Genomic DNA, 43,511 nt, shown 5'->3' with positions numbered 1-43,511 from the left:
TCGATCCGCAGCATCTGGTCTTCATCGACGAGACCTGGATCAAGACCAACATGGCTCCGCTGCGCGGTTGGGGGCCGAAGGGCGAGCGGCTGCGCGGCTTGGCCCCGCACGGCCACTGGCGCACGCTGACCTTCCTCGGCGCGCTGCGCTGCGATAGGCTCGCGGCACCTTGCGTCTTCGACGGGCCAATCAACGGCCAATGCTTCCGCGCCTATGTCGAGCAGCAGCTCATCACCGTGCTGAAACCCGGCGACATCGTCGTCATGGATAATCTGGGAAGTCATAAGTCGGCGGCGATCAGGCAGATGATCAAGGCTGCCGGCGCCAGGCTTTGGTACCTGCCACCCTACTCCCCCGACCTCAACCCGATCGAGCAGGCCTTCGCCAAGATCAAGCATTGGATGCGACAAGCTCAGAAGCGTACCGTCGAGGACGCTTGGCGCCACATCGGCCACCTCGTTGCGACGATCGAACCCGGCGAATGCAAAAACTACTTCGCAAACGCCGGATACGCTTCCGTCAAAACGTGAAAGACTCTAGCCCCACTCAAATGCCAACTTTGCCGGCCTTGCCGCCGCTTTTCACGCGCGGGCAGGCGAGGAGATGCCGGTCGACGAGGTCAATCCCAATGGACTGTGCCGGCCTCGCTCGGCTACTGGCGTGAGGCATCCTTGACGACACCGCCCTGGACCGACAACGTCGAGATGTTGGCAATGAAGCCGGTCGCGACCTCGCGCTTCCGCCTGAACGCGTGGCCGATCCGTTCACCCAATTGGCGCTTCATCCTGGGCCGCGGCTGAGGCCTGTGGGGTGCGGCTACCCCGCGTGGATGGGATCATCAATCAACTTTCTCTCATTTATGAAAGGAAACTTCCCCGCTTACGATAGAAGCCATCAGTTTCATATATTTTCCGGCAGATGAATGTCGAACGGCAGAAATGTCTGTCCTGGTGTTTCAGCAGTGCCGGTCTCGATAGCCCGCGTCATCAGCGTTATCAGCTCCTGGGAAAGCCGGCGCATTGGCGTGGCGACCGCCATCGTGATGATGTTATCAGCGAGTGCCGCCCGAGATTCCGGCGTGATTTCATTCACGATCGCGACGAGATCGCGACTTTTACCCTCTTCCCGGACCGCGGAGATGGCGCCCTCCATGCCGCCCCCGGCGACATAGAAGCCGACGAGCTCGGGTTCCCGCTGCATGAGATCAAGCGTTGCCTCGTAGGTGACCTGCCGTTTCTCCAGGTTCACAAGCGGATCGAGCACCTCGAACGTCGGCGCGTTCTCACGGCAATAGGAGCGAAAGCCGACGTCACGGAGCTCGTGCCCCTGGAAACGATGGCTACCGACAAACACCGCCACCTTGCCGGGCCGTTTTGCGACCTTGGACACCATCCAAGCGGCCGTGCGCCCCACCTTGCGGTTGTTGAGGCCGATATAGCCCTGTCGCACGCCGGCGGCGAAGTCGGAAAGCAGCGAGAAAACCGGAATGCCTTTGGCCTTGAGGTCCTCAACCGCTGCTGTAATTTTTGGGTGGTCCGGTGCCACCATCGCGATCGCATGGCAGCGTGCGCCCAAATCCTTGAGCGGTGCGATTAGGTCGCTCGGCATATGTGACGGGGCGAATTGGATGAGCGGAATGCCGTGGAAGGACTGGGCCAAATTGACCGACGCTTCGACCTCGCGCGCAAAGTCTTGGTAGAAATGCTGGGCCGGTTTTCTCAAGATGAAGCCCAGACGGTAGCACGGTAGGTCTCGCCGCAAGCGCTGCTTGATGAGCCCGGCAGCATGATAGCCGATCGCGTGGGCGGCGTCGTGGACCCGCCGCGCGGTCTCCTCGCGCACCGGATGGCGGGCGTTCAGAACCCGATCGACCGTTGCTACGCTGACTCGGGATTCGCGGGCGAGATCGGCAATTGTGGGGCGCTTGGTCATGGGTCCTATTCTGATTGGTTTTTGACGCAGGCTGGCTCTCTGTCACCTAGCGCGATTCGACAATGGTTTCGGCTGGGCAAAGTGAAGACGCCCGCATACTGAATGATCGACAGCGTATTGGACTACTCCAGACGTAGACCGGCCGGGTATAACGGAAGGTTCATTCGCTTAGGGCGGCGATGATTTGCACTCACACATTTAGCGCTTCTGATACATGGTCCGTGAGGCGCCGTTTAGAGCCTGCGAGTCGATCGTTCAGGTCATGTGACCAGCTTGGCGAAGCCGGTCGCGGTGCGTCGACCTTACTCGGCGGAGGATAGCCGGTTTGATGCCTCGGCAAGCTGATGACCGCAGAAGGCGGCTTTCATCTGCGCTTGGTCCAATTCTCCTTCCCAGCGGGCGACGACGAGGGATGCCACTGCGTTACCAACGCAATTAGTCAACGCCCGGCATTCGGACATGAAGCGGTCGATGCCGAGTATCAGTGCCATCCCAGCAACGGGAACACTCGGAACTACGGCGAGCGTAGCAGCCAGGGTGATGAAGCCCGCACCTGTCACACCTGCAGCGCCCTTGGAGGAAAGCATCGCAACGAGCAGCAGCAGCACCTGATCGCCGATTGACAGGTCCGTGTTCGTCGCCTGCGCGATGAAGAGGGCCGCCAGGGTCATGTAGATATTCGTGCCGTCCAGATTGAACGAATATCCGGCCGGGATGACGAGACCCACAACCGAACGCCTGGCGCCCGCCTTCTCCATCTTCTGCATGAGCGAGGGGAGCGCGGCCTCCGAGGAGGACGTTGCGAGCACAAGCAGCAGCTCTTCCTTGATGTAGCGAATGAGAGAAAAGATCGAAAAGCCGTTGTAGCGGCAGACCGCGCCGAGAACCCCGAACACGAAGAGGAAGGCGGTGAAATAAAACGTCGCGACCAGCATCGCGAGGTTGACGACCGAACCGATGCCATATCTACCGATGGTGAACGCCATTGCGCCGAAAGCGCCGATCGGCGCGGCTTTCATCAGAATGCCAACGAGCTTGAAGACAGGCGCGATGAGCGCCTGAAGGAAGCAAACGACAGGCTTGCCCGTCTCTCCGGCCATCGCGAGCGCCATGCCGAACAGAACCGAGAAGAACAGCACCTGCAGGATGTCGCCTTCCGCGAAGGCACCGACAATCGTTGGCGGGATGATGTTCATCAGGAAGCCGGTGACCGACTGCTCGTGGGCCTTTGCGGCATAGGTATTCACGGCCTGGCCATCGAGCGAGGCCGGATCGATGTTGAGGCCGGCGCCAGGCTGGACGACATTGGCGACGATGAGGCCGACGATCAGCGCCAGCGTCGAGAAAGTGAGGAAATAGACCATTGCCTTGCCAGCGACCCGGCCGACCTTGTGAAGATCGTTCATGCCGGCAATGCCGGTCGCAATTGTCAGGAAGATGACAGGCGCGATGATCATCTTGACCAGCTTGATGAAGGCATCACCCAGCGGCTTCAGGCTCTCGCCGGTCCCCGGATAGAAATAGCCAATTGCGACGCCGAGGGCGATGGCGGCAAGCACCTGCGCGTAAAGCTTGGCATAGAAGGGTTTGCGGGGCGCGGGAGTCGCGCCGCGGACTTGTGCAGCTGACACTGTTTCTCTCTCCCTGACCGGATCGAGGTGGCGTGACTTCTCCCGGGCTTCTCCCTATCGCGGCGCTCCGGTCGAACGCTGCACCAACGCCGCCGCAATACCCATGCCAAATGGATCCGCATGACCTGAACTGACGTTGGGCTCGCCAATGATGGGATGAATGCGGTGGCACAAGACGGGAATGACAAGGCCGCCGTCCAGCACGCGCTTGATGTTCTCCGGCAGATTGCCGGTCGATCTCTCTGGCTTGCGGTTTTGCTGCACATCGTGGCGGGCTCCTCGGTTTGCCGACTTTGGGAAGGGCCGCATCGCTGGCACCAGGGCGCAGAATTGCCGTGTTCTTTGCCGCGCTCCCGCTGCAGCGACAGCTTGAAAGCGACGTCGAGACGTAGGGATTGACGCCGCTCGTGCTGACCGCGACGATGCGGTTCAGAAGTTCCGAGCACCGCCGAGAAAGCCGCGCTCGACCGCCACCTTCGCGCCTTCACACGCGACGCCGCCGCCTTATCTGCGTCATCAATATCGAGGAAATGGCGGTTGCCGCGACCGACCAGTGTCGTCGGCAGTGATTATCGCTCCCGCCCCTGGTTCGCAGGCGCTGGTGACTGGCACGGCCCGGCAACTCGGCGCGGTCAGCCGCTCGGGCACCGCATCGCCGGCGCCGTATTTCTGTCGTTCAACATCGCCGACAAAAATTAGAACTGATGAATTCTATCATAGGCCGCGAGGTTTTCTTTCACGAATGAAAGAAAGCTCGATTGACTATCCCGCCTCGCTCCAGTCTTTTGAAAATCAACGTGTGGTTGCCCCCGTGCAAGCCGAGAACGTGGCCAAGCTTCGTGGAGGGAGAGCCAAGCGATGCGTCAGGGGTCGACCCGCTTTGCACTCGACCACACGGCGGTGGCACGAGTTCACGTCAGAGCATTTTCGCGCTTGCCCGCGACGTCGCGGGCGCACATGCCGCCGGCATGCATTTCATGACGCGAGATCGAGGATCATATGCACCACAACATTCCCAAATCAGAACAAAATGCCAGCGAGTGCCGCATTTCGCTTCCGGATGCGAAAAGGGCTTACCCAAAGTCCGAGATGAACACCGCGGTCCCTTTTGTGCCATCGCATGAGCACGCGCTTACCGGCATCTTCGAAATATCGAAAGTACTCACCGACCCCGCCCGGCTCGAAGTCACGTTGGCCAAGGTCGTCGATCTCCTGCCCTCGTTTGTGCAGATGCGGCACGGCATCATCGCTCTCTTCGACGCTGAGGGCGTACTGGACATCACCGTAGTCACCGGCTGCGACGAGAACAGCGATGAGCGCTCCCGGATGCGCCTGCCGCGCAAGGCAATCGATCTGATTGTGACGACGGACACGCCGCTCGTCGCCGAGAACATAGCGGTGCATTCGGCCTTCACTGCCGCTGACGTAGAGGTGCTTGGGGCCTCCGACACCGTGTCCTTCATCGGCGTTCCCATTCGTATTGATGGGAACGCCGTAGGCACGCTGACTATCGACCGCGCCTTGGACAGCAGGTCAACGTATGGGCTCGATTATGATGTCCGGCTGCTCACCATGATAGCCAACATGGTGGGACAGACAGTCAAGTTGCACCGCTTCTCCGCGGGCGACCGCGAACGACCGACGGAGGTGGAAGATCGGCTGCAAACGCAATTCTCTGATGTCAAGCACCCTGCACCGCAGCGCAAGAAGGTTCACGTCAAGGGCATGATTGGCGATAGTCCGGCGCTAAGCGCGCTGCTCGAGAAGATCGCAGTGGTAGCTAAGGCAAAGACCACGGTTCTGTTGCGAGGCGAATCCGGTACCGGGAAGGAGCTGGTCGCCAAGGCAATTCACGAGTTGTCGCCGCGCGCCAAGCGGCCCTTCATCAAACTCAATTGTGCAGCGCTGCCAGAGACAGTCCTGGAATCCGAATTGTTCGGTCACGAGAAGGGTGCCTTCACAAGCGCGTTCAATTCCCGCAAGGGCCGCTTTGAGCTCGCCGACAAGGGGACGTTGTTTCTGGATGAGATCGGCGAGATCTCGGCCTCGTTCCAGGCAAAGCTACTGCGCGTGCTGCAGGAGCAGGAGTTTGAGCGCGTCGGCAGCAACCAGACCATCAAGGTCGACGTTCGCGTGATTGCCGCCACGAACAGGAACCTTGAAGAGGCGGTTGCAAGGAATGAGTTCCGCGCCGACCTATATTATCGCATCAACGTGGTTCCCTTGCTGGTGCCGGCGTTACGCCAAAGGCGCAGCGATATTCCGCTCCTCGCAGCTGAGTTTCTCAAGAATTTCAACGATGAGAACGGCCGTACGCTGACCTTCGATCCGCGTGCGATTGAAGTACTGATGAAATGTGAATTTCCCGGCAACATTCGCGAGCTTGAAAATTGCGTGCACCGGACAGCGATCCTGGCGGAGGGACTATCAATCGGGAGAAACGACTTTGCGTGCTCCCACGACCAGTGCTTTGCCGAGGCGCTGCGGAAGAGCAGATCGGGCAAGGCCGCGCTGCAACCAGCGCCAATCCTGCCAGAGGCAGTGAATCCGGCCACGCCTCCGGATGCGGCCGCTCGTTCGGCCGCCACCACAGTCCCGCCTGCCGGAGCAACCCACTCATTGGGCGCGAGGACCACCGACGCCGAGCGCGTCATTGCTGCCATGGAAAGATGTGGCTGGGTGCAGGCAAAGGCGGCGCGCCTGCTTGGACTGACCCCGCGCCAGATTGGCTACGTGCTGAGGAAATACGGCATCGAGGTCAAGCGTCTGTGAAAGCATGACTCAGGCGGATTAGCTGAGACCGCTTAGCGGCTTGGCCCGCGCAGGGATGCAGATCCGCGTCCGCGTCAAGTCGATCCGACCGAGGACAGCCTGGCCGAATTCCCGTGGCAGCTGGCGTTGCGACCATCTTGTGAAAGGCGACGCTGCCATCGTCAATCCGTCCGCCATGTTGCTCTCGTTGCGAGCTCATACGGATGAACCTGTGCGACTGAAACGGAGATAAAATATGTCCGATGCAAAACTGCAAGCTGTGCTTTCGTCACTTCCGCAAGGGACGCGACAGTTAGATGCTCTGCCGTCCAACGGACCAGCGCCGGACAGAAGTTTTGTCAAGCTGAATACGAATGAGAACCCGTTTCCGTTGCCGCCAATCATAATGCAAAGTGCAGTGGCGGCCCTCAATCGCCAGTATCTGTATCCGGACGACGATAACATCAGCTTGAGGGAAGCAGCGTCCAATACCTATGGCGTATCCACGGATCAGGTCATCGCAGGCAACGGGTCGTCTGAACTGCTCGGACTCATCTACAGAGCTTTCCTCGCCCCTGGCGACAAGGTGGCGATGATATCGCCAGGGTTTTCGTTCAACCGCAAACTTGCCATGTTGCATGGTGCTGAGTTTCTCGAGATCGGATGTCAAACTCATTCGCTGCCAATGGAGCAATTGCTTTCCGGTCCGGCAAAAGACGCCAAGTTCATTCTGGTGGCCAATCCAAACAATCCGACCGGAACATTCCTCTCGATAAGCAATATCGAACGCCTCGTGTCACAATCGGATCGCCTGGTCGTCCTTGATGAGGCCTACGTCGACTTTGCACCCGATCACGGGCTGCGCCTCATCAACCGTTATTCGAACCTTCTGATCTTGAGAACATTTTCGAAGAGCTATGCCGCCGCCGGCATTCGCGTCGGTTTCGGTTTCGGTCACCCTGAGATTATTGGCAGGCTGCGCAACATCCAGAACGTCTTCAACATGAACGTGATCGGGCATGCGGTTGGTATCAGCGTGCTTGCGCATCGCGGCGCCTACGCAGAGAACCACAAGCACATCAGACATGAACGACAGCGAGTGACAGCCGCACTGTCGCAACTTGGATTTTCCGTAACGCCCTCCCACGCAAATTTCTTGCTAGCCCGTGTGCCAGCGGGACAGGACGGCTCATGGTGGCAAGCAGCCTTGGAAAGGCAAAAGATACTCGTTGCCTACTTTCCGGACAATGGTTTGGAACATTGCATCCGCGTCAGCATCGGCACAAAAGAGCAATTGGATGCATTTCTTGCTGCCGCTCGCGATATAGTTGGAAGCTTAAACATACCAAGCACCACGGGCAGGGGAGCGTCAGGCTCTGCTCGTTCGGTACGCTGACGCTAATCCGATATCACACATTGCTATCTTTAGACTTGCTTGGTCACCCAAGCACGACAACATTTTTCTTTAAAATCGGGGACAATATCGAGTGACAAACGTCTTTCCTTCAAACCTAGCCTTCGGCATCTTCGATCATCTGGACGAGGACGGCCTCGATATCGCCCGGCAGTACGAAGATCGCCTGATATTAGCAGAGGCGTGCGATCAGCTAGGGTTCTATGCCTATCATCTCGCAGAGCACCACTGTACCCCCCATGGGAGAGGTCCATCGCCGAATCTGTTCTTATCGAGCGTCGCCCAGCGCACCCGGCGCCTGCGTCTCGGACCCTTGGTGATGCTGCTTGCGCTTTATCATCCGCTGCGTGCGTTCGAAGAGATCTGTATGCTGGACCAGTTGAGCGGTGGCAGGCTCGAACTGGGCATAGGGCGCGGTGCTCTCCCGATCGAATTGGGTTACTTCGGGATTGGTGCGGACGCGGTGCCGGGCCGCTATGCGGAAGCCAGCGAAATTCTTGTTGAAATACTTGTTAATGCCATGAAGGTTGGCACGCTGTGCTATCAAGGCCGCCATTTTGAGCTCAATGACGTTCCTTTGACGCTAAGACCTCATCAGCGTCCACATCCGCCGACATGGGTCGCCGCCAATCGACCCGAGTCCGCAGCCTGGGCCGCTGCGAATGGAGCAAATATCGCGTGTGTAGGACCTTCCTCTTCTGTTCGCAAAACTACTGATGCGTTCCGCGCCTATCAAGAGGACAAGGCTGGCGCGGGCGATCAAGCGCCATTTATTGGATTGCTCCGCATGGTCGTGGTTGGGCGTTGTGACACACATGCCTATTCGCTCGCGGCACCTGCTTACGAACGATGGCTCAAGAGCTTCCAATTCCTTTACGACCTTAATGCCATCCCGACTCCACCAAACCTGCCGCTGACCTTCGATGAGGCAGTAGAGCGTGAATTGTGCGTGGTAGGATCAGCAGAATCTGTGCGAAAAGCTCTGTTAGATCAGTTGGAAGAGGCAGGTGCCAACTACCTGCTTTGTCAACTGGCATTTGGAAATCTGCCGCTAGATGCTTCCCTGTACACCGCGACGACCATTCAATCCGAAATCATGGCTCGACTTGGCTGACCGTGGAATTGGCGGTCTGATCCGAAGGTAAATCGTTGTAACAGCGCTCCCTCACATTGCTCGAGCGTGCACGTGGTGGGGATTGGGAAATCGTGAGGGAGGCCAAACTGGCGACGAGCCGGCGGCACAGATTACCAGGTTTGTGCGTTGGCCGGCATCTGGGCACGGTGTGAGACTGCACGATCCTAAGGAGCTGATGGCCGAGCGCGCCACGGTGCCGGCACGCGTCTGCTCGTCGCGCTCGCGCTAGTCATTGCCCATAGCCGGCCGCAGAGGTTCTTCTCGACCGGGGCGGCGCCGGTGGCGGCTCCCGCATCCAGCTTCATCAGCGGCTCGGCGGTAGCAAAGCCGTCACTCGCTACGGCGCTGTGAGGGCGCGCTCGCGAGCGGCTTTGCTACGCCGAGCGACACCACCTGGAGCGAGTTCGCCCGATGTCGCGGCGTGCACCGCGGCCGGATAACGACGCTGGAGGAAATCGTTCGCAGCCGGTCTTCACGATCCGCGCGAGTGCTTTGCATGAATGCTGCCTGCTTCCTCGTCTGCGGCGGCCCGAGTGTCCGCCGGCACGCCCGAGTCAATGCCAGTACCACAAGGCCGGCAAGACGTCAGGTCTGGGAGCCAGCTTGTACGGTCGTATCGTATTCGGGAATGTCGTCGAAGGAGGCGTAGTTGAGATTGTAGAGTTTGGAATAGAGGCCCCCCGTGGCTATTAGCTGATCGTGGTTGCCAGCCGCAATAACTTGGCCATTCTGAAGCACGATGATGCGGTCGGCACCCCGGATCGTGGCAAGACGGTGGGCGATCACGAGGCCAGTACGGCCTTCAAGCAGCTTTATCAGAGCCTTCTGAATCTGCATTTCCGTGTAGCTGTCGATGTTGGCGGTAGCTTCGTCGAGCACGAGGATCTTGGCGTCGGCGACGAGGGCGCGGGCGAAACTGATAAGCTGGCGCTGGCCGAGAGATAAGTTGTCGCCGCGTTCGCCAAGTTGGGTCTCATACCCATCGGCGAGGCTCATGATGAAGTCGTGGGCGCCGACCGCCTTGGCCGCCTCGATCACCTTGTCTCGCGTGGCCTCTGTCTTGTGGTATCGAATGTTCTCGAAGACCGTCCCGGTGAACAGGAATGGCTCCTGCAGCACCATGGCGACCTGGCGGCCGAGCGATTCCTGGGTGAGATCGCGCACATCATATCCGCCGACCAGCACTTGGCCCTGCTGAACATCATAGAAGCGGTGGACCAGGGCCATCGCACTCGATTTGCCAGAACCGCTCGGCCCGACCAGTGCGACCGTCTCGCCGGGATTGACCCGGAAGGAAACATTTTTCAGCACCGAACGGTTCGGATTATAGCCGAAGGTGACGTCCCTGAACTCGACCGAGCCGTCCATTTCGGGCGAAAGCACCTCGGCATTGGGTTTGTCCTGAACATCGATCTTGACGTCGAGCACATCGGCCAGGCGCTTGCCTGAGGCCATGGCGCGCTGCATGACCGAATATTGCAGGGTGAGTGAGCGGATCGGGTCAAAGAAGCGCTGGATGTAAAATAGGTAGGCAACCAATACGCCCACATCTATGCGGCCATTCAGGACCATCGAGCCGCCGACCACAATAACGGCGGCCATGGCGAGGCCGGTGAGGCCATCGACGATAGGCACCATGACCAGTGCATATTTGGCAGCGATCAGGTGGGTCCTGAGGTTGGCATGGGCCTTGTCGTCAAAAAGGATGAAATTCACCTGCTGGCGGTCCATGGACTGGACGGTGCGCACGCCGTGAATGGCTTCGGCCTGCGCGCCGTTGACGACGGAATTAGTCTCGTGTGCAGCCATGAAGGCGGCGCGGGCACGCGGCAGCCAGACAATGCGGACGATCACCAGGACCGGCAGAACCGAGAGCGTCAGGAGGCCGAGGCGGAAGTCGAGCCACAGCATTAGGAAAACGATGCCGAAGAGAAGCGCAACATCGCCTATGGAATATACCGAGGTTTCGAGGAATTCCTGTATGGAGTTGACGTCGCCTTGCAGGCGCGACATGAGGCGTCCGACCTCGGTCTTGTCCATGAAGGAGAGCGAGACCTTCTGCAAATGGCCAAACATGGCGCGGCGGATGTCGAACAGGACAGTTTCGGCCACTTTCCCAACCACGGTTTCCTGCATGTAGCCGGCAGCGAAATTGACCAAAATCGCCAAAACGAACGCGCCGACGGCCGCAAGCTGGGCTGAGCGATCGTTCCTTGCCGGGTTCATGCCCTGGTCGATCGCGTAGCTGATGATCAACGGGATGAGAAGCTGCGTCCCGGTGAAGATCAGCATTGCTGCAATCGTGATGACTACCCTGGCCCGATAGGGACGGACGAAGGCCCAGATGCGCCGGAGGATGCTCTTGTCGAAAGCCCGGCCGAACATCTCCTCCTCGATGCGGTGCGAGCCGACAACCGCGCGCGGAGGGCGTCTGCCGTCGTCACGGTCGGCTTCGAGTTCGCCGGCGCGGCCCTGGGCCATCAGCGGGCGTCCCCATACTGGGTCATAATGTCATCACCCGGGCGCGTCTGGAGATCGTAAAGGGCCCTGTAGCGTCCCCGCTTCGCCAAAAGCTCTTGATGCGTGCCGCGTTCTACGATTTCGCCGTTATCGACAAAAAGGATCTGATCGGCATGCATAAGCGCACTCAGCCGGTGCGCGATGATGATCGTCACCCGATCCTTGGCGAAGCGCCGCATCGCCGCGCGGATGCGCTGCTCGGTGCCGGCATCGGTCGCGGCCGTTGAGTCGTCGAAAACGACGACGGAGGGGCGCAGCATCATGGTGCGAGCAATCGTGAGACGCTGGCGCTGGCCGCCAGAGAGAGAGACGCCGCGTTCGCCCACGACCGTCTCGTAGCCTGCTGGGAGCCCGAGGATGTAGTTGTGGAGCTGGGCGAATTCGCCAGCGCGTTCTATTCGCTGTCTCTTCGCCCAGGGATCGCCATAAGCGATGTTGTTCTCGATCGTGGTGGTGAATAGGAATGCATCCTGCTGTACGACGGCGACCGCCTTGCGAAGCGTCGCGAGGGTGACATTACGTATGTCCTGGCCGTCCAGCGTGATGGCGCCACCGGTCACGTCGTAAAAGCGGGGGACCAGATGAGCCATCGTCGATTTGCCCGAACCCGGCGGACCGACGATCGCGATCGTCTCGCCTCTACGGGCCTCAAAGCTGAGGTTCTTCAAAATGGCGCGGTTTTCGGCGCTGGGGTACGCAAATGAGACATTGTGGAAGCGCAGAGTGCCGTCGCTTATCTCGAGCGGTCTGGCCTCGAGAGCATCCCTGATTGTGATCTCCTGGTCGAGGAGACCGAAAAGCCGCGAACCGCAGCTAGAAGCGCGGGCAAAGGCATTGACCATGAGGCCGATCTGGCGGACTGGCATTTGCAGGATTGTCATGAAGGTCAGGAAGGTCGCCACCGTTCCGACGCTGATCTCGCCAGCGACGAGCCTGCTGCCACCGATCCAGAGCACCAATCCCATTGCGAAAAAGAAGGACAAGGTCATCGCCGACGTGCTGGGCACGTAGATGTCAACTCGGTCGTGGGCGAGGTCGAGCGCGTTCTTGGAAGCGCCGTCGAACTTCAGCATCTCATAGGCTTGAGACGCAAAAGCGCGGACCACGCGGATGCCTGCGAGATTTTCCTCCATCACGCGGCTTAGTACCGAAAGCCGCTCATGCAGGTCGAGCCAGGTGGCGCGCAGCCTAAGCTGTGTGGCCGATGAGCGCCAGGCGACAAAAGGCACGAAGCTCAGCGCGACCAGGCCGAGCATGGGATCGGTCGAGATCATCATGTAGGCGCCGATCCCGATCAGCATGGTGAGCAGGAGCACGCGAACGAGCGCGGTGGAAAAATACATCCGCACGCCTTGGAGATCGAGCATTCCGATGGTGATCAGATCGCCTGAATGGACCCGGTCGTGAAAGGAAAAGCTGAGACGCTGGATCTTGTCGTAGTAGGCGAGCCGCAGTTCGTACGCGACATGATGCCCGACGGCTTCGGCAAAATAGTTCTGCGCCATCGTGAAAAGGCCGCGTAGCGCGCTGACGGCGAGCAGCAGGAGAGCCGGGGTCCAGAGCGCTTGTCCTGCCGCGGTCCCCGCGACACCGCCCCCAATGGCTGTCTGGGTCTGGTCGACAGCCCGGCCGAGAAGCTGGGGAATGAGCAACTGGAGGATTGCCGCCATGATCGTCGAGCCCATAGCGAAGGCGACCTGCCAGGGATGCCGCAAATTCATACGGGTGATGCGCAACAGCGTACTCAAATCCCGGCCCCAGCGCGCCGCTTCCACATGGGTCAACGAATTCAGAGCGTTCGTTGCGCTGCCGATAGCATCACTGCTCACGGGTGTATTCCCGACTGCATTTTGCGCCTTCGAGGCAAGCCGAAGGACCAATCATCAAAGGGGCCCGCCATTGTTAATCCTGTCCACCACCTGCAGCAGTGCCCGTTCCTATAAGCCGAGCCGCGGTTTCACTTACTGGCATGTCGATCACCGTGATTCCGCTTGCCGCAAGGAAACGCGCTTCGTTTCTGGTCAGCGTTTCCGCGTCCATTACCGCGCAATGTGGACCTCGGGAGCGCTTCATGATCTGCCTGGCGTAGGTGCGCAGCATCTGACCGTTGAAGCGGCAGCCAACGAAGAAAAATCCACGGGTGATGCGCCGTTCCTTCACCACGTCTGGGATCGGTGTCTGGATATCGATTTCGGTCAGGACTTCGACATAGTCGGAATCTGCGACGAGAAAGTTTTGCGCCGGCCTAATACTCCCGTGAGGTGTATAGAGAACCGTCTTTGCCCCCGATCGGGGGTCGAGTTCCCTCCCGGACAGATCGTAGGTTTTCGTCCAAATGTCCCGGATTTCGTTCGCCCGCGTGACGCCTTGTATCTCGACGACGTCCGTTCGGCCGGTCTCTACGAGAGCCGTGCGCATCGCGCTGTCGTACCAGCTGTCGACGATGAGGGAGAGCGGCAGCCTTGCGAGCCAGGCGTGGAGGACGGTCGGCGCCACCGGTGCTGCGAATATGTCGGTCATCCAAGCTTGAAGCGTCCGGCGATGCCGGCGCTGTTCGATGAACTGCGCAACCGACCACATATTGGTGCGGATCTTGGAAGGGGCTGGCGCCCGCGCATTGAGTGCCGCGGCAACGACCTCCGGCGTATGCGGCACAGGCGGTTCCGCACAGTTGAACCCAAGAAGACCCGGACCGAGATAGGGGATCACCTCATCGGCGGCGAGCGCTTGCTTCGCCAGGTCAAGCAGCTTTTCGGCAAAACTGTCCCGCACGATGACGAGGTGGCCCGATGTCGGGATCGTGTTCATGCTCGTTTCCTCGCGACGCCCCTTATCAATGGGCAGCATCAGTCATCTTCGGAAATCTTCCTTGCCTCGACGGTGATCGGCAGACGCGTATCCCGCGGAAGATCGGGTAGGAGGAGCCGCCACCCGTTCCTGAGCGTCACAGTCCCGCCCCACAACTCTTCCTTCTCAAGCTTGATGATCGGCTCTTCGAGGTCCTTCTTGGGGACGTACGCCGATAAGCCAGCATCGGTCCTGCGGATCATGACTTTCATCTGGCCGTCCCTTCATTGGTATTGCTTTCAGCACTGCCGGGATCCTCGGCTTTGTCGAGGCTCATCAGTTCACGCGCTCGCATGCCGACGACCGTGCCACGGTCGATCCATTCGACCGCATAGATGAAGAACTGCTGGAGAAAGGTGCCAATGTCGCGCACATATCCCTCGTCGCCCTTCCGCACGAGATTTTCGCCGATCTCCCTGCCAGGATAGGTACCGTCATTCTTTATGTGCCGAATGGCACGAACCCGCTCTCCCGGCATGAATCGTGGAGGCCTGCGGATTTCGACCTCCTCTTCGCGTCCGAGCCACATGTCGGTTCCCTGGTTTCTCTTGAAGCTGCAGGTTGGGAACAACGCGCTCCAGGCGTGCTTTGGAGGCAGCCCCGACCATCTCGGCATCCCAATTGTCGGTCACGCAGGAACGCAGGTCTTCGGCACCGGACATACCGAGGCACATTGCTGCGTATCGAAGGCTCCCTCGCATTCGGTGCACTTTTGCGTGTCGACCACATAGCTCTCGCCTTTGAACTTGATCGCGCCGGAGGGACATTCGAATTCGCAGGCGCCGCATTGGGTGCATTGGGATGCGATGATCTTGAAAGCCATTTTAACTCCTGGTCCGAATGGATGAGACAGCTCAGGCCGTCGCCGCGAGTGCGGGGGTCCTAGACGCGGCGGCGTAAATCGCGCTGATTGCGGTCTCGATATAGTCATGGGCATATGCGTCGGTGGCTTGGATTCCAGCGTCGGCGAGCTGATCCTGCGGGCAGTTTCCGATCTTTGCGCACAGCACGATATCTATGCCTTCAAGCGCTGCGATGACGCCATCGAGAGCGGCTTCTCCGCCCCAGCCGCCGAGGCAATACTGTTCCACCTTGCGATGCCCGACAAAGCTGATCCCCCTCGACGAGGCTTGATAAACCTGGAATTCCTTCGCGTGGCCGAAATGTTCATTGACGCGGCCGCCGCCCTTAGTCGCCACCGCGAAGAGAAGGGGCTTGCCGGGGCCCGCTGCCTTAACCATTCCGATCGCTTGGCTCCTGGCCGTCACGTGATCACGGCGCTCCTGCACGACCAACTCCCGATAGGCCTTGCGCTTGCTGGCATCGTAGGTGACCGCGCCGGGAATCCGGTCGGCCGTGAATTCCTGGCCACGATCCTCGCCAAGCAGGCCGACGGCATCTGCCCGGCACTGCCGGCAGTGGCGCATCAACTGGGCGCCGCCTTCGAGACGATCCTGAAGAGCCTTCATCTCCATTGCGTTTGGGCCGCGCTGCCCGCTCAGTCCGTAGTGCGTGCCGTGCGCCGGGTCCGAAATCAGCGGCATGACGTTGTGCAGGAACGCGCCTCGCTCCTTGACCCATCTATTCACCTCAATCAGATGCTCATCATTCACGCCGGGGATCATCACCGAATTGATTTTGGTGAGGATGCCGCGCGCACTCAGCATCTCCAGGCCCAACATCTGCCGCTCGTGCAGGATCCGGGCGGCTTCGATGCCGACGTAGCGGCGATGGTCGTAAAAGATCCAAGGATAGATCTTTGCACCGACCTCAGGGTCGACCATGTTGATGGTGATCGTCACGTGATCGACATTCATGTCGGCAAGCTCATCGACATGGTCCGGCAGCGCGAGCCCATTCGTGGAGATGCAAGACTTGATGTCTGGGATTTCCCTGGCGACTCGTTCGAACGTTGCCTTCGTCTTCTTCCAGTCGTAACAGGCATCGCCCGGTCCGGCGATGCCGAGCACGGAAAGCTGCGGCACCTCGTTGGCGACCGCAATCACCCTGCGTAGCGCCTGGTCGGGCGTCAGCTTTTCGGAGACCACCCCAGGCCGGCTTTCGTTGGCGCAGTCATATTTGCGATTGCAGTAGTTGCACTGGATATTGCAGCCGGGCGCGACCGCGACGTGTATGCGCGCGAAATAGTGGTGCGCCTCTTCTGAAAAGCAGGGGTGATCCTTGATCTTCTCCCAGATAGCCGGATCCGTGTCGTTCGGCTTTGTCGACGAGCCGCAGGACGAAGACGCGCAGCCACCAGCTTTCACGGTGGCAAGCAACTGGTCACCTAATGTCGTGCTGAGGCTCTCAACCGAAATTGCCGGTGCGGACATCGAACGGCTCCGTTGCTGGGAATGTCGCAGTTCAAATCGCAAGAGCTATGCCAGCTCAAAGAGCGGTTTTGGTTCACGAATTGGCTTTTCGTGTCGGATTCCGTCGGCTTGCCCCGGACACTTTTGTCGGGCTACCGACAGTGGACAAACAAATAGGGTCGCGAGGCTACCAGCCTTTGGGCGCGCAGAGTGTGAGGGAGACTACTCCGGGCTTACGTTTCACCAGCGGATGCCTAGAATTTCTTCACCTCGATACCATGCCGGCGCAGGGCGTAGCCGACTTGCCGCGGCGTGAGGCCGAGGATACGAGCCGCCCTGGCCTGAACCCAACCGGCCTTGTCCATCGCGTCGATCAGCCGGTCGCGTTCCGTCAGACGCGGGGGACAAGCGGGATCGTTCGGATCGCCGGCCGTAAGGGGAGATACCTTGCCCGCCGAGGCACCGATGCGACTGGCCGGCAGCTGCAATCCGACCGGCACTGCGTTGACCCGTGCGAGATCGTCGATGGCATTGCCGCCATTCGAGCGGTCGACTCCCTTCCAGAGGAGCCAGGAAAGGCACTGGCTCTTCTTACAGGCGAAATCGGATGGAGTGATCGTCCTTGAACGCGCAAGTGTGGCCGTCCTTTGGACGCAGTTCTCCAGTTCGCGGACGTTACCAGGGAAGTAGCATTGCGAGATCAGGTCAAGCGCCGACGGCGCGAAGGCGAGTGCGCGATCGTTCTCCTTGTTGAATCGGTCGAGGAAGGCGTTCGCAAGGCGTGGAATATCGCCGGGTCGCTCTCTGAGCGGAGGCAGGATGATTGGCACCACATTGATGCGGTAATAAAGGTCGGCCCGGAACTCCCCTTTTATGACGGCCGTCTCGAGGTCCTTGTTGGTGGCGCATATGAGGCGGACGTCGACCTGTAGCGTTTTGGTGCCGCCGACTCGCTCCAACTCGCCTTCCTGCAAGACACGCAACAGCTTGGCTTGAAAGGCCGGCGAAATCTCGCCGATTTCATCAAGTAGCAGCGTTCCCTCATTTGCCAATTCAAAACGACCGGCGCGCTGGGAGATAGCACCCGTGAAAGCGCCCTTTTCATGCCCAAACAGTTCTGACTCCAGAACGCTTTCAGACAGTGCGGCGCAGTTCAATTTGACGAAAGACTTCTTTCTCCGACGTGAGAGCTTATGGATGGCCTGCGCAAAGAATTCCTTGCCGGTGCCGCTTTCACCCCGCAGAAGCACGGTGGAATTAGTCCCTGCTACGACCGAGACGGTTTCGAGCACCTGCTTGAGTGCGGGGCTTTCCCCGACGATCCCGTCGATTTTGACGTCCGCCTGCCGGGCAGGGTGGCAGATCCTCCCCTCGTTGGGCGATTTCTCCGGTCTCCATTGCTCATGGACAGACCCCTGACGATCTGTACTCAGGATACGATGGAGACGGATGGTCCGGCCGACAAGGTTGGCGACCATCGTCAGGAAGTATGTGTCCTCGTCATTGCGAAAGTCGGTGGCGCCGTCTCCGGCCCGGTCGATCGACAATGTCCCAAGTATCTTATGATCAGCCTTTAGCGGGATACCGATAAAGGCAATTGGGATGGTGCCGCTGCCCGAAGACGTTTGAAGGTTAGCCTGAAATAGTTGGGACTTGCGGACGTCCGGTATGAAGAGCGGCGTCCCCGTAGCGACGATTTGATCTGTTACGGCCTGTGGTGTGACGCGGCGAGTGCCTGATTGAGGTGCGTGGGTATTGCCGGCAGTTGCTGCAATTTCCGGCTCTCCTTCAGCGTCCAGGACGACGATTGCTCCCTGACGCATCTGCAGAAACGAAGGGAGGATGTTCACGACATTGGCGAGCGTAATCTCCAGCTCGCTGGGGGCGGTCAGCACCTTCGATATCTCGTAGAGTCCCCTGAGCGCGATATCTGCTTGGGGCATGCTTTTGATGGGCGGTTCAGGGCGGGTATCCCGAGGTCCTACCTCGTCGACCCGATCTTGCGGTACGTGAGCCATGGAAACACCTCAGGGGTTGTCGTCCAGAGTGCTCCTCCTTTTGAATCTGAATTCTGAAAGCACAGTATTCACGAGCCTCTCTTGTTGCGAGGCGATTCCAGCAAAGATAGGCTTGGCGTTGGTCGCGACCTCAGGTCTACCAAGATTGACCCTGTTGATACGGTGCGTGCCTCGGTCATCCGAATTTGAAGAGGACTCCGAAGCCGCCGCGTGGATAGTTCCACTCGATCTCGCCATTGGTCTCGCACAAAATCCGGCAGGTACCGCACTCCATGCAGCCGTCGGCGGTGATCTCCACTTGACCTTTGTCGTTCAACTCATAGCATTTCGCCGGGCAGACGTGGGTCAGCGCGAGCAAGTTCGCGCTTGGCGCCTCGTGCGGTAGCACTTTGATATGCGGACGGCCGGAATCCACCAAGTAGCGGTTCTGGTAAAGCTTGTCCTCGACACGTGACTTCGTCACTGCGATCGTCATTTCGTCTCCCCTCAGCGCCACGCCAATGCAAGGCGGACCGCGTCGCTGACCAGCCCCCAGCGCGAGCGCGCCTTGATGAAGGCCGCCGTCGTAGCCTTTTCCTTCTCGATCTTCGGCGTCCCGTCGACACGCATGAAGTTCTGCGCGGCTTGCGACATCAACCGCGGATAGGTCGTGAAATAATTGCAGGAATTGGTGTGGAGCAAGGCCGGCATGTCTTTGTATTTCCTTAGGTCCTTGACCACGAAGGACTTGTCCAGCATGGCTTTGTAAAGGGCGAGATTCCGTTTGGTCATAGGACCGTTGCGGCTCTTGACCTCGATGATTGCCTCAGCCGCGATGCGGCCGGAGGTCATGGCGAGGTTCGAACCCTCGCGGTGAATGGCGTTGTTCAGTTGCGCGGCATCGCCGACCACGACCCAACCGTCGCCAAAGAGCTGCGGAATAGCCTTGTAGCCGCCTTCGGGAATGAGATGCGCGGAATATTCTTTCACTTCCGAGCCGGCGATCAGCGGCCGGATCGAAGGATGGCTTTTTAAGGCGTCGAGGAGGACGTAAGGGCTCTCGGCCATCGCGGCGAAATCGGAGACGAGGCAGCCAATGCCCAGTGAGATCGACTCCTTGTTGGTGTAGAGGAAGCCGAGCCCGGCCATGCTGCGGGAGGTCGTGCCCACCGCCTCGATCACGCAGCCTTCATCGCCTTTGAGGCCGAACCGCTGCTCAATGACCTCTTCGGGCAGGAAATGCATTTCCTTGACGGCGAGCGCCACGGTTTGCGGCTTCGGCATCTCGCGCAGGCCGGCCCGCGTGCCAAGGAGTCCGCAGACACCTTCTGCGAGGACGACCACGTCCGCGTAAATGGCTCCGCCGGCCCGGTCTGTGCGGACGCCGATCACCCTGTCCTTGGCGTCACGGATGAGTTCCGTCACGGTCGTCTCGCACAGAACCGTCGCGCCGGCCTCGCGCACCTTACGCGAAAACCATTTGTCGAACTGGGCACGAATGATCGTGTAGCGGTTGGGCTTCGCTTCATTGAAGTCGTCCGACCGATAGTGAATCCCGGTATGGGATGTGTCGTCCATCACCCAAAGCCGCTGTTCAACCAAATGCCGCTCGAGAGGCGCATCGTCCCGGAAATCCGGGATGATCTTCTCCAGCATGTTCGCGTACATGATGGCACCCTGGACATTCTTGGACCCCGGATATTCACCCCGCTCCAACTGCAGCACCTTCAGGCCGTGGCTGGCCATGGTGTAAGCAGCTGCGTTTCCGGACATGCCGGCCCCAATAACAATGGCGTCGAATTGTTCCTCAATCATGTCCATCCTTAGCTCGCAAGCTTATCGCGACTGTGGGGCGACAGCCGCCGGGTGAAGGCTTCCGTCAGTGCGGGCAGGAAGCGGATCGCGTCGGTGACGATCCCGAGGTGAGCGAAATCGAAAATCGGCGCGTTCGGGTCGGTGTTGATGGCCACGATGAGATCCGCCCCCTCCACGCCAACCCGATGCTGGACGGCGCCGGAAATCCCGGCCGCTATGTAAAGCTTCGGCCGGATGGTCTTGCCAGTTTGGCCGATCTGCCGATCAGCTGGCATCCAGCTCTTCTGGACCAACGGGCGCGAACAGCCGTGCTCGGCGCCGATTGCTCGCGCGAGATTCTTCACAAGCTGCAGGTTCTCCGCCGCGCCTAGACCGAGGCCTCCCGCAACCACGACGTCGGCATAGGCAAGATTTGCCTTTGCCGACTGACTATCCGGCAGGAAGCCGAGGACTTTGGTAACGATCTCGTCCTCGGCTACCGAGAGCTTGTGCCGGATGACACGCCCGACCGGTTTATCCGCCCGCTGCGGCATGGGCATGACCCTCGGTCGCACTGTCGCCATCTGGGGGCGGAAATTGAGCGTATAGATCGTGCACAACAAGGAACCGCCGAAAGTCGGACGGGTGGCGGCGAGCGAACCGTCGGTATCCACATCGAGTTCGGTGCAGTCGGCCGTGAGCCCTGTCTGCAAGGTCGTCGCCACGGAGCCGGCAAGATCCCTGCCGAGTGTGGTGGCACCGAGAAGAAGGATCTCGGGTTTGTGGGTATCGACCAGATCCGTCATCGCCTTGGTGAATGGTTCGTTCCGATAGTCGGCGAGCAGCGGCGCCTCGACGATGTAGACAAGGTCGGCACCATAAGCGAAGGCTTCGGCAACGGCGTTCCCGATGGCCTCTCCCGGCGGTCCAAGCACGACGCCCGCAAGCTGGACCTGAAGCTTGTCTGCTAACTTGCGGCCTTCGCCGAGCAGTTCGAATGATACGGGATGGACCTGGCCGCGTTCGAGCTCGATGAAAACCCAGACGTGCCGGTAGTCCTTGAAATGCGCGGGCAGCTCCTTCTTTACGCCGGCACGGCCGGCGGCAGGGCGAGGGGTTTCTCGGTTCGCGGTCGACATCGTCTGCTCCTTGCCCTCTCACGCGCCGCCGTTGAAGGCGAGCTCATGTTCCAATGCCGGCTGGCGGGTGAAGATTGCCGTGATGAGTTCGTCAGCGACATCGCGCAAGGCCATCTCGGCGGTGTCGATTTTTGCCGCCTTTTCCGCCCGCGCAGGAGGGGCGAAAACGCGCTTGACGACCGTCGGTGAACCGCGCAGGCCGCATTTGGTGAGATCCTCAATGCCGGCGTCGGCGGCACTCCATTTCAAGACCTGGCTGCGCGCGGCGCACAGGGCGTCCTGGATCGAGCCCCGGCGGATCTCGTTTGTGCCTTCCAGCATGGTGATCAGGCAAGGGAGACTGCTCTTCAGCATCTGTGTGCCGCCTTCGGAGCGGCGCTCGACCTTGATCTCGCGCGCAGCAATATCAATGGAGGCGATCTTCGCGACATAGGTAAGCTGCAGGAGTTCGAGGCGCTTGGCGATGCCGGGCCCGACTTGGGCGGTGTCGCCATCGATCGTCTGCTTGCCGGTGAAGACGAGGTCTGGCGTGCCGAACGTCTCGCCAACCTTCGCGATTGCCTGGGAAAGGGCGAAGGAGGTCGCCAGCGTGTCGGAGCCGGCAAAATAGCGGTCGGTCAAGAGCACCGCTCGGTCGGCGCCGTATCCGAGCGCCTTGCGCAACGCGTCCTCTGCCATGGGCGGACCCATAGTGAGTACGGTAACTTCGCCACCATAGGCGTCGCGCAGTCTGAGGGCCTCTTCGAGGGCGAACAGGTCGTAAGGGTTGATGATGGTCGGAACACCCTGGCGCATGATCGTGTTCGTCACCGGATGGACCCGTATCTGTGCCGAGTCCGGCACCTGCTTGATACAGATTACGATGTGCATTGGCGGTTTCTCTAGGCTCCTGTCCGGATGCGGGCTTGGCGGTTATCTCCTTGGTGTGCATCATTCGTGCCAACTGTTTTGCGCTGCCCCCTATTCCTAGAACTTCGTTGGTTGCTTCTGAGGGCGCCGTGGTGATGACCGGATTTGTCGGCTTCTCGACATTGTCGCGTCGCAACCCGTGTCGCGGTCATTCCTGTCCGAACCGCTTCAGTACGGAGTCGAACGGGACAAAGGTGCGGCCCGGCGTGGCAGGTTTGTTCGGATCGTGGTCTTTGAGCACCTTGAAGACCCGATGCGTGAGCGGCGAGGAAATCGCGAAGTCCTCGTAAGCGCGTTCGAGCGTCGCGCGCACCCGCGCGGCAATCACCTGGTCGGGCAGACCGGAGAAATCTTCTTCGGCAAGGTATTGGCCCACGCGCTTCATGATATGGAGCCGCGAGACATTCAGCACCTTCGGGTCATAGGAGACGCCAAGGACTGCGAAGAACTCCTCCGCAGCCGACAGGCGCTTCAGTCGTGCGAGGATGTCGGTGATATCGATGGGGCGGCTGTCAGCGGAACAATTCATTGCATTCTCCCTGGTCGGAAAACTGTGGTGTCGGTGCGCTCGCGCACGGCTGACCTGGACCCGCACAGCTCCGCGAGGGATGCCTCGCGGCACATTCCATCGTAGAGCTCGACCAGTTGAGTTGCAGTGACGGTCGATTTGGTCTCGGCCGCCTCGCGCCGGACGCGGGCCACCATCGCGGCTGCCAGATCCGGGTCGAGATCGCGACCGCTTTCGCTCAGCACATGGGCAATCGCAGTGGCGCCGGAATGCTTGCCGATGACGATACGCCGGCAGCGGCCCACGAGAGCCGGATCGAGCCCTTGATAAGTACGCGAGTCCTTCGTGGTAAAGGCGACGCCGGGCGCCTGCTCGCCATCGCGCAAGGTCGTATCGTTAAGAAAGACATGACGGGTCATGAACGGCACCCTGTTCTGCTGCCGCTCAGGCATGTACCGGATTGAACGTCTTCGAAGCTTCGCTTACCCGGCCCAGAACTGGGAAAGCTACGCAGCTTCCCCACGATCCCCGGCATGACCTCGAGCACCCGGTCGACGTCCTCTTCGCCGTTGTCCCGCGCCAAGGAGAAGCGGACTGCCGCGTGTGGCGTTTTCATCGCGCTCAGGACATGGCTCGGTTCCAGCGAACCGGAGGTGCAGGCGGAGCCGGAGGAACACGCGATGCCCACGCGGCTGAGGAGAAGTGGAATTCCATCACTTTCGACATGTTCGAAGGAGATGTTTGCGGTGTTGGGCAACCGTTCCAGGGGATCACCAGTGACACAGGTGCTTGGGATGCGCTGGAGAATCCCGTCCTCTAAACGGTCGCGGAGCGACTTTACCCGTGTGGTCTCGTCGTCCATGAATTTCAAGGCGAGTTCGGCCGCCATGCCGAGCCCGACTATGCCGGGCGTATTCTCGGTGCCGGCACGCCGGTTGTGTTCTTGGTGGCCCCCCTTGATCAGCGAGTGGAAATTGACGCCACGTTTTACGAAAAGCGCGCCGATCCCTTTCGGCCCGTGCAGCTTGTGGCCGGAGAGCGACAGCATGTCGATTGCGGTCGACTTCAGGTCCATCGGAAGCTTGCCGACCGCCTGCACAGCATCGGTATGGAAAAGGGCGCCCACTTCCTTGGCCAACTCGGCAAGCCTGGCCACGGGGAAGATCACACCAGTCTCATTGTTCGCCCACATTATCGAGACGATTGCCACCTGTGGGGTGAGGGCGGCCATATAGGCGTCGAGGTCGAGCCGGCCACGGCAATCCACCGGGATCCTGTGCACCTTGACGCGGCGGGTCTTCTCAAGATGCGCGCAGAGCGTCAGCACGGCGGGATGCTCGACCGCGGACGTAACGATCTCGGTTCGGTTGGGCGCCGCCTCGAGCGCCGAAAGAAGCGCTGCATTGTCGCTTTCTGTCCCACCCGAGGTGAAGGTGATCTCATCGTCGAACTCCGCGCCGATCAGAGCTTGCAACTGCCTCCGCGCCTTTCTCACCGCCGCACTGACTGAGGCGCCAAGAGCGTGCGCCGACGAAGGGTTGCCGAATTGATCCCTAAAGAACGGCAACATCGCTTGCACGACCTCAGGATCGACCCGTGTGGTTGCGTTGTTGTCGAGGTAGACAGGTTTCATGTGCGATCCTCAGTTGACCGGAATGACGCGAGCGCGCGACCGCCTCATTGAGCCTCTGGCGTATGCCGTTGATGATGATGGGCCCGAACTGGCAGCCGGCGCGGACGCCCGAGAGTTTGACGTAGACCGGATCGGCGTCGACATGGCCAGTCCGCAGTCGCCGCCGTCAGCCCGCAGGTAAGGACGCCCGAACACGACAACGTTATCGATAAGCCGAATTTGGCGCAGCGGCGCGATTTGGCCGCCAGCAGCTTGGGTGCCACCAGGAACCGAACTGTTTCGGGAGGCGACGTTCTTTGCATCCTACCTGAAGCGATTGCCGGTCCCAAGATCGGCTTCGACCTTGCCTTGTTCTTGAGGACAGGGACATCTGTTGTGCCGGCCATATAAGCCTCCTCTGCCGCAAATGAGTCCGTCGGCGGCAAATCGCTTCATGGACCCGCACAGGCGCTTCAGGCGATCAACTGAAGGACTTGCCGCAGCCGCACTTCTCGCGCGCGTTGGGGTTATCGAAGACAAAGCCGGAAGATTCGAGCCCTGTGAGGAAGTCGACAGTCATGCCGGCGACATGCGGTTGGGAGCCCGCGTCCACGAACAGCTTGATCCCATCTGTCTCGGTGATCGCGTCGCCCTCGCGCGACACGCTCTCCAGGCCCATTAAGTATTTGAAGCCGGCGCAGCCGCCGGCCTGGACCATGATGCGAAAGCCTTCGGCCGGCTCGCTGGCGCGGGAAAGAGCAGTCTTGATGGCGGCAACAGCGTTGTCGGTGAGCGTAATCATGGCTCCATTCTCCTCAGTCCGGGACCTGCTTGCGCATCACGTTGCATGCACCGTGCCAAAGCGAAAAAATGTTTCAACACAGCGCGGCATCTCTGACCCTGCGGTGTTTCTTGTGAGTCCATTGCTGCGAAGGTGTCGGCCAACCGACACGTACTGTCGGGTTTGTCGGGTCCGCCACGCGGGATGTTGGGCCTGAGTGGTTGGCTGAACTCACATTAACCAATGACCATTACAGAACACTCCTTCTGAGCTTGCTTCGACGCAATTGGCACGGTTTTTGAAGCTCCACTGGCGAGGCGGCAAGAGACTGCCGATCCACAATCGTGTCGTGGGTGCCCTCGCGATCGATGCGGCGAAGCAAGGGAGCAACATGTCAGGACTGGGTCAGACACGCTTTGTTTGGCGAAGCAGCGCCGCCCGTGGCATCCGAATGACCGATTGGCCGATTGCGACAACACCCACAATCGCTCACCACCGCCCGGTGGCCACCGACCGGCTCGATGAGATTCCATCGGCATGTGCCTGCTCGTGTCACTCGGGTCTCGCCGGTCCGATAGCACCCCCGGTTTTCGCGCGGGTGCGACGACGTGCGCACGCTGTCCAGCGACACTTTGTTCACGGGCCAGCAGCAGATCAGGGTCGAGCATTACGGCGCGCCCGATCGGCTGAAGATTCACCGGCAGGGCAGCTGATCCTCACACGTAGGTGGAAGCAGGGGTAAGACATGGACCAGCGCGAGAAACCGTCGCCGGACGAAATCCGGCGGGCGTGCGAAGACAATCCGAAAATCCGGGAGCATGATCTCGCCGCTCGATTGGGCATTTCGGAAGCCGAATTGGTCGCGGCGCATTGTGGTCACGGCGCGGTGCGCATCGAGCCGCGCGTCGATGATCTGCTGACCGGCCTCGAGGCGGTCGGCGAGGTGATGGCGCTCACCCGTAATGAAAGTGCCGTGCACGAAAAGATCGGTGTCTACGACAAAGTGGTCACCGGCAACCAGCATGCCATGGTGCTCGGCGACGACATCGACCTGCGCATCTTCCCGAAAGCGTGGGCGTATGGCTTCGCCGTCGAGAAGCGCGAAGGAGCCGAGATCCGCCGCAGCCTGCAATTCTTTGATGCCACCGGCGAGGCGATGCACAAAGTACATCTCAGGCCCGCCTCGAACCTGCACGCCTATCAGAATCTGGTGGCAGAGCTCGTATCCTCCGACCAGGAGCCGATCATATCGGTCGAGGCGAGCGGGGCGCGCGATAACGCAGTGAGTCCAGACCAAGCCGCCACGGTCGACGACCTACGCGAGCACTGGAGCCGGCTGAGCGACGTGCATCAGTTCTACCATATGTTGAAGACACTGAAGCTCAGCCGCTGCCAGGCGATGCGTATGGCCGACGAGGATTACGCCTGGCTGCTCGACAATGATGCCGTTGGCGCCCTGTTCCAACAGGCGGCCGAAGACGAGATGCCGATCATGTGCTTTGTCGGCAATCGTGGTTGCATCCAGATCCATTCCGGCCCGATCAAGTCGGTCAAGCAGATCGGGCCGCGGATCAATGTGCTCGACGAGACCTTCCATCTGCATCTTAGGACCCATCACATCCGCGAGGTCTGGGCCGTGCGCAAGCCGACGAGGGACGGTCACGTCACGTCCATTGAAGCCTATGGCGCCGACGGCAACATGATCATCCAGTTCTTCGGCACGCGCAAGGAAGGCGAACGCGAGCGCAGCGACTGGCGGTTTCTGGCCGAGAGTCTGCCACGCGTTCCCGGTCCGACCGACAGGGATGTGTAGAGCCCGACAGGCCCTCGGATTGAACCGGCCGCCATAGGACTCGGCACCACGTTCCGACAGCGGCTCGCGAGGAGATATAGGTCCATGTGCGATAGAGCTTGCCGTCGTAGCGCATACGGACGGTCAGGTGTGCACGCCGGAATTGTCCGCATCGATACAGTCAAGCTCGTCGTCGGCCGGACCGCTGCGGACGAGTGCATCGCCGTCTAGCCGGAAATCCTTGCAGCGGCTGCGAGCGATACAACGCATACGCCATCAGCGCCGAACCGAAGCTCGGCTCGATCTTGTTGATAATTTCGATCATCGCACGCAAGCGCCGCCGGGTCCTGTCGGACCGCACCCGATCCTTGCGCGGGATCGCGTCGTTGCTCAATCCGGGCCGTGCGAACGATCTCCTCGCTAGTCGACCGGAAGGCAGTGCAGCAGCAGCCAGGCCGAACAGCCCGGTGTCGCGGACTCGACAAAACCGACCGTGGATGTCGGTTGTCGGACGTTGTCCCAAGAATGATGGACAGGTGATCATCAACTTAGCGGCGGCGGGCCCAGTGCAGGCTGGCATCGCTTGGTGCAGCGCCATGGGTAACGCCTATCCGGCACGCGACTTGCTTTGACAATTTGATCAGCAGGGCGTCAGCAGTGCGTCACGGAGCTCAGCGGTGATTGACCAGCCTCTCAACCCTAACTGGATAAGCGGCGGCTTTGCTTCATGACCGCAGCGCTGCGGAGATGCCCCTTCTGATTGACTTCGATCTCATCCGCGCTGGTGCAGGTGGGCTGTATCGGGCGACAGAATCTAGAAGGCGCCCGACAAGAGACGTACCCATGCCGGAATCGACTTTATGAACAGCGGTGCAATCTCAATCGAGCGATGAACGCCAATGTAGAGAAAGCAAAATGGCGACCAACCCCGTTCCAGATCATGTCCCGCCCGAAATGGTGAGGGACTTCAGCCTGTTTACGTCACCAGGGATGTCACCGACGCCCAACGGGGATCCGCAAGCAGCCGTCGCTTGCGTACATGCCGGGCCGCCGATCTTCTATTCGCCCTGCAACACGCGCGATGGGCGGGGTACCTGGGTCATCACTCGCGCCAGTGACCAGCGCCGGGTGCTGCAGGACGCCGAAACGTTTTCGAGCCATCGCAGCATCTTCGCGTCCGCGCTTGGCGAAAACTGGCCGATGATCCCGCTTGAACTGGATCCGCCTGCCCATGGCGTTTTTCGCACACTACTCAATCCGCTGCTTTCGCCAAAGCGGGTGATGGCTTTGGAACCGGCTGTCCGCGAACGGGCGGTCGAGCTGATCGAGAGGATCGCCGCGTCGGGCACAAGCTGCGACGTCATGAAGGATTTTGCATTTCCTTTCGCGGTGAGCATCTTCCTTCGCTTTCTGGGGCTGCCGGATGACCGACTCGACACATTTGTCGGCTGGGGGAAAGATCTGCTTCACGGTAACGATGTGAAACGCCCGGCGGCGGCCCGGACGATCGTGGCATTCATCGACGAACTTGCAGCCATGCGGCGCGAGGAGGCGGTTGACGATTTCATGACCTTTATCGTGCAGGCACAGGTCGAGGGCCGCCGGCTGACGGACACCCAAGTCCGCGGCATCGGCGTGCTTGTCTTCGTCGCTGGGCTCGACACGGTCGCAGCAGCTATAGGCTTTGACTTGGCCTATCTCGCGCGCAACCTCAAAGATCAGCAATTGCTTCGGAGCGAACCGGACCGGATCGTGCTCGCGGCCGAAGAATTGCTGCGCGTCTATCCGACCGTTCAGTTGATCCGCGTGGCAACGAAAGATATCGACTTCGAAGGCGCGCCGATCCGGAAGGGGGACTATGTTTCCTGCGCCACGATGATTGCCAATCGTGACCCGGCGGAATTCGAATGCCCCAACACGATCGATTTGGAGCGGGAGGACAACCGCCACGCCGCCTTTGGCTATGGTCCCCACCGTTGCCTTGGCTCACACCTTGCCCGGCGGGAGATTGTCGTTGGCCTGGAGGAGTGGCTGGCGCGCATCCCGGCTTTCAGGATCAAGCAGGGTACGGCACCCATAACCTCTGGCGGCCATGTATTCGGGATCGAAAATTTGATCCTGGACTGGTCCTAGGCCCGCCCCGAGACGGGGCACAGACAATGGAGGCAGCGTCATGCGCATCATCGTCCAAAATGCCAAATGCCAGGGTCACGCCCGATGCGCGGCGCAAGCGCCGGACATCTTCAAGCTTGATGGCGAGGGTTACATCCTGCCTGGTGACATTGAAGTTGCGGAAGGGGAGGAGCTGCCTGCATCGCGAGGCGCGCGATCCTGTCCTGAACGTGCGCTGGAACTCACCCGCGGACGCTTTGAATCGGACGTCATTCAACCGAGAGTCTAGCGGGCTTGAATGGGGTCGACCATGTGGCCGCACTGGAAAGGACGGCACGCGACCTCTGTCCCAGCACGGTCCACGTCCAACTCCGCGGGGGCATTTCCGGCGCCGAGGTGTTCCCCATGAGGCGCAAACGGCAGGGCGGGGTTCGCGAAACACCTCTTCCAATCACAGAATTTGCGACAGAGCCGATGGACCAGACGAAAATGACCGAACTACTCGACCGCGAGGCGATCCGCGACTGCCTCTACCCGAAGAACTGCCCGACCCATGTTGCGGCCGGCCGGGTCGCTGCATGACTTGATATGACAAACCAGGAGAACGGCACCATATTTGCCCAACATTATGCCCGGCTCAGCACCGGCCGATGGCCGCAGATCGAGCTGGAGAGGAGGTTCGACCAGCATGTGCTTGCCTGTGTGCTTTCACGTGCGCTCGAGGAGGGCGAGGCCGGCGAGGCGACGGTGACGGAGGCAACCGGCCTTTCGCGCGCCGAGCTGCACGATGTCCTGGCCCGCTGTTTCCCTGCTATTCCTATCAACGCGTTTGCCTTGGAAGAGGTGAGCGAGCCCGAGCCGGATCTGGAGGAAGAACTTCTGCGCGGACTGCTGCTGGCGCATGCCCGGCCGGGCGACCCGGCGAGCGCTCGCTTCGCCAAGATCATCGCCCGGCGTGCCATGCGCAATGACCATCTCTGGCAGGACCTTGGCCTTTTTAATCGAACCGACCTCGGCCGCCTGCTCGCCTCGCATTTTCCGACGCTGGCGGCCGGCAACACCCAAAACATGAAATGGAAGAAATACTTTTACCGCAAGCTCTGCGAGGCCGAAGGTTTTTCGCTGTGCAGCGCGCCCAGTTGCCGGGAATGCAATGATTTCGAAAGCTGCTTCGGCCCGGAGGAAGGCGAAAGCCGCCTCACACGGATCAAGGACGGCATCGCCTCGGATTGAGACCGCTTCGTAGATTGTACTGCGCCAGCGCTCGCGCCGCGCCATGTGTCTCTTGTCGAATGTCGACGGACACCTTCGGGGATTGAATGCTGTGCCTGCTGTCCGATTACTCGCCATGCTCGCTTCGGCGGGCGCCGTCATGATGGCGGTGCAGGATCGCCATGAATGCTGATGAGCAGGTGGCCTTCTTTGCAACCCGTGAAAATCAGCTCGCCGATCTCATGATGGAGCAGACGCAGCATCTGCAGGCCGTTCTCAGTCACATCAATCAAATCCGCCGGGGACAGGCAAATGCAGCGTAGACAATTCGTATTATGGCCGAAGCGCAGAATCTGTCCATCGATTCAAAATAGGCTGCGCATACCCAGAAATAGCGCCCGCGCTCGCACAGGATGTCGGCGCCATCGCCAGGGCCTCCGAGCGGCGCCTGCGGATGGACGTTGGTGTATTTCTCTAGCCGGAGAATGCCGGCGACAAGCCGCTCGGCTTGGGTCGGACCAGACCGCCACTCCCTAAGTGCTGTTTCCGTGCTGGAGATGCCCGAATCTTACCTTGGGATCGATGCAATTATCCAGAGGTGAATTGGGACGCCGTAGCGACGCGAGTGATGCAGATATTAGTCTGATCTGTCGATTAGACTCCCGGCTTTGTCGCAAGTCCACTCGATATCTCTGGGGCAGAGCAGCGGACTGTTTCCGAGAACCTGCGACTGCTGTTCGCAAAGAAGCGGTTGCCACCGCCAACTTATTGTAGACTCCATCTAGGAAGGCGGGAGGAAGGGCAACGCCGGCGGAACAGAGCCGGAGCGGTCTCACCGTCTGATTCGGGTGTGTGTGCAAGCCGGACAATGGCTTCCTACAGGAGTCATGCCCGCCTCTAGAGCAAACACCTTATCCAGAACCTCCAGGGGCATCGACGAAGTTCTCGGAACGAGGTGTTTGCACGACGAAGCCTGTGTTAGGAAGCTTCAGGGAAACGTCGACTTGCGCCAGCTTGCGTCCATCTCTGCCACGGATGCAGTGTCGGGATTGCGACGGAGTGAGCAGGCGATTCGTGCGCGGGTTGGTTTAGGCGATAGAATGCTTCAGGGGTTGGGAAAGAGAGGTGATCCGTTGGGACGGTTTTATACCGATCCCCTGATTGGACAAGCTTTTGTGAGCCTATTCGATCGCCGGCACGCGACTTCAATTCTAGACCTCGGTTCGGGGAGCGGTTCGCTGACCGTCGCCGCAGCGCAACGATGGGCGAGTGCTCGGATTCAGACCATCGACCTCGACCTCGATGCTGAGAAGTACATCCGACTTGGTATGGCTTCTGCCGGCCATCAAGCCCATGAGCACCTTGTCGCTGATGTACTCGATGAGGATCTTCCCGAAAAGGTCGGACAATCCCGCTTCGATCTGGCGGTATGCAACCCTCCCTATACGCGGGTTCGATGGCGCAAAGGGTTTGCGCGCATCCTCGCGGATGCAGGAATGGACCATCTGCACGCGGTCCCGCCGACGGCCCTTGGTTCCGATATCATGTTTGTCGCCCAGATCCTTCGCCTAGCAGAACCCGGAGCCGAGATTGGAGTAATTGTCCCGGACGGATTGGTCTCCGCTAGGCGATCACTCGCCGTCCGACAGGCGTTGCTCGAACGCCTCCGTGTCATGCGCATCGTTCAACTGCCGCGTGGCTCCTTCCGAGGTACTGAGGCTCAGGCTCACGTCATCGTCTTCCGGAACGAGCGAGGGCGAGGTGACCCGGTCGAAATCAGCAATATCGGCATCGACGGAATCTCTTCTCCGATCCTTGTACGGGCGGAGGATGCCGCATTCAGGATGGACTTTAGCTTCTACAAATCGACCAAGATTGTCAGGCGAGGCTTTACGCTCCGCGCAATCCAAGCAGAGATCGTCAGAGGCTCGCTTTCGTCAGCTGCGGCCCGCGCATGCGGCGAGCCGGTTTTTCACACAACCGGGTTTGATCAAACTTCGCCCTTCACATACCGTCTTTCTGGCCAGAGCCTCGGCGCGGATCGCCCTGGCAAACGCATTGCCGAGCCGGGCGACATTTTGCTGGCTAGGGTTGATCGCGAACTGCAGCGTAAGATTTGTGTCGTGGCACGAGGTCGGGCGCTCCTCACGGACTGCATATATCGCATTCGCGTACCGGCTACATGGCGCGACACTGTCGTTCGCAGCCTTTTGTCCGAGGGCGGTCAGGCGGCCCTTCTAGGAGTTTCACGAGGCGTTGGCGCGCGCATGTTGAATAGAGAGGATCTCTTGGATTTGGAGATCGAAGCTCAATGACCGGAACACCAGACGTGGACGATCAGGAATTTGATGAGACCTTAGATGATTCTTTCGAAGAGCGAGCCGACCACGTCGAGGAGAACGTCATCAAGTCAGGAACGGCAACAGGCGATCAATTCGACGAGATCGTGAGGGTCCTTTGCGCACGCGGTTTGGTGCTTCTCGTAGGTCCTCGCGGGTGCGGAAAAACCCACCTTATGCGATACGCTTGGCTCGAATGTGTCGAACACAAGGACCGACCTTTCAGCGTCTATACATCCTTGAACAGGTACCTGAGCCTCGAACCTCTTTCTAGAGCGCGGACCGATGCGAACGGACTATTCCATTCTTGGGTGCTCGCGCGAATCCTAGAGGGCGCTCAGGAAACCTTCAGGCGTGTCGGCGGCTCGTCCGACTACGATATCGGCACAGAGTTCGGCCTCGAAGCCGGGCGGCTTGCAAAGCTTGTGAAGGCTCTTGAGCGTAACTTCCAGCTCGATCCCGTCGACGAGATGGTACATCGCGAACTGTCCGTCGAAGCTGTCAAACGAGTCCTTGCGGACTTAGCTACGAGGAGTGGGCGGACGCGGACCGTGCTCCTGTTGGACGATGCGGCTCTCACCCTGTCGCCGGCATTCATGACGGAATTTCTGGACATTCTCCGGGTGATCAAGTCGCCTGAGATCGCCCCGAAATGCTCGATCTATCCCGGCACCACGGTGTTTGGAACCCGCTTCCACGCTGACCATGAGGGCAGAACCGTCTCGGCGTGGGCTGCGGTCGACAATGCAGGCTATGGCGCCATGATGCAGACGATTGCGGAGCGTCGCTACCCAGAAGGGCTCAGCGGGATTGCGCCCGAAGCGAGAACCCTTCTGCAATATGCCGCATTTGGTATTCCCCGAGCATACCTCACACTTCTCAGGTCGGTGCAGGCGGCCAAGCCGACGAAGTCGAGCATGGGATCGACGGTGACCAAGGTGATCCGCGCGCATCGCGACAATAGAATTCGCGAGTTTCGGTCTCTGGGAGAGAAGGTCGTAGAGCTCAAAACACTCATCCGCGTTGGCGAGAAGTTCTTCGACGGCGTCGTTGCGGCGATGACTGCTCGCAATGAAGAGCTCAAGGGCAAGCGTGAGAAGGCCACCGTACTAGGCATCGAGGCCAAGGAATTCGACCCCCTATCGAGCCGAATGGTGGATCTCCTAGCTGAAGCTGGTCTGCTTCACAGGGAAGAAGAAGTGTCGCATGGACGCGATCGGACGTATCGGCGCTTCACCCCGCACCTAGCCGCTCTGATCGCTGAGCGAGCGTTCTCGCCCGGTGAACGGGGTACATCACTCGGAAACATCGTCGAGTTCATCGCCCGGCCTAACGAAAAGCATCCGGTTCGGAGGAACTTCACGACGCTGTTCAGCGCTCAAGGTATCAACGAAACGCTCAAACTCGATCTCCCTCCCTGTCAAAATTGCCAGACCCCAAGGAATGCTGAGAAGCAGAAATTCTGCCAGAACTGCGGGAGCAAGCTCGTCGACGAGTTGATTTACAATCGCATTATGGCGATGGAGATCAACGGCGTTCCTGGCCTCACCGAATTCCTGATCGGAAAAATGGAAAGTGCCAACATCAAGACGGTTGGAGCGCTGCGAGCTCTACAGGACCCGGGTACCGAGCTCCGAAAGATCCATTCGATCGCCCAAGCACGTTCTGATCGAATTCTCACCAAGGTTGAGGACTACGTTGACGAGATGATGTCATGACGGCAATCGCGATCCGTCCCCTTGTCGAGGTCCAGCCCCTTCCTTCCATCGATACAACACAGCTCTTCAGACACACCAATGAACTGTGGAGCCCCATCGACAAATTCATTGCGAACACCAACGCCATCAACGTCATTTTGGCTGGCGCCACTGCAAACAGGGTTCCCTCACCGGAGCTGTGTTCCATCGTCCTGCTGGGATATCTTTCGGCAGTCGAGACCTATTTCAGAACATTGCTTAGTCGGCTTGCCCACATTGACGAACTGACTATGGAGGCACTTGGACAGAAACAGCTCCTGTTTTCGGTGGCAATGAAACGTCCCCGTGAGTCCCTTGCGGAAGCACTCTATGAAGACTCATTCGCCTCGGTGAAGGAACTTAAAGCGCGCCTGGGCGAGATCGGGATGACCAAGCTTCCGCCGGAGATCGACGCCGCGCTTGGAACCTACGAAAGCATCTGCCACGTCCGCCACTGTTGCGTGCACCGCTTCGGATACCTTGGCAATAAGAATGCCAACGACCTTGGTATGTCGAAACACCACCATCTCATTGGCGGTCTATTTTCCGCATCGACAGAAGATCTTGACAACATTGCTGATGCGCTACAAGTATTTGTGAAGACATGCAACAATCATATCTTTAAATTCGTGACTGATCGTACTGTTGCTGCGCAGATTGATTCAAGACAGGAATTCGAATGGGGTTGGAATTGGACCTGGAAATTCAAAACCGATAAAAAGCGGTTCAAGCCGTATTACGATCTATTTGCTCTTGTTGTCGGCCGTCCGTCGAGCGTGGCGATAAAGGACGCTTACATGCAATTCAGGGATTCTAACGCCGCGAAGGTAGCCGCAATGACTGGTCGACGTGATGCTTCTGGCCGTGCTGCTCGGCGTGAGGCCGAACGCGATGATTAGTACAAGTTGTCCATGGTGAGTTGGGCCGCCCTATTGTCGCAGTAACTACTAGGCCACCGGCGCCAGCCGTAAGATCGTCAAGAAAACGTGGGTTCCCTGAGCTGGCTTGGAAAACCAACTCTGCGGCTAGGGGCCGTATCACGGATGTCTGTCGAAAATGCTTTAGTTTGGTTCGAGAAATTCAGAAACGTGGTAGACGTGACACCTTGAAGAACCGGATGTTCGTGACGGCTTTCTTACTGGGTGATCGTAGACGAGTTCAACGTTCTGGTTCCTAAGCGCATACAAAGCTGCACCAAGAGCGTGCGGTTTGGTTCCGATTAATGCGACTTGCAAGAAGATGTTCGGCGCTAGTGTTTGTAGACTTGCAAGCTCGGCAGCCACGGAAAACGGACATGCCGCGTCCAAAAATCGAACATTCTCCCATGCTCGAGTGTCGTCTAGCGTGTTCGCATTTCCTTGATAGGTATGAAAAGGATATTCCGGCTTAAAGCCAGGAACGCCTATAAAGGGAAAGACATTCTTACCCTCTGGCTGAAGCGTCTCAACCATGTAGCGGAATCGAGTTCCCTCGAATCCCAGCAGGGGCACTGTCAATATTTTCAAATTTCGGTTTGTCGAGAGCTTAGCGAATGTGGGGATAGGCGCGATTCCACGAATACGCTCGCTCAGATCGAAAAACTCACTCGGGCGTGGGCTGTTGGTGAACTGATATTTTTCAGGCTCGGCATAAATGCACCAAACGTCTGCACCGCTGTCGATCGCGTTTCGCAAAAGCGGCATCCAGACATGGTGGCTTAGCCCAGTGATATCGATGTAGATTGGTCGACCGACTATTGGAGCGAGTATTCGCTCGACGTCAGGCTGACTATTGCCGCGAATCTCTTGGGCGTCCTGTCCTAGGCGGAATTGCGATATGTCGTCGCACTCCACAATTTCAAATCTACTAAGTTCGGAGTTATTCATCCAGCTAGTAGGGATAGCGCTTCTCTCTTCTAAAAACTTTCCATGAAATAAAGCGGCGCCTCTTAGAAAAATCACATCCGCACTCGACGTATATATACTCGAAGGCCACGACTTAAGCATTAGAAGCGCCAAAATAGTCGTCGAATAGCATTAGTTGAGTCGGCATTTGCTGTTCAGCAAGGTAGCTTCTCTCTCGCAGAAGACGCTTGATAGTTACCTGAGGTTGCCTAACCATGTCTGCGATGTCTTGCTCTGTCAGATCGAGTTTGCGCTTTCGGCGATGACTAAAATTGAAGAACGGCGCAAAGATCGGATGAGGTGAATAATCCCACTCCCTGATATCCGAATCGGTAGCCAGTTTGGTACCTGGCGATCTGACCAGCGCCAAATGCATTACACCGTCCCGCAAAAGGGCTGAGGCAAACTCGATGGTCTCATGCGAGAGTGTTCGATTGCTTCGCAGCTGGAATTGGTTGCACTCAGGAGCTGAGCCGGCGGGGTTCATGGACAAGATCTGAAAAAGACGTCCAAGTCCGAGCAATAACTTCACCAACTGTACACCTCGAACGGTTACACCCTCCAACTCAGTCAAATATTGAAGTCCGACCTGCCGTGCCGCCTTCGTCTGGTCTTCAAAACTAATGGAAGAATTCACTGGGTTGCCACCAGCGAGGTGCCTTGCCAGACTCTCAGTAACCAATTGCAGAAAGAATCTTAGGTTATTTCGTGAGATCAATGAAAATACATCAGTACCACAATAGTATTTCGATATTTCTGCTCCTTTTCCTGTTATTGAAAAAAGATATGCATATTTATAATTATGATACCGATCTTTTTGCTGTGCTTCACCTGCGGCGTAAAGTATCAATTCCTTAAGTGCAGCGTCAAAATTCCCCTCATTTAAAGAAAGAAACACGTACATCTCAAGATTTTTTAGGCTTAAGACTGCGTCGTTTTTTCGAGATAATAGGTACTCACGGAAGCCTTCTAGGTGTTTTTCAACTCCGAGCATATCTGCCTCCCTATCCTGAGATAGGGCCGGCAACAGCCGATCGAGAGACGCGTGATGCTCTGTGAATGAAGAATCCCACGCAGCCAACCGCGCCTCACAAACCTCACGTGCAAGCTTCGGGAACGTCTCACTCAGGCGGTTCTCGATATTAATTAATTCGTAATCGGCAGGATTAACAAGATATTCGTTTGGATTAAGAGTGGACCTTACTCGCCATCCTAGCTCGCGCACGCCGATTTTGAATACATAAGAACCGCTAGAATGTTTAACCAAGGTATTCATTATTTGCTGCTGATAGTCCAGGTAATTCTCGTACTCATCGAGTATTACATAAAAGATCTTACCATCAAGGAGTTTTGTAGTTCTTAATCCGGAAGCTAATAGATCAATTGGAACTTGTAGCAGTGATAGCGTTGGCTCTGGTAGTGACACATTGTTGATACAGCGTTCAATTGCAGCCAGTGCATCGCTGACGCATGATCGAAGCCCATCTTCGCTGCTGACATTGTCATATCCAAATGAAGCAGCGACTCTTCTACAGGTTTTGATATCAATGGTTTCTGACGATGCCGATTGAGATTTGTACCAGTCGAATGCCGCTAAGAGCATCTCGCAAATTTCTACATTGGTATAATGTGAAAAAATGCGGCGCCATTGCTCTGGGGTTCGAATCGAGCCCTCAAACGCGGATACCCGCGTGGTATTGACCTTGTGATAGAGGCCCACAAAATCCGAGGCTGCAACATCTGCAAATCTGTCGCCAGCCAGCGCAAACTGCCCCTCATACGACATGCATCGGAGTGCCGTGGTCTTACCGGTACCCCGACCGCCAATCAAAACGCATGGCCTATGGTCCTTGAGTGAGGGAAAATATGCGGGCTCGCTGAAAAGTGAAAAGAGCTTTTCCTGTAGCCACTCGGCCCTGAAGCTGCCGAACAGGCTCTGTAGGGAATTTGATCGATCCTGCAGAGCTGTCATGAACTTCTTCTCATCAACGGTTTCCAGCCATTCAGTTGGGAGAAATAAATGGGGAGCGAAGCGTCTGGAATGGAATCGTGTACTGCCAGGGAAAGCCCTAGACAGTGGTATCCCCGCCAGTCGTTTTGGCCTCCGTCTTGTGCGACGAAACCAGCCCGATTCCCGGTGGTCTTCATAAATTGGAGAGCGTCGTTGATGTTCATTCCTTCCCAGACAAACGCCTCAGGATGGATGGCATTGTGCCTCGCCGATATGATGTGAGCGGGAACGATGCAGAGTGGCGCAGCATCTCGTTCGAGATTTATCTTTCCTGACTCGGTGCACAAACATGGGCAGTACGCGAAAGTATGTTTTCCAGATACAGCTACGTCCGCGAACGAAAGAATTGAGCCATCAGGCTGAACTCTTTTTCGGGTCCATGTTTGTGTCATTTGATTTCCACTGCCCACAAAATCGTCGACGAACACATAGTTCTCGACGAATGGGTGAAGGCGTAAAGCGGAATCCGCCGTATGGATCTTGTCCTCATTAACACCGAGCGTGTTCCTCACCTTTCGGAGAAACGCATAACCGCTGTCAGCCGGGTGGGGTGCTTCTCCTTCCACGCTAACAAAAACGCACCTAGAGATGTCCGTCTTTGTGGTTGAATAGGAAATGTTGAGGAAGCGTTGAACAGCTGCTTTAAGCAGAGCGTCAACCATGGTTTCATTAAAGTATGCAAACCGATCCAGCAATCTGTCAGCAAAAGGACGCTCATCGGACGTGAAGTTTTCCCGCCAACGTTCCGTTTCAAATCGTTGCGAAATGGGCCAAACCTGAAACAGACGAAAGAACCGTTCCTTTTCCGATAGCAGGTCAATCGTCGTCGTCATTAATTTCCCACGAGTCAGTCGCCTGTTGCGTCGCCGGTTGAGCCAAAACCACCTAACCCTCGGCTGGTGGCACTAATCGCTACAGCTTGGCGTAGACGAACCGGGACGCAGGAAGCAACAACAAACTGCGCAATACGGTCGCCTCGTCGCACGTTAAACGCATCCTTTCCGTGATTGAAAAGCAATACTAAGACTTCTCCTCTGAAGTCGCTATCGACAGTTCCAGGCGAGTTCAGAACGACAACTCCGTTGCGATACGCCAGACCAGAACGGCTACGAATTTGGCCCTCATATCTGACGGGCAATTCAAAGATTAAACCGGTTGGAATCAGCTTTCGCTCTCCGGGCGCGATCTCAACAGCGTCCTCGCCAATAGCTGCCCGAAGGTCAAGGCCGGCTGAGCCTTCAGTAGCGTACGAGGGCAAGGGCAACCCAACAGCATGCGGTAGCACCACAACGTTGATAGGCAACAAGGAGCCATCTGAAGACAATTGCTCACCGTAACCAAACTCTGCCATCGGACAACCACCTCCAGTCTATCCGCCCTTCGACTGACCGATAACGTGAAACACGCGGATCGGCATCGTGCACGCGACTCTACTCCCGATGCAACGCAAACCTTGCATGCGCCCTGTTGTAGCGGCGTTTCACGCACGCGCCCCGCAGGCCTTCCCAACCCAAGATATCTAAAGCGCAGCGGCAGAACTCATGCTCAAAAAAAGTGGGCGCTTTGATGTAATAGAATGAGCGCTATTATCCGACATTGCGTTACCGCCTTAAACGGTGGCGAGCTCATTGACCAAGCGAAGAGCGTGTCGAGGGCAAATACAAGTCATGAGCTGGGCATCGGAGCCAAGCGCTCTTGTCGTCGCCAGGCACTCGTGACGGTAGTGCGCAAGCTGGTTGTCATGATGCACGCCATGTTGACCGCCTTGACCTTCTATATGGGGACCCGTCAACCAACCAGGACACGCCCAACGCGCTCATATGAAGGATCGCACGCTACTCGAAGCGCGTCGATGAGCGGCTTGATGACAACGCAGATGCACCAATTGAACGAAGGCGGCAGCACTTTGAGCAGAGAATTCGGTTTTGCGGTCAAGACTGATGCAGACCAGGTGACGCTGCTCCGTCAGTGCGATGGAATATTGCGCCGCGATGGCTCGAGCGCTGCAAATAAGTAGCGCAACTACCCCGTCGCAGAGCGCGGAAAACTGCACCGCGCATCGGAACTCAACGCGGAACGACGATGGCGATCAACTCCCTCAAAATACGACCATACGACCGATTAAGATGGCAGGATAAAAGAGCGCACATTGTGCTGCGGTTGGGCGGTTGTTTTAAATGAACTTTTTCACCTCCATTACACATTGCTATTCAGTGAAGCAATGTGCGAAATATGGCCAACCCATTGCCTCCGCACCCACTTTTCCACATTGCGCTAAAAATTGAAACGACCACGCCCACTGTCAAACTGCGGTTCGACCTAGGCGGGTTGACTCGCACTACCGAGAGGTTCGGGTCAAAGGTTTGGACAGCATGCTGATCCGCACGCTGATCACCGCACGGCGCCAGCTTCTTAAGATGCGTTTGCAGATATCCAATCAAATCCGCGGGTTGAGGAAGACGTTCGGCCTCGTCGGGCCGAGCGATTAGACGACCCGCTTCGCGGGAGGGGCGCCTCGGCCTGAGATGGCGCGACTGCCATTTGACTTGAGCGGGTAGAGGTGTCGATCTGACCATGGAGGTCCCTTCAACGAGAGGAACTCGCCATGGCTACCCTGTCGACCGATGCACCAATCTCTCCGCTTCGCCAGCGCATGCAGCACGACATGCTCATGCGTGGCCTGGGCTCCCATACCCAGCAGGACTACGTTCGTCACGTCCGGCGCTTCGCTGAGTTCCTTGGCCGCTCGCTCGACACGGCGACGGCTGAGGACATCCGTCGATTCCAGCTGCATCAGCATGAGAGCGGCGTCGGCCCTGCGACGGTCAATGGCGCGGTCTCGGCACTGCGGTTCTTGTTCCTCATGACGCTGAAGCGTCGGGATCTGGCGCGTGCGCTGGTGATCATGAGGTATCAGCGCAAGCTGCCCGAGGTGCTGAGCGTGGAGGAAGCGGCGCGGCTGCTCGAAGCAGCACCCGGCATCAAGTACAAGGCCGCGCTCGGCGTCACCTATGGCGCGGGCCTGCGCGTGTCCAAGTTGCGCACCTCAAGATCGACGACATCGACTCGACACGCATGCTGATCCGCGTCGAACAGGGCGAGGGACGCAGGGACCGCACGCCATGCTCTCGCCGCAACTTCTGGAACTGCTGCGGCTGTGGTGGCGCGAAGGCAGGTGGCGCGGGGTGATGCTCCCCCATGGCTGACTGTTCCCCGGGGCGCAGCTTCACCGCGCCGATCTCATCGAGGCAATTGCACCGCGCAGTCCAGGAAGCAGCCAAAGTCGCCGGCATCCGCAGCTCACACCTATGTCGGCGTCCGTTACCTTGCCGCGAGCTGGCTTAACTAGGACGTTGCTCATACCTACTCCTTGCATCGACGAGACCATCTCGCCCCATCGGTAGTCTTTAGCCGAACAGAGTGAGGTCAGCCGGCGCGTGCGGCCTTTGTGCGATTACGTCCACCTGCCGCTCTTTTAACGCTACGCACGGAGACGGCTTTGGGAGCCACGACGTCGCCGAGCCGCTCTATACGGAGGGGCGCGCGCGAGGGAAGGCGAACGACGAGTTCGAGTTGCCCCCCGATCGCCTCGACGTAGCTTTTAAGAGTAGACAAGTACATGTCGGCTTGTTTCTCGATCTTCGAGACCGAAGGCTGCTTGATCTTGAGGACCGAAGCGATTTCGGCCTGGGCCTTTCCAGCGGCACGCCGCAAATCGCCGAGACTCTCGACTTCTCCCCTTAACTCTTCGAAACGCGCGTCGACCCGCTCCCGACGATCCTCGGGGAGCGCAGCGATTAGGTCGTCAAGCTTGCGTGCCATCACTTCTTCTCCTTCTTCGCCGCCGCCAAACGGTCGAGATCCCCTTGATAGCGCTTGTCCGCCTTGGCGATCAGACTTTTATAGAAGCGCTTCTCCTCACGCCCGACTTATCGCCGGCGACGAGCAGGATCGCCTTCCGCTTCCGGTCGAATGCGAACGCAACCCGCCAGACACCATCATCAGCGTCGAAGCGAAGTTCTTTCATGTTCGCGAACGACGAGTCATTCAAGGTATCCGCATGCGGTCGCCCCAGCTGGGGCCCGAACACACCGAGCAGCTTAGCCGAGGCCAATAGCTCATCTTGGACTGTCTGGTGCAACGCCTCGAACTCCCCATCGAACTCATCGCCAAAAACGACTTCCCAAGCCATATATAGCTCCTGGGCTATGTGGTCACCATCATCAAGCTGCCGAACGATAGTCTGCGGCCGAAAGGTACGCGCGGCCGGTGCCGGCGAGGTTCGCATGTTTGGCGGCGAAGCCGTGCATCGCATCTCTCGTCCCGCTGCGCTGCTGAGGCCTCTTCTGCCAGGCGGTCTAGGTTTCGCGCTTCGGGCCGAGCAGGAACACTATGAGGGCGGCGGCGAACGTGGCAACAGCACTGTAGGCAATGGCACTGGTAATCCCGGCATTGTCCACCAATAGTCCGCCGAAAATCGCGCCGGCTGCGATTGCCACTTGGAACGCTACGACCATCAGCACACCGGCGCTTTCGGCCTGCTCGGGAGCGGCGCGCCATACCATCCACGTCTGCAATCCCACCGGCACTGCGCCGAAGGCAAAGCCCCACGCGGCAACCGCAACCGCCGAGGCCGAGGCCGATGCTCCCGCCGTCAGCAGCGAAACAGCGGCTATCGCTATGAGCAGCGGTGCAAGGGCCGCGACTGCCTTGAGACTGTACTCGGCCAGCAGCCCGCCGGCCAAATTGCCGAAGAATCCGCCGATGCCAAAAGCAAGCAACACAAGCGAGATCGTCTTGACATCCAGCGCGGGAACCTTCTCGAGGAAGGCGCGGATATAGGTGAAGCCGGCGAAGTGGCCGGAAGCGACCAGCAGGACGACCAAAAGCGCGACCTTGATCATCGGAATCTTGGCCACATCCAGCAGGCTGCGGAAGCTAGCCACTCCAACCGGAGGCAGCCTCGGAATGGTTATGAGTTGCACCAGCAGTGTAGCGGCGCCGACGACTGCGGCGATCATGAAGGCGCTTCGCCATCCCCAGATATCGCCGACATAAGCGCCGATTGGAGCTGCGCAAACGGAAGCGACGGAAACGCCGGTGAGGATGATCGATATGGCGCGCGGCAGGAGGTGGCTTGGAAC

General features: G+C 58.6%; 40 protein-coding genes and 1 pseudogene (1 of these 41 only partly in view). 15 read left to right on the top strand and 26 right to left on the bottom strand.

Features of this window, described 5'->3' with window-relative positions:
• Window positions 1-530, top strand: a 530-nt coding sequence (locus NKI97_RS21845; RefSeq protein WP_352836529.1) for an IS630 family transposase, incomplete at its 5' end; no start/stop codon positions are given.
• Between the two features lie 370 nt (window positions 531-900).
• Here the strand turns inward: NKI97_RS21845 and NKI97_RS21840 are convergent.
• From NKI97_RS21840 to NKI97_RS21830, 3 genes are all read right to left on the bottom strand, one after another.
• On the bottom strand, window positions 901-1,932 hold the full coding sequence (locus tag NKI97_RS21840) for a LacI family DNA-binding transcriptional regulator (protein ID WP_352687758.1): 1,032 nt from the start codon (window positions 1,930-1,932) through the stop codon (window positions 901-903).
• Window positions 1,933-2,234: 302 nt separating this feature from the next.
• A complete protein-coding gene (locus NKI97_RS21835) occupies window positions 2,235-3,563 on the bottom strand; it encodes a dicarboxylate/amino acid:cation symporter (RefSeq protein ID WP_352836526.1) in 1,329 nt (442 codons plus the stop codon).
• 54 nt (window positions 3,564-3,617) lie between these two features.
• Entirely contained in the window at window positions 3,618-3,827 is a 210-nt protein-coding gene (locus NKI97_RS21830) for a hypothetical protein (RefSeq protein WP_156937379.1), read from the bottom strand.
• A gap of 735 nt (window positions 3,828-4,562) precedes the next feature.
• Between NKI97_RS21830 and nifA (NKI97_RS21825) the strand changes: the two genes are divergently transcribed.
• The 3 genes from nifA (NKI97_RS21825) (at window position 4,563) to NKI97_RS21815 (ending at window position 8,842) form a co-directional block, all read left to right on the top strand.
• The gene (nifA, locus tag NKI97_RS21825; protein WP_352836523.1) at window positions 4,563-6,335 is read left to right on the top strand and encodes a nif-specific transcriptional activator NifA; all 1,773 of its coding nucleotides are present in this window, start codon (window positions 4,563-4,565) and stop codon (window positions 6,333-6,335) included.
• Window positions 6,336-6,570: 235 nt separating this feature from the next.
• On the top strand, window positions 6,571-7,710 hold the full coding sequence (gene hisC / locus NKI97_RS21820) for a histidinol-phosphate transaminase (RefSeq protein WP_352483776.1): 1,140 nt from the start codon (window positions 6,571-6,573) through the stop codon (window positions 7,708-7,710).
• Window positions 7,711-7,801: 91 nt separating this feature from the next.
• Window positions 7,802-8,842, top strand: coding sequence for an LLM class flavin-dependent oxidoreductase (locus NKI97_RS21815; RefSeq protein ID WP_352836520.1), 1,041 nt, complete (start codon window positions 7,802-7,804; stop codon window positions 8,840-8,842).
• Window positions 8,843-9,448: 606 nt separating this feature from the next.
• On the opposite strand, the gene NKI97_RS21810 is transcribed toward NKI97_RS21815, so the two are convergent.
• From NKI97_RS21810 to NKI97_RS21735, 16 genes are all read right to left on the bottom strand, one after another.
• Window positions 9,449-11,344: an ABC transporter ATP-binding protein gene (locus NKI97_RS21810; protein ID WP_352483774.1), complete on the bottom strand. Its 1,896-nt coding sequence runs from the start codon at window positions 11,342-11,344 to the stop codon at window positions 9,449-9,451.
• Window positions 11,344-13,212, bottom strand: a complete 1,869-nt coding sequence (locus NKI97_RS21805) for an ABC transporter ATP-binding protein (protein WP_023719299.1) — start codon at window positions 13,210-13,212, stop codon at window positions 11,344-11,346. The genes NKI97_RS21810 and NKI97_RS21805 overlap by 1 nt, the downstream gene beginning before the upstream one ends.
• A 73-nt stretch (window positions 13,213-13,285) precedes the next feature.
• Window positions 13,286-14,191 carry an SIR2 family NAD-dependent protein deacylase gene (locus tag NKI97_RS21800; protein WP_023719298.1) on the bottom strand — a complete coding sequence of 302 codons (906 nt, stop codon included), beginning with the start codon at window positions 14,189-14,191 and terminating at the stop codon, window positions 13,286-13,288.
• Window positions 14,192-14,229: 38 nt separating this feature from the next.
• Window positions 14,230-14,442, bottom strand: a complete 213-nt coding sequence (gene nifT / locus NKI97_RS21795; protein WP_352483773.1) for a putative nitrogen fixation protein NifT — start codon at window positions 14,440-14,442, stop codon at window positions 14,230-14,232.
• Complete coding sequence (locus NKI97_RS21790) at window positions 14,439-14,759, bottom strand: nitrogen fixation protein NifZ (protein WP_023719296.1); 321 nt, start codon at window positions 14,757-14,759, stop codon at window positions 14,439-14,441. Before NKI97_RS21790 ends, nifT begins: the two co-directional genes overlap by 4 nt.
• Before the next feature lie 99 nt (window positions 14,760-14,858).
• Window positions 14,859-15,053, bottom strand: coding sequence for a 4Fe-4S binding protein (locus NKI97_RS21785; protein WP_023719295.1), 195 nt, complete (start codon window positions 15,051-15,053; stop codon window positions 14,859-14,861).
• Between the two features lie 31 nt (window positions 15,054-15,084).
• The gene (nifB, locus tag NKI97_RS21780; protein WP_352836515.1) at window positions 15,085-16,563 is read right to left on the bottom strand and encodes a nitrogenase cofactor biosynthesis protein NifB; all 1,479 of its coding nucleotides are present in this window, start codon (window positions 16,561-16,563) and stop codon (window positions 15,085-15,087) included.
• A gap of 233 nt (window positions 16,564-16,796) precedes the next feature.
• The gene (gene nifA, locus NKI97_RS21775; protein ID WP_352815527.1) at window positions 16,797-18,560 is read right to left on the bottom strand and encodes a nif-specific transcriptional activator NifA; all 1,764 of its coding nucleotides are present in this window, start codon (window positions 18,558-18,560) and stop codon (window positions 16,797-16,799) included.
• A gap of 175 nt (window positions 18,561-18,735) precedes the next feature.
• Window positions 18,736-19,035 (bottom strand): ferredoxin family protein, encoded by a 300-nt coding sequence (locus tag NKI97_RS21770; protein WP_352483771.1) that lies wholly within the window; start codon window positions 19,033-19,035, stop codon window positions 18,736-18,738.
• An 11-nt stretch (window positions 19,036-19,046) separates the two neighbouring features.
• Window positions 19,047-20,354, bottom strand: coding sequence for an FAD-binding protein (locus NKI97_RS21765; protein ID WP_352692296.1), 1,308 nt, complete (start codon window positions 20,352-20,354; stop codon window positions 19,047-19,049).
• Between the two features lie 8 nt (window positions 20,355-20,362).
• Window positions 20,363-21,472 (bottom strand): electron transfer flavoprotein subunit alpha/FixB family protein, encoded by a 1,110-nt coding sequence (locus tag NKI97_RS21760; RefSeq protein WP_352836511.1) that lies wholly within the window; start codon window positions 21,470-21,472, stop codon window positions 20,363-20,365.
• Window positions 21,473-21,490: 18 nt separating this feature from the next.
• Window positions 21,491-22,342, bottom strand: a complete 852-nt coding sequence (locus NKI97_RS21755) for an electron transfer flavoprotein subunit beta/FixA family protein (RefSeq protein ID WP_352450754.1) — start codon at window positions 22,340-22,342, stop codon at window positions 21,491-21,493.
• 187 nt (window positions 22,343-22,529) lie between these two features.
• Window positions 22,530-22,910, bottom strand: a complete 381-nt coding sequence (gene nifW / locus NKI97_RS21750; protein ID WP_352483769.1) for a nitrogenase stabilizing/protective protein NifW — start codon at window positions 22,908-22,910, stop codon at window positions 22,530-22,532.
• Window positions 22,907-23,308, bottom strand: coding sequence for a homocitrate synthase/isopropylmalate synthase family protein (locus NKI97_RS21745; RefSeq protein WP_352815530.1), 402 nt, complete (start codon window positions 23,306-23,308; stop codon window positions 22,907-22,909). The genes nifW and NKI97_RS21745 overlap by 4 nt, the downstream gene beginning before the upstream one ends.
• A complete protein-coding gene (gene nifS / locus NKI97_RS21740) occupies window positions 23,305-24,522 on the bottom strand; it encodes a cysteine desulfurase NifS (protein ID WP_352483767.1) in 1,218 nt (405 codons plus the stop codon). The genes NKI97_RS21745 and nifS overlap by 4 nt, the downstream gene beginning before the upstream one ends.
• Before the next feature lie 460 nt (window positions 24,523-24,982).
• On the bottom strand, window positions 24,983-25,303 hold the full coding sequence (locus tag NKI97_RS21735; RefSeq protein ID WP_023678237.1) for a HesB/IscA family protein: 321 nt from the start codon (window positions 25,301-25,303) through the stop codon (window positions 24,983-24,985).
• Between the two features lie 724 nt (window positions 25,304-26,027).
• Here NKI97_RS21735 and NKI97_RS21730 point away from each other — a divergent pair.
• The 8 genes from NKI97_RS21730 to NKI97_RS21695 all read left to right on the top strand — a co-directional run bounded on the left by NKI97_RS21730 (window position 26,028) and on the right by NKI97_RS21695 (window position 35,372).
• Window positions 26,028-27,095 (top strand): hemin-degrading factor, encoded by a 1,068-nt coding sequence (locus NKI97_RS21730; protein WP_352483766.1) that lies wholly within the window; start codon window positions 26,028-26,030, stop codon window positions 27,093-27,095.
• 894 nt (window positions 27,096-27,989) lie between these two features.
• Complete coding sequence (locus tag NKI97_RS21725) at window positions 27,990-29,207, top strand: cytochrome P450 (RefSeq protein ID WP_352483765.1); 1,218 nt, start codon at window positions 27,990-27,992, stop codon at window positions 29,205-29,207.
• A gap of 40 nt (window positions 29,208-29,247) precedes the next feature.
• Window positions 29,248-29,475, top strand: a complete 228-nt coding sequence (locus NKI97_RS21720; protein WP_352483764.1) for a ferredoxin — start codon at window positions 29,248-29,250, stop codon at window positions 29,473-29,475.
• 299 nt (window positions 29,476-29,774) lie between these two features.
• Window positions 29,775-30,419: a nitrogen fixation protein NifQ gene (locus NKI97_RS21715; RefSeq protein WP_352483763.1), complete on the top strand. Its 645-nt coding sequence runs from the start codon at window positions 29,775-29,777 to the stop codon at window positions 30,417-30,419.
• 161 nt (window positions 30,420-30,580) lie between these two features.
• Window positions 30,581-30,721, top strand: a complete 141-nt coding sequence (locus tag NKI97_RS21710; RefSeq protein WP_352483762.1) for a hypothetical protein — start codon at window positions 30,581-30,583, stop codon at window positions 30,719-30,721.
• Window positions 30,722-31,498: 777 nt separating this feature from the next.
• A complete protein-coding gene (locus NKI97_RS21705) occupies window positions 31,499-32,713 on the top strand; it encodes an N-6 DNA methylase (RefSeq protein WP_352483761.1) in 1,215 nt (404 codons plus the stop codon).
• On the top strand, window positions 32,710-34,455 hold the full coding sequence (locus NKI97_RS21700; RefSeq protein WP_352483760.1) for a zinc ribbon domain-containing protein: 1,746 nt from the start codon (window positions 32,710-32,712) through the stop codon (window positions 34,453-34,455). The genes NKI97_RS21705 and NKI97_RS21700 overlap by 4 nt, the downstream gene beginning before the upstream one ends.
• Window positions 34,452-35,372 carry a hypothetical protein gene (locus NKI97_RS21695; protein ID WP_352836504.1) on the top strand — a complete coding sequence of 307 codons (921 nt, stop codon included), beginning with the start codon at window positions 34,452-34,454 and terminating at the stop codon, window positions 35,370-35,372. The genes NKI97_RS21700 and NKI97_RS21695 overlap by 4 nt, the downstream gene beginning before the upstream one ends.
• A gap of 162 nt (window positions 35,373-35,534) precedes the next feature.
• Here NKI97_RS21695 and NKI97_RS21690 read toward each other — a convergent pair whose 3' ends face one another.
• From NKI97_RS21690 to dut, 4 genes are read right to left on the bottom strand one after another with little or no spacing between them, the layout of a single operon-like run.
• Window positions 35,535-36,413: a hypothetical protein gene (locus NKI97_RS21690; RefSeq protein ID WP_352483758.1), complete on the bottom strand. Its 879-nt coding sequence runs from the start codon at window positions 36,411-36,413 to the stop codon at window positions 35,535-35,537.
• 37 nt (window positions 36,414-36,450) lie between these two features.
• Window positions 36,451-38,328: an ORC-CDC6 family AAA ATPase gene (locus tag NKI97_RS21685; protein WP_352483757.1), complete on the bottom strand. Its 1,878-nt coding sequence runs from the start codon at window positions 38,326-38,328 to the stop codon at window positions 36,451-36,453.
• Window positions 38,325-39,200, bottom strand: a complete 876-nt coding sequence (locus NKI97_RS21680) for a phosphoribosyltransferase-like protein (protein ID WP_352483756.1) — start codon at window positions 39,198-39,200, stop codon at window positions 38,325-38,327. Before NKI97_RS21680 ends, NKI97_RS21685 begins: the two co-directional genes overlap by 4 nt.
• A gap of 14 nt (window positions 39,201-39,214) precedes the next feature.
• Window positions 39,215-39,718: a dUTP diphosphatase gene (gene dut / locus NKI97_RS21675; protein ID WP_352483755.1), complete on the bottom strand. Its 504-nt coding sequence runs from the start codon at window positions 39,716-39,718 to the stop codon at window positions 39,215-39,217.
• A gap of 513 nt (window positions 39,719-40,231) precedes the next feature.
• Here dut and NKI97_RS21670 point away from each other — a divergent pair.
• The 3 genes and pseudogenes from NKI97_RS21670 (at window position 40,232) to NKI97_RS21660 (ending at window position 41,449) form a co-directional block, all read left to right on the top strand.
• Window positions 40,232-40,384, top strand: coding sequence for a hypothetical protein (locus NKI97_RS21670; RefSeq protein ID WP_352836500.1), 153 nt, complete (start codon window positions 40,232-40,234; stop codon window positions 40,382-40,384).
• Window positions 40,385-40,706: 322 nt separating this feature from the next.
• Window positions 40,707-40,847 (top strand): annotated as a pseudogene (locus NKI97_RS21665) (IS110 family transposase); the annotation flags it as partial.
• Window positions 40,848-40,972: 125 nt separating this feature from the next.
• On the top strand, window positions 40,973-41,449 hold the full coding sequence (locus tag NKI97_RS21660; RefSeq protein ID WP_352836497.1) for a tyrosine-type recombinase/integrase: 477 nt from the start codon (window positions 40,973-40,975) through the stop codon (window positions 41,447-41,449).
• Between the two features lie 344 nt (window positions 41,450-41,793).
• On the opposite strand, the gene NKI97_RS21655 is transcribed toward NKI97_RS21660, so the two are convergent.
• The 3 genes from NKI97_RS21655 to NKI97_RS21645 all read right to left on the bottom strand — a co-directional run.
• Window positions 41,794-42,189: an XRE family transcriptional regulator gene (locus tag NKI97_RS21655; protein ID WP_352818381.1), complete on the bottom strand. Its 396-nt coding sequence runs from the start codon at window positions 42,187-42,189 to the stop codon at window positions 41,794-41,796.
• Window positions 42,190-42,259: 70 nt separating this feature from the next.
• Window positions 42,260-42,559 carry a type II toxin-antitoxin system RelE/ParE family toxin gene (locus NKI97_RS21650; protein ID WP_352483751.1) on the bottom strand — a complete coding sequence of 100 codons (300 nt, stop codon included), beginning with the start codon at window positions 42,557-42,559 and terminating at the stop codon, window positions 42,260-42,262.
• Window positions 42,560-42,725: 166 nt separating this feature from the next.
• Window positions 42,726-43,511, bottom strand: partial view of an MFS transporter gene (locus NKI97_RS21645; RefSeq protein ID WP_352483750.1) — the 3' portion only. The gene runs 465 nt beyond the window's last position; 786 of the gene's 1,251 nt are visible here — the last part of the coding sequence; its start codon lies beyond the right edge, outside the window — the gene reads right to left on this strand; the stop codon is at window positions 42,726-42,728.

Source organism: Mesorhizobium sp. M0296, assembly GCF_040321675.1.
GTDB lineage: Bacteria > Pseudomonadota > Alphaproteobacteria > Rhizobiales > Rhizobiaceae > Mesorhizobium.
The sequence above is the reverse complement of the archived record's forward strand: the minus strand, read 5'-3'. Positions and strand labels throughout refer to the sequence as shown.

Bases quoted from the DNA above. Each gene is read 5' to 3' on its own strand.
- NKI97_RS21725 (WP_352483765.1), top strand. From the start codon at position 27,990: ATGGCGACCAACCCCGTTCCAGATCATGTCCCGCCCGAAATGGTGAGG.
- NKI97_RS21700 (WP_352483760.1), top strand. From the start codon at position 32,710: ATGACCGGAACACCAGACGTGGACGATCAGGAATTTGATGAGACCTTA.
- nifA (WP_352815527.1), bottom strand. From the start codon at position 18,560: ATGGCTCACGTACCGCAAGATCGGGTCGACGAGGTAGGACCTCGGGAT.
- nifW (WP_352483769.1), bottom strand. From the start codon at position 22,910: ATGAATTGTTCCGCTGACAGCCGCCCCATCGATATCACCGACATCCTC.
- NKI97_RS21670 (WP_352836500.1), top strand. From the start codon at position 40,232: ATGACAACGCAGATGCACCAATTGAACGAAGGCGGCAGCACTTTGAGC.
- NKI97_RS21695 (WP_352836504.1), top strand. From the start codon at position 34,452: ATGACGGCAATCGCGATCCGTCCCCTTGTCGAGGTCCAGCCCCTTCCT.
- nifS (WP_352483767.1), bottom strand. From the start codon at position 24,522: ATGAAACCTGTCTACCTCGACAACAACGCAACCACACGGGTCGATCCT.
- NKI97_RS21650 (WP_352483751.1), bottom strand. From the start codon at position 42,559: ATGGCTTGGGAAGTCGTTTTTGGCGATGAGTTCGATGGGGAGTTCGAG.
- NKI97_RS21710 (WP_352483762.1), top strand. From the start codon at position 30,581: ATGAATGCTGATGAGCAGGTGGCCTTCTTTGCAACCCGTGAAAATCAG.
- nifB (WP_352836515.1), bottom strand. From the start codon at position 16,563: ATGTCCGCACCGGCAATTTCGGTTGAGAGCCTCAGCACGACATTAGGT.
- NKI97_RS21730 (WP_352483766.1), top strand. From the start codon at position 26,028: ATGGACCAGCGCGAGAAACCGTCGCCGGACGAAATCCGGCGGGCGTGC.
- NKI97_RS21760 (WP_352836511.1), bottom strand. From the start codon at position 21,472: ATGTCGACCGCGAACCGAGAAACCCCTCGCCCTGCCGCCGGCCGTGCC.
- NKI97_RS21840 (WP_352687758.1), bottom strand. From the start codon at position 1,932: ATGACCAAGCGCCCCACAATTGCCGATCTCGCCCGCGAATCCCGAGTC.
- NKI97_RS21770 (WP_352483771.1), bottom strand. From the start codon at position 19,035: ATGACGATCGCAGTGACGAAGTCACGTGTCGAGGACAAGCTTTACCAG.
- hisC (WP_352483776.1), top strand. From the start codon at position 6,571: ATGTCCGATGCAAAACTGCAAGCTGTGCTTTCGTCACTTCCGCAAGGG.
- NKI97_RS21655 (WP_352818381.1), bottom strand. From the start codon at position 42,189: ATGGCACGCAAGCTTGACGACCTAATCGCTGCGCTCCCCGAGGATCGT.
- nifT (WP_352483773.1), bottom strand. From the start codon at position 14,442: ATGAAAGTCATGATCCGCAGGACCGATGCTGGCTTATCGGCGTACGTC.
- NKI97_RS21735 (WP_023678237.1), bottom strand. From the start codon at position 25,303: ATGATTACGCTCACCGACAACGCTGTTGCCGCCATCAAGACTGCTCTT.
- dut (WP_352483755.1), bottom strand. From the start codon at position 39,718: ATGGCAGAGTTTGGTTACGGTGAGCAATTGTCTTCAGATGGCTCCTTG.
- NKI97_RS21790 (WP_023719296.1), bottom strand. From the start codon at position 14,759: ATGTGGCTCGGACGCGAAGAGGAGGTCGAAATCCGCAGGCCTCCACGA.
- NKI97_RS21715 (WP_352483763.1), top strand. From the start codon at position 29,775: ATGACAAACCAGGAGAACGGCACCATATTTGCCCAACATTATGCCCGG.
- NKI97_RS21660 (WP_352836497.1), top strand. From the start codon at position 40,973: ATGGCTACCCTGTCGACCGATGCACCAATCTCTCCGCTTCGCCAGCGC.
- NKI97_RS21745 (WP_352815530.1), bottom strand. From the start codon at position 23,308: ATGACCCGTCATGTCTTTCTTAACGATACGACCTTGCGCGATGGCGAG.
- NKI97_RS21755 (WP_352450754.1), bottom strand. From the start codon at position 22,342: ATGCACATCGTAATCTGTATCAAGCAGGTGCCGGACTCGGCACAGATA.
- NKI97_RS21765 (WP_352692296.1), bottom strand. From the start codon at position 20,354: ATGATTGAGGAACAATTCGACGCCATTGTTATTGGGGCCGGCATGTCC.
- NKI97_RS21810 (WP_352483774.1), bottom strand. From the start codon at position 11,344: ATGGCCCAGGGCCGCGCCGGCGAACTCGAAGCCGACCGTGACGACGGC.
- NKI97_RS21785 (WP_023719295.1), bottom strand. From the start codon at position 15,053: ATGGCTTTCAAGATCATCGCATCCCAATGCACCCAATGCGGCGCCTGC.
- NKI97_RS21800 (WP_023719298.1), bottom strand. From the start codon at position 14,191: ATGAACACGATCCCGACATCGGGCCACCTCGTCATCGTGCGGGACAGT.
- nifA (WP_352836523.1), top strand. From the start codon at position 4,563: ATGCACCACAACATTCCCAAATCAGAACAAAATGCCAGCGAGTGCCGC.
- NKI97_RS21705 (WP_352483761.1), top strand. From the start codon at position 31,499: ATGCTTCAGGGGTTGGGAAAGAGAGGTGATCCGTTGGGACGGTTTTAT.
- NKI97_RS21720 (WP_352483764.1), top strand. From the start codon at position 29,248: ATGCGCATCATCGTCCAAAATGCCAAATGCCAGGGTCACGCCCGATGC.
- NKI97_RS21680 (WP_352483756.1), bottom strand. From the start codon at position 39,200: ATGACGACGACGATTGACCTGCTATCGGAAAAGGAACGGTTCTTTCGT.
- NKI97_RS21685 (WP_352483757.1), bottom strand. From the start codon at position 38,328: ATGACAGCTCTGCAGGATCGATCAAATTCCCTACAGAGCCTGTTCGGC.